Genomic DNA, 41901 nt, shown 5'->3' with positions numbered 1-41901 from the left:
CGACCGTTAAGCCCTCCAGCGCCGATGGTACTTGGACCGAAGGGTCCTGGGAGAGTAGGACGTTGCCAAGCAAAAGCTTACGAGAAGAGCCCGTACATGATTGTACGGGTTTTTTCTGTTCTATAAAATATGATTAAGTTCTTAACGTACGCAAGCGAAGGCTCCTCCGGGATCCTACCGGTGATTGGAAAGGGAAATCCTCCCTCTGTTCGAGCCTGGTTTACTGTATTAGGCTGTATGTGGGGGAAAACCTCTACCTCTTTCGATACAAACGCCCCGGTTTGGCTGATTTGGCCCAAAAGAGAGGGAGGAAATCCTCTTCCTGGAACCAGAACGCGGGAAATGGATTGAAATGAGGGAGAAATTCCCTCTGATCGAAACCTGGACGTGGATCGTACGGAACCTACAATGGCAGGAAAGAGGATCACAACAGAGCAGGTCGATGCCGTGGGAAAACGCCAGACTAGCACGAAAACGAACCGCAAACACTAATGGACCTAACCGGCGATGTTCGGTTGCTTAAATAGGTCAAGGGATCCAATAATAAGTTAAAATTACCAAAAATGATTGCAAATATAGGGTATTGCATGTATGCTGAAATAGCAAATATGACCTATTTTCGACACGAATCTACAAGACCAGAAACCAAGCGAATACGAACAAAGGCAAATCCGTACGAAAGTCGGAGACGCAAAGCCACGGGTCTACCCCGCCTATTATGGCGGCATGATCGCCGGGTTGCTCTATTGGAGCTTGGTTTCTTTTTGTCTTTTTTAGGGGACCCCTGATGAATCACAAAGTCAATGCATGGGCAGTTGGCCTGTTTGTGTGGATTGGAGCATGCTTGCAAGGGTATTTTTACGAGACCGGCTACTTGGTGATGACGGGTATCGCAGCTGCTATTGCCCTCATTGTTGTGTGGAGACGGAAGACCATCCCCTTTCATCCGATGTACCATCTTCCCATCTTCCTGCTGGTCGCTCTCTATGGGGGATCGATTCTATATGCGCTGGATGGGGAAGCTGCCTTGCTCGAAGCGATGAAGGTAACGAGTTTGATCCCCTTGTCTATCCTGACGCTAACTATACCCGATGTGCAGAGACCGGGGATCTACAAAGCGTGGGTATGGAGCGGCGTCTTCGTAGCCGTCCTGGGTATCTTGTTCCATATGGATCGCAAAGGGCGTTTGGAGTCGACATTCGAATACGCGAATGCGCTCGCGATTTATTTGCTTGTCGCATTGTTTCTGGCGATCTTCCTCTACCTCAAGTTCAAAGGCAAGACGTATTTCGTCCTGATGGCTATCTTGTCTAGTGGCTTGCTCCTTACGATGTCTCGTTCTGTCTGGGTCTTGTGGGGGATGGCTTTGTTGATCGGGCTGATGATGTTCCGAGAAGCCAGAGCTCGCCCGGTTCTTTCTGGAGTAGCGGTAGCCCATATAAGCGGTTATTTGATCGCTGCTGCCGTTCGCACGGATTTCTTGTTCTGGTGGCAGCGCGTGAAGAGTATCCAGCCCGAGACATCGGAGTTCCGGATCCGGCTCGTATATTGGAAAGACAGCCTCTCCATCGTCCGGGACTTTTGGCTTGGGGGGACTGGCGGCGGGGGGTGGAGCGTGCTACTGACCCAATATCGCTCGCAACTGTACTACGTGCGCTATGTGCATAATCACTACATCCAGCTTGCATTGGACGCAGGCATCATCGGATTGATCGTGTTTTTACTGGCGATTGCGGCTTTTTATTGGACAGGACTTCGTCAAATCCGGAGCAAAGGCGCTTCGCAAGAATCAGTGTTCTGGATGAAGGCGGCGATGCTGCTTGCGGGTGTGATGTTGCTGCATGCAGGGTTTGATTTCGATTTGGAATTTCCATTGCTGCTTGGCTTATTGTTTTTCGTAATGTCAGCACCATATGCAACCGGCAAGAAAGAGATTGCGAAACCAATCTGGTCCAAAGCCAAAATGCGAGTAGCAGTGCCGCTCGCGACGGTTGTGACCGTGCCGGTTGTAGCTTTTATGCTGTGGCTGGGGGCAGGTTACGGGTTCAAGGAGCGTGCGATTCAGTTGGCCGATATGAAGGAGTGGGAGCAGGCGCAAGCAAGCTTCGAGAGAAGTTCCGCTATGATTCCATGGTCGCACACGATTCATTATGAATCGGCCAAAGCCTGGGTGAGGCAAAGCAACGAGACGGGCGACTTGAGATCGTTGGAGCTGGCGAGTGAGGAATTAAGCCAAGCCATGCGTCGCGTCCCTAAAGAGGATTTATATCAATCCCTCCGGATTGACATAAATAAAGCGCTCGCCAAGTAGCGCCAAACGAACCAGAACAGGAGATGGAAGATGAGTACGTTGCTGAGTTTTAAAAAGATGAGTTGGATGCTAACTATGTTTTTGCTCGTCTCGATGCTGCTGCCGATCGTTTCGTACGCCGCATCCACTGCAGAGTTCTCCTACAATAGTGCGACGGGAAAACTAAGCGGCAGGGTCTATGTGCAGGACCCGAGCAAGGTGAAGGTAAACGTGAAAAATTCCGTTTACGAGTCCACATATGTGCCATTAAAAGAAATCTCCAGCAATTATGTTACATACGATGAGCGTAATGAACCGATCAAACTAGGCCGGTTTGAAATGAATATCGGACCGAACGATGCGCCGATCCAGCTAACCATGAATGTGTGCGGGCAGGAGGTACCGATCATTCAATGGGGCGGATACGATACTACCAAACTTTACTATTCCTACGATTCGTGGCGTCAAGGTCCGTATCGCACAACCGGTCATCAGTATTACACCATGCATCCGCTATCCGGCTACATCATGCCGGGAGATAAAATCGTGGACTTCGTTGCACCGGACAATAGCTCGGATGCGATCTCGATTGATATGCCCTATCGCAGCGGAGCGTCTAGCATAGTGAAGGCGGTGTACGCCTCCGATTTCACATTGTGGGACGATACCGTAAGTCAGGCAGTCGATGTAAAGAAGGCGGAACAAGGGTGGGGCGATTTTGAAATTCAAGCCGACGCGCCCTTAATCGCCGGGCACCAATATACTCTTAGATTGTCTTCTACTGCGGACGGGGACGAAATTCAGCTTCCAGGCCAACAAGGGCTCTATAGCGCCAGGACTTCCATTGGAAATTACGAACCGGGCACCAACTATGTAACGGCAAAGAGCCGAGTGTACTTTGACAATTTAGAGCTGGGAGTAATCACAACTGGTGGAACGCCAGGTAGCCAAGGGAACGGAGCGCCGTTTGCAGATATGAGCTCGTGCTCTGGAGCGGACACTGGTACAGGAACGGACACCGGCGGCGGTTCCAATCCCGGGAACGGCACGGACACCGGAAACGGCACGGAGACTAGTACTGGAGCTGGCAATGATCCTAGTGGCGGAGTAGCAAGTCCGAGTGCCGGCGGCAATCCACAGACCGGAAATACAGAACCGAAGGAAACGAACGAAGGTGTCCGATTGGGCAGCGGATCGCTAACCGTGACAGAGAGCGCAGGGGCAGACGGCAAGACAACCGCTACTGTAGCGTTCAACGCTGACAAGCTGGCACAAGCGCTTAATCTGCTCAAAGGCAAGGATGAAGACAAGCAAGTCGTGATCGTCGATCTCAGCGGAATGAAGGCGGCGACGGCGAATGTAGAGATTCCGGCGGGCGTGCTGGCCTCTACGGCGAATCAGGCTCCGCATGTGGTACTGGCGATCCAAGGCCCGAATGCCGGGTATTTGCTCCCTGTTGGTGTACTGAATCTGACAAGCGCAGCGCAGAAGCTCGGTGTTTCGCCGGATGATGTGAAGGTGGTCGTGAGTTTGGTACAGGAAAGCGGAGCAGCAGCAGAGCCTGTGGCGAATAAGGCCGCTCAAGCAGGAATGACGCTGGCTAGCGATCCGTACGAATTCTCCGTAAGTCTCGTGGTCAACGGGAAGAGCACGCCTGTGAACGATTTTGGGTCTACGTTGGTGACCAGGACGATCAAGCTGGCGGGGACTTGGGATGTGGAGCTGCTAGTTGGCGTTCGGTATGATGCGGAGACGCAAACGTTCTACCCCGTACCGACAGTATTCACACAGGTGGACGGTCAAATCGAGGCGGTCATGCAGCGGAACGGCAATAGTACATATGCCGTAGTGACGCATCAGCAAACCTTTGAGGACCTGAACCAGCACTGGTCCAAGGCAGACGTGGAATGGTTGGCTTCGAAGATGATCGCGCAAGGAATGACGGAAACGACGTTCTCGCCTGATGCTTCCATTACACGGGCGCAATTCGCATCCTTGGTGGTGCGAGCCTTGGGTCTGGCAGAAGATCAAGCGGCTGCGGCCAACTTCTCGGACGTCACCGCCAAAGACTGGTACGCAGGTGCCGTAGGAGCGGCCGTCAAAACAGGACTCGTCAGCGGGTTCGAAGATCGGACGTTCCTTCCGAACGCGATTATTACGCGGGAACAGATGGCGGTTATGGCCGCGAGAGCGCTGGCCTTTGCAGGGCAGGAAGCCGGCGCAAATGCGTCAGCAGGCAAGCTCGCAAAATACGCGGATGCTGGGGCTGTTAGTGGTTGGGCCGAGGCGGCGTTCTCGCAGATGATTCAGACCGGTATCATGCAAGGAACCGGAGATGCAGAACTGACTCCGGAGGGGACCGCCACCCGGGCTCAAGCGGCAGTCGTAGTGAAGCGTCTGCTGCAAACAGCTGGATTAATGAACAAATAAGCTATTAGGAGGCCTCTTCCTGGGACTGCTGCCCGGGAAGAGGCTTGTTTTTTAGAGTAAAGAAAGTATAAATTCCGCCTCGGAATTTGAACTTTCTGCTCGCAAGAAAAAGCTCCCTCTAAAGAAGGATTCGACGACATCTCCGAGAAGGCTCCATTAGGAGCTTTTCTTATGACTGAAGCAAGAAAAGCGAACTTTAATATAGAGATGTCACAAAAATGTTCGCCTTTTAAAGTTGACATGACCATGTTACGCTTGATAAACTAGAGATGTAAAAAGTAATTCGTAATTAACGCCTTGATCTCGTATATCTTCGGGGATACGGCCCGAAAGTCTCTACCCAGAAACCGCAAATTTTTGGACTACGAGTGAGCTGATAATCAAAGGAATGAGTTCGACGGGCGGTGCATGCCTTGTCGGCCTTCCTTTTTTTCGCCTTCATCAGGCCTCTAGGGCTCGAATGATGTCGAATTTTAGCTTACGTCCATCGTATAAGACGCTATGTCTGTCGCTGGACTTTTTTCATTTCCGAATCGGAAAGAGGGTAAACGCACATGGCGGCGCAAGTCGGAGTCATTATGGGAAGCACATCGGATTGGGAAACGATGAAGCATGCTTGCGATGTATTGGACGAGTTGAACATCGCGTACGAGAAGAAGGTCGTGTCGGCGCACCGGACGCCGGACCTCATGTTCGAATACGCGGAGAGCGCGATCGAACGCGGCCTCCGCGTCATCATCGCAGGAGCCGGCGGAGCGGCGCACCTCCCGGGTATGGTCGCGTCGAAGACCGTCTTGCCGGTCATTGGCGTGCCCGTGAAGTCGTCGAGCCTGAACGGCCTCGACTCGCTGCTCTCGATTGTGCAGATGCCGGGCGGCGTGCCGGTCGCGACGGTGGCGATCGGCAACGCCGGAGCCACGAACGCGGGACTGCTCGCGGCCCAAATCCTGGGGGTCACCGACCCCGACGTGCAGCGCCGGCTGATCGAACGCAAGAACAACACCCGGCTGAAGGTGTTGGAAAGCAGTGATCAGCTATGAGCGGACAACCGTCGGGAAGGACTAACCGCGGCGGCCGCCGGCTCCTGCCGGGCAGCACGATCGGCGTGCTGGGCGGCGGCCAGCTAGGCCGCATGCTCGCGCTGGCGGGACGAAACATGGGCTTCCGGTTCGTCACGCTCGATCCGACGCCGGACGCCCCGTGCGGACAGGTGGCCGAGCAGATCGTGGCCGCCTACGACGACGCGGAGGCGGCCCGTCGGCTCGCCGAGAAGGCGGACGTGATCACGTACGAATTCGAGAATGTCGATGCGGGCGTCGCTCAGATGCTCATGAGCGAGTCGTATGTGCCGCAGGGCAGCCGTCTGCTCCATACGACGCAGCACCGGCTTCGCGAGAAGCGCGCGATCGAAGCAGCAGGCGTGCAAGTCGCCCCGTACCGCGAGATCGCAAGCGTTGACGAGCTGCGGGAAGCGGTGGCGGCGTTCGGCACGCCATGTGTCCTGAAGACGGCGACCGGCGGATACGACGGCAAGGGCCAATGGGTCATCCGATCTGTCGATGAGGTGCCCGAAGCGTACGCCACGCTCAGCAAGGCGAAGACGGAGCTCGTGCTCGAGCAGTTCATCCGCTTCGAGAAGGAGCTCTCCGTTATCGTGGCGCGCAGTCCGCAGGGGGAGACGAAGTCGTTCCCGCCGGCGGAGAACATCCATGTGCACAACATCCTGCACTTGTCCATCGTTCCTGTACGCGCGACAGACGAACAAACCCTGAAGCGAGCGGAGCAGATGGCGATTCAGATCGCGGAGTCGCTCGAGATGGTCGGCCTGCTCGCAGTAGAGATGTTCCTGACCGCAGACGGTGAGCTGTTCGTCAACGAATTGGCGCCTCGCCCGCACAACTCCGGGCATTATACGATGGAGGCGTGCACCACGTCGCAATTCGAGCAGCACGTGAGAGCGATCTGCAATTTGCCGCTCGGCCCGACGGAATTGCTCACCCCCGTAGTGATGGTCAACCTCCTCGGCGAGCACATCGAGCCGCTTATGGAGTGGCTGCCGGAGCAGCGAGGGCTGCCGGAGGGCGTCACCGCCAAGCTTCATCTGTATGGCAAGCATGAGGCGAAGGTGAAGCGCAAGATGGGGCACATCAATTTGCTGACCCCCGACGTCGAACGAGCGATTCGCTGGGTAAGCGAGTCCCCGATATGGAAAAGCTAAGGGCATGAACCATTAGGCCCGTTAACGATACATCGAACATTTTTCACTTTAATCAAACGGAGGAACGATTCCATGCTGCAGCGTTACAGCCGACCGGAGATGGCGGCGATCTGGACGGAAGAGAACAAATTCAAGGCTTGGCTGGAAGTGGAGATTTTGTCGTGCGAGGCTTGGTCCGAGCTTGGGGTGATCCCGAAGGAAGACGTGAAGGCACTCCGTGCGAATGCGAGCTTCAACATCGAGCGCATTTATGAGATCGAGGAGGAGACGCGCCACGACGTAATCGCCTTCACCCGCGCCGTATCCGAGACGCTCGGCCCTGAGCGCAAGTGGGTGCACTACGGCCTGACTTCGACCGATGTCGTCGACACCGCGCTCGGCTACCTGATGCTGCAGGCGAATCGGATCATCGAGAAAGACATCCTGAACTTTATCGATATTTTGCGCAACAAAGCGATTCAATATAAACACACGCCGATGATGGGCCGCACCCACGGCGTCCATGCGGAGCCGACTACGTTCGGGCTGAAGATGGCGCTCTGGCATGAAGAGATGAAGCGCAACCTCGAGCGGTTCCGCCATGCCGCGAACCGCGTCCAATTCGGCAAAATCTCGGGGGCGGTAGGCACGTATGCGAATGCCGATCCGTTCCTGGAGCAATATGTATGCGAGAAGCTCGGCACGAAGCCGGCTCCGATCTCTACGCAGACGCTGCAGCGCGACCGCCACGCCGAATACATCGCGACGATCGCCCTGATCGCCACATCGCTGGACAAGTTCGCGACCGAGATCCGCGCCCTGCAGAAGAGCGAGTTCCGCGAGGTGGAAGAGCCGTTCGCCAAGGGGCAAAAAGGCTCCTCCGCGATGCCGCACAAGCGCAACCCGATCGGCTGCGAGAGCATCTCCGGGCTGTCCCGCGTCATCCGCGGCCACATGCTGTCGGCGTACGAGAACGTGCCGCTCTGGCATGAGCGCGACATCTCGCACTCCTCGGTAGAACGGATCATCATCCCGGATTCGACGATTCTGATCAACTACATGCTGAACCGTCTGGGCAACATCATCAAGAATTTGACCGTGTTCCCGGAGAACATGCTGCGCAACATGAGAAGCACGTACGACGTTCCTTTCTCCGGCCGGGTGCTGACGAAGCTCATCGACAAAGGCTTCAGCCGCGAGCAAGCGTACGACACTGTGCAGCCGAAGGCGATGCAGGCTTGGGAGGAGAAACGTTCGTTCCGCGAGATTGTGGAGAACGATCCGGTCATCCGGGAGCAGCTGACCCTCGAAGAGCTGGCCGATTGCTTCGATCCTAGCTGGCATCTCAAGCATGTCGACACGATTTTCCAAAGACTCGAGTTAATCTAAAGGGGGCAATGAGGGTGAGCGAAGTACAAGCGATTTCCAGTGCGGCGGAATTCATTAATGTCCCCATCAAGTATAAAGGCAAGGTTCGGGAAATCTACGACCTCGGCGAGCATTACCTGATCGTCGTGACGGACCGGATCTCGGCGTTCGATTACATCCTGTCCCCGGCCGTGCCGGATAAGGGCAACGTGCTGAATCAGATCAGCAAGTTCTGGTTCGAGGAGACGGCGGCGATTCAGCCGAATCATGTGGTCCATGCGGACATCGAGAAGCTGGACGGCATCGTGGCGGGGGGCTCCGAGGAGCTGCTGAAGGACCGATTCATGGTGACGAAAAAGGCGGAGCGGATCGACATTGAGTGCGTCGTGCGCGGCTATATTACCGGGGGCGGCTGGAGACAATACGAGAAAACCGGTCAGATTAACGGCATCGATTTGCCTGCAGGTCTGCGCAAAAATGAGCGGTTCGAGAAGCCGATCTTCACGCCGGCCGCCAAAAACGATGTGGGCCACGACGAGGACATCCCGTTCGAGCGGATGGAAGAGCTGGTTGGGAAGGAGCTCGCGGCCGAGCTGCGGGACAAGAGCCTTAGGCTGTACGAATACGCGCATGCCTACTGCGAGAAGCGCGGCATCATCCTGGCGGATACGAAGTTCGAGTTCGGCATTGTGGACGGCCAGGTTATTTTGATCGACGAAGTGTTTACTCCGGATTCCTCCCGTTTTTGGGCGAAGGAAAAGTACGCGTACGACATCGAGATCGATGGGATGGACAAGGAACCGGTGCGGACGTACCTCTTGAACTCGGATTGGGACAAGAACAGCACCCCCGATCCGTTGCCCGCGGAAGTGGTCGCCGAGACGACACGGCGTTATCGCGATATCTGGAGACGTTTGACGCAGGATTAACTTTTGGAATGAATGGCTCGACGGGTAAACCGCTCTTTTTTCGAAGAGTAAAGAAAGTACAAAATTCCGGCCTGGAATTTAAACTTTCTGCTCGCAAGAAAAGCTACCTCTAAAGAAGGACTCGGCGACATCTCCGAGAAGCTCCTAAAAGAGCTTTTCTTATAAATACACTGGGACAATATCCGGGGAGGACTTGGAATCCATGATCAAAGCAACCGTATATGTAACGATCAAAGAAAACGTATTAGACCCGCAGGGCAACGCCGTACAAGGCGCCTTGCACTCGATGGGCTTCTCGGAAGTGGGCAAGGTGCGCATCGGCAAGTACATGGAGCTGGCGCTGGACACGACGGATCGGGCGGAAGCGGAGACTCGCGTGAAGGCGATGTGCGAGAAGCTGCTGGCGAACACGGTCATCGAAGACTACCGTTACCAGTTGAATTAGGATACGGTTGACACACTGGAAGGGCTAACGCATCGGATGTGGACCCCGGGCTGGGGAGATCAAGGGAGGATAGGATAATGAATTTTGCAGTGCTCGTGTTTCCGGGTTCGAACTGCGACATCGATTGTTACAAGGCAGTAGAAACGACGATCGGCCAATCGGTCGATTATGTCTGGCATACGACGACGGATTTGTCCAAATACGATGCGATTCTCGTGCCGGGGGGCTTCTCCTACGGGGATTACTTGCGTTGCGGGGCCATCTCGCGTTTCGCTCCTGTTATGAATGAAGTGGTGAAGGCGGCTGAGCAAGGGAAATTCGTGCTGGGGATTTGCAACGGGTTCCAGATTCTGTTGGAATCGGGCTTGCTGCCCGGCGCCATGCTGCGCAACCAGACGCTGAAGTTCCGCTGCCATTCGTCGATGCTGCGTGTGGAGAATGCGAATACTCCGTTCACAACGCAATATACGGCTGGGGAAGAGATCGACATTCCGATCGCGCACGGCGAAGGCAACTACTACTGCGACGAAGCAACGCTGGCCGAACTGAAGGCGAACAACCAGATCGTGTTCCGGTATGCGGTAGAGAACCCGAACGGCTCGATCGACGGCATTGCGGGCATCTGCAACAAGCAAGGGAACGTGCTCGGCATGATGCCGCATCCGGAGCGCGCGGTGCACCAACTGCTCGGCTCGGAGGACGGCAAGCGGATGTTCACATCGATCTTGAACGCATGGAGGGAGAAACATGGCACAGCAGTTGTCGGTTAAAGAGCCTACCGCACAGCAAATCGCGGAGCAGAAGATCTACAAGCAAATGGGCGTGTCCGATGCCGAATACGAGCTGATCTGCGGGTTTCTCGGGCGGAATCCGAACTATGTCGAGATCGGCGTATTCAGCGTCATGTGGTCCGAGCATTGCTCTTATAAAAATTCGAAACCGCTGTTGCGCCGTTTCCCCACCTCGGGTCCTCGCGTCCTGATGGGACCGGGCGAAGGCGCCGGAATCGTCGATATCGGCGACAAGCAAGCGGTCGTGTTCAAAATTGAAAGCCATAACCACCCTTCCGCGATCGAACCTTACCAAGGTGCGGCTACGGGTGTAGGCGGCATTATCCGCGACATTTTCTCGATGGGCGCACGTCCGGTGGCATCACTTAACTCGCTCCGGTTCGGGTCGCTGAAGAACGATCGGGTGAAATATTTGTTCGAGCACGTCGTGTCCGGCATCGCGGGCTACGGCAACTGTATCGGCATCCCGACGGTCGGCGGCGAAGTGATGTTCGACGAGAGCTACGAAGGCAATCCGCTCGTGAACGCGATGTGCGTAGGCTTGATCGATCACGATAAAATTCAGAAGGGTGTCGCGCAAGGCATCGGCAACCCAGTGTTCTACGTCGGACCGGCAACGGGCCGCGACGGCATTCACGGGGCTACGTTCGCGTCCGAGGAACTGACGGCCGAGTCCGAAGCGAAGCGTCCGGCGGTTCAAGTGGGCGATCCGTTCATGGAGAAGCTCGTGCTGGAAGCGTGCCTCGAGCTGATCAATTCAGGCATCGTCGTCGGCATTCAAGATATGGGCGCGGCAGGGCTCACCTGCTCCAGCTCGGAGATGGCGAGTAAAGCGGGCAACGGCATGGAGCTGTATCTGGACGAGGTGCCGCAACGCGAGACCGGCATGACACCGTACGAGATGATGCTGTCCGAGTCGCAAGAACGGATGCTGTTCGTCGTGAAGCCGGAGCATGAGGCGCAAGCGAAAGAGATCTTCGAGCGTTGGGGCTTGCTCTGCGCGAAGGTGGGCAAAGTAACGGACGACGGACGTCTGCGGTTGTTCCACAAGGGCGAGCAAGTGGCCGATATGCCGGTCAAAGCACTCGTCGACGAGTGCCCGGTGTACAACAAGCCTTCTAAGGTGCCGGCTTACTATGAAGCGAGTGCTTCGATCGATACGACCCGGTATGTGGAAGTCATCGACTTGGACGACGCGTTGAAGCAAGTGTTGGCGTCTCCGACGGTGGCGAACAAGGAATGGGTCTACAATCAATACGACTATATGGTCCGGACGGAAACTTACGTGCGTCCGGGTTCGGATGCCGCTGTTGTCGGAGTGCCTGGAACTCGCAAAGCGCTTGCGATGACGACCGACTGCAACGGGCGGTTCGTGTACCTGGATCCTGAAGTCGGCGGCAAAATCGCGGTCAGCGAAGCGGCGCGCAACATCGTGTGCTCCGGCGCCGAGCCTCTCGCGATTACGGACAACCTGAACTTCGGAAATCCGGAGAAGCCGGAAATTTTCTGGCAGCTGGAGAAGGCGGTCGACGGCATGTCCGAAGCTTGCCGCGTGCTCGAGACGCCCGTTATCGGCGGGAACGTCAGCTTGTACAACGAGAACGCGAAGGGCGCGATCTACCCGACGCCGGTGGTCGGCATGGTCGGGCTGATCCACGATCACGACCACATCACGACCCAAGCGTTCAAGCAAGACGGCGACGTTATCTTCCTTCTGGGCGAGACGAAGGCTGAACTGGGCGGCACGGAGTTCCAGAAGGTGCTGCACGGCGTAACCGAAGGGCGTCCTCCGGTATTGGATCTGGATGTTGAGAAGCGCTTGCTGAACACCGTGCTGAAGGCGATTCAGCAAGGGCTCGTCGCTTCGGCGCACGACTTGTCCGACGGCGGCTTGGCTGTAGCTTTGGCTGAGAGCTGCATCAGCGGCAAGCGCGGGGCGGTCGTGAACGTGGCTACCGCGCTGCGTGCGGACCATGCGCTGTTCAGCGAAAGCCAGTCGCGCATTCTGCTGAGCGCTTCGCCTGAGAAGGCGGCTGAGCTGGCGCGGTTCGTGGCGGAGCAAGGCGTGCCGGTGACGGAGCTGGGTAAGGTCGGCGGGGCCGCTCTGTCGGTTAGCGTGAACGGCAAGGCGGTTGTAGGTACGGCCGTCGCTGAGCTGGAGAAGGTCTGGAAGGATGCGATCCCATGCTTGATGCAGTGAGAACGCCAAGCGGATTGTGGACCGGACGCTATTACAACGAGGGCATCACTAAAGAGAATTTGTTCGATAAATTGAAAGAAGAGTGCGGCGTGTTCGGGGTGTACGGGCATGCCGACGCTTCCCAGTTGTGTTATTACGGGCTGCATGCCCTGCAGCATCGGGGGCAGGAGAGCGCGGGGATCTGCACGACGGACGGCGAGTCATTCCAGTTCCACCGAGACATGGGCTTGGTGAAGGAAGTGTTCGACAACGACAAGCTTGCTTCGTTGAAAGGCGATGTCGCCATCGCTCACGTACGTTATTCGACCTCCGGTGAGAGCAAGCTGGTGAACGCCCAACCGCTCGTGTTCAAGTACCGGGAGGGCGATCTCGCGATCGCCACGAACGGGAACATCGTGAACGCGCCCGAGATTCGCCGCCGGCTGGAGCGTCAAGGCTCGATCTTCCAGACGACGAGCGACACGGAGGTCGTGGCCCATCTGATCGCGCGCTCGCAGCACGACGATATCGTATTGGCGGTGAAGGAAGCGCTGCAGCAGCTGAACGGCGCATTCGCGTTCCTGTTCATCACGCGGGACAAGTTCATCGCGGCGCTCGATCCGCATGGCTTGCGGCCGTTCGTGATGGGTCGCTTGGGCGACGCATACTTGTTCGCGTCCGAGACTTGCGCCTTCGATGCGGTTGGCGCGACTTACGAACGCGACGTGGCGCCGGGCGAGCTGCTCGTGCTGGACCGGGACGGGCTGAAGGAAGACCGGTACACGGAAATGAAGCATCGGGCGATCTGCGCGATGGAGTACATCTACTTCTCGCGGCCGGACAGCGACATCGACGCGATCAACATTCACAGCGCGCGCAAACGGATGGGGCGCCAGCTCGCGATCGAGTCGTTCGTCGACGCGGATGTCGTGACCGGCGTGCCGGACTCGAGCATCTCGGCGGCGATCGGCTTCGCGGAGCAGACGGGCATCCCGTACGAGCTCGGGCTGATCAAGAACCGCTACACCGGCCGGACGTTCATCCAGCCGAGCCAGGAGCTGCGCGAGCAGGGAGTCAAGATGAAGCTGAGCGCTGTGCGCAAGGTCGTCGAGGGCAAGCGCGTCGTCATGATCGACGACTCGATCGTCCGCGGGACGACGTCGCTCCGCATCGTCAACCTGCTGCGCGAGGCGGGGGCCCGAGAGGTGCATGTGCGCATCTCGTCGCCGCCGTTCAAGAATCCTTGCTTCTACGGCATCGACACGCCGGACCGCAAGGAGCTCATCGCTTCGTCGAAGACGGTCGAGGAGATTCGGCAGGCGATCAACGCCGATTCCTTGCACTTCCTGAGCAAGCGGGGCTTGCTCGACAGCATCGGGCGGCCGGGCGGCGAGCTGAATGCGGGGCATTGCACCGCCTGCTTCGACAACCAGTTCCCGACCGAAGTCGACGATCCCCAAGCCGTGAAGTTTGGCTCCGAGTGAGCCTAATCTTTTAATATAAAATCCCGAGCCGGGATGAGGATTTCTTTGGTTTAAGGCTCCAGCGGAGAAGGCGAAAATACCGGAGAAGCGACCTTTTGTAATGGACTTCCAACCTCTGAATGGGTTGATTGGATAAGGGAAGTCCATTACAACGGGAGCAGCGGAGGTATTCGCTTTCGGAGCGCTGCACAAACCAACGAAATCCCTCATACGCCGGCTCCCAACGGAGGGCTAACTAATGTCGGACGCTTACAAACAAGCGGGAGTGGACATCGCCGCAGGCAACGAGGCGGTCGTCCGGATGAAGAAGCACGTCCAGCGGACGTTCCGGCCGGAAGTGCTGACGGACCTCGGCGGCTTCGGCGCCTTGTTCGGCCTCAACAAGGACAAGTACGAGGAGCCGGTGCTCGTGTCCGGCACGGACGGCGTAGGCACGAAGCTGAAGCTTGCCTTCGCCATGGACAAGCACGACACGATCGGCATTGACGCGGTCGCCATGTGCGTGAACGACGTAGTCGTGTCCGGCGCGGAGCCGCTGTTCTTCCTCGACTACCTGGCCTGCGACAAAGTCATTCCCGAGAAGATCGAAGCGATCGTCAAGGGGATCGCGGACGGCTGCTCGCAGGCGGGCTGCGCCCTGATCGGCGGCGAGACGGCCGAGATGCCAGGCATGTACAGCCAAGGCGAGTATGACATCGCCGGCTTCACGGTCGGCATCGTCGACAAGAAGCGTATCATCGACGGCTCCACGATCGTGCCGGGCGATGTCGTCATCGGCCTAGCTTCAAGCGGCGTGCACAGCAACGGCTTTTCGCTCGTGCGCAAGCTGCTGCTCGAAGACAAGGGCTACAGCCTGCACGAGCCGGTCGAAGGCTTGGACGGCAAGCTGGGCGACGTACTGCTGGCCCCGACCCGCATCTATGTGAAGCAAGTGCTGACGATGCTCGAGCAAGTGAACATCAAGGGCATGGCGCATATTACGGGCGGCGGCTTCCTGGAGAACATCCCCCGAGTCCTGCCGGCGGGTGTAAACGTCCAGATCGAATATGGCTCCTGGCCGATTCTGCCGATCTTCCACTTGCTGCAGCAAGCCGGATCGGTCAGCAACAACGACATGTTCCGCACCTTCAATATGGGCATCGGCATGGTGCTCGTCGTGCCGGCGGATCAAGCTGACGCAGCGGTCCGCATCGCCGAAGCGCAAGGTGAGAAGGCGTACCGGATCGGAACGGTCACGCCGGGCGAACAGATCGTCACGTTTAACGGGGCGATTGTATGAGTGGGGCAGCGCACCGGCCGTTCCGCATCGCGGTGTTCGCGTCGGGCAGCGGCTCCAACTTTCAAGCGCTGGTCGACGCCGTCGCCGCAGGGAAGCTCGATGTGACCATCGAGCTTCTTGTGTGCGACAAGCCGCAGGCGCGGGTGGTGGAGCGGGCGGCGCAAGCCGGCGTGAACGCCTTCGTGTTCCGGCCGAAGGAGTACGCGTCCCGCGCGGAATATGAGGCCGAGATCTTACGGCTCCTGGAGGAGCGGCAGATCGACTTGATCGTGCTGGCCGGCTATATGCGGCTGATCACGGCGACCCTGATCGACCCGTACTACGGACGGATCATCAACATTCACCCTGCGCTGCTGCCGTCTTTCCCCGGCGTGAACGGGATCGCGCAAGCGCTTGAATACGGCGTGAAGGTGACCGGCGTCACCGTGCACTTCGTCGACGGCGGCATGGACACCGGGCCGATCATCGCCCAGCGCGCCGTCGAAGTGGCGAACGACGACTCGGAAGAGACGCTCGGCGCCAAGCTCCACCGCGTCGAGCATGAGCTGTACCCGGCCGTCATCGGTGCCATCCGCGACGGCCGCGTCCACCTCGACGGCCGCCACGTCAAGGTGACGTCGTAGAGTGTTGGGCAAGCTGTAAAGGAGAAAAGTTACTCTACAGCCGACATAGATCCTTAAAAAGTGGCGAGGACCGGAAGGTCCAGCCCAAGCCTTTACCTACTCCACCCACCCCAAGGGATCATTCACTTGCGACCAGGAGTGGAGAGGGAAAGGAGGGCTTCCGGCGAGTTTTGGCTTGAAACTCCCACCACCGGCCCTCCTACAATCAAGGGAGTTTCAAACAAGATGTCTGAGCGGAAGGAAGCCCCTTACCCTCGGAACGGCCGTATTCGCATCATCATTAACTGTAGAGGACGTGAATGATCCCCATGACCACCCAAGAAATCGCTTTGCGCTACGGGATGAACCCGCACCAGAAGCAAGCGAAGCTGTATAACGAACACGGAGAGCTCCCGCTGACCGTCTTGAACGGAGACCCCGGCTTCATCAACCTGCTGGACGCGCTTAACAGCTTCCAGCTCGTACGCGAGCTGCGCCAAGCGACCGGCCTTCCTGCCGCCGCTTCGTTCAAGCATGTCAGCCCCGCCGGGGCGGCCGTCTACGCGCCCATGTCCGAAGAGCTGAAGAAGGCCTACTTCGTAGAAGGCCTGGAGCTGTCCGAGCTGGCCACAGCCTACGCCCGGGCACGCGGAGCGGACCGCATGTCGTCCTTCGGCGACTGCGCGGCGCTGAGCGACATCGTCGACGCGTCCACCGCCACGCTGCTGAAGCGCGAAGTGTCCGACCTCGTCGTCGCCCCAGGCTACACGCCGGAAGCGCTGGAGATCCTGAAGGCGAAGAAAAACGGCGGCTTCCTGATCCTTCAGATCGACCCGGACTACACGCCGGATCCGATCGAGCGCCGCAACCTGTTCGGCCTGACGCTTCAGCAGGAGCGCAACAACGGCATACTCGACAACTCCGCCTTCGAGAAGATCGTTACCGAGAACAAGGAGCTGCCGGAGTCCGCGAAACGCGATATGCTCGTGGCGCTGATCACTCTGAAATACACGCAATCCAACTCGATCTGCTACGCGCTGGACGGCCAGACGATCGGCATCGGAGCAGGCCAGCAATCACGGATTCACTGCACCCGCCTCGCAGGCGACAAGGCCGACCGCTGGTACTTGCGCCAGCACCCGATCGCGCTGAACATGCAGTTCCGTCCCGGCCTCGCCCGTCCGGAGAAGAACAATGCCATCGACCTGTGGCTCGAAGATGAGCTGACGCCGGTAGAAGAAGCGAGCTGGAAAGAGAGCTTCAGTGAAGTACCGCGCCGCCTGACCCGCGAAGAAAAGCGCGAATGGCTGAAAGGCCTGTCCGGCGTCTCGTACGGCTCCGACGCGTTCCTGCCGTTCCGCGACAACCTCGACCGCGCTAGCCGCAGCGGCGTGAAGTATGTCATCCAAGCCGGCAGCTCGCTGCGCGACGAAGAGGTCGTCCAAGCGGCCAACGACTACAACATGGTCATGGTGTACTCCGGCGTACGCTTGTTCCATCACTAGAACGGAAAGGGGCCTACACCCAAGTGGCAACGAACTGGAGCACGATCGCGCAGCAACATATCCGCACCCTGGAAGCAAACAGCTACCCGGGACGCGGCATCATTATCGGTCTCACTCCCGACGGGACCCGGCTCTTGCAAGTGTACTGGATCATGGGCCGCAGCGAGAACAGCCGCAACCGCGTGTTCATCGGCGAGGAGAACGGCTTCCTCCGCACGGAAGCGAAGGACCCGGCCAAGCTGTCCGACCCGTCTCTGATCATCTACTACCCGCTGAGGCATACAGGAGGCGCCCATATCGTGACCAACGGCGATCAGACCGACACGATCTATGACGCGCTGCTATCGGGAGGCACATTCGAGCAGGCGCTCGCCCGCCGGACTTACGAGCCGGACGCGCCGAACTTCACGCCCCGCATCTCGGGCATCGTCGATTTGAACGACAATCAATTCGCGTACAAGCTGTCGATCCTGAAGACGAACGCTAACGACGAGTCGCAGACGCTGCGCCACTTTTACACATACGAGAAGGCGATTCCGGGCTACGGCCACTTCATCTCTACTTATGCCGGCGACGGCAACCCGCTCCCCTCGTTCCAAGGCGAGCCGGTGCTCGTGCCGCTACAGGACAGCATCGAAGAGACCGCGAACTATTACTGGAGCCGGCTGGACGTGGCGAACCGAGTCTCCTTGCTCGTGAAGTCCATTCGTATCGCGGACGGACAGACGGACCTTCACATCATGAACCAATACTAGACCCTGCAGGATAATAGGAAAATGGGAAAACGGGAGGCGGACGCTGTGAAAGTGCTCGTTGTGGGCGGTGGAGGAAGAGAGCATACGATCGTCTGGGCGCTGAAGAAGAGCCCGCGGATCCAGAAGCTATACTGCGCCCCGGGTAACGCGGGGATCGCCGAATTGGCGGAGTGCATTCCCTTGCAGGTGAATCAGTTCGAGGAATTGAGCCAGTTCGCGCTCCGGGAGGCGGTCGACCTCGTAGTGATCGGTCCGGACGATCCGCTCTCCGAAGGGATTGTCGACCACATGGAAGGCCACGGACTGGCGGTATACGGACCCCGCCAGAACGCGGCCATCATCGAAGGCAGCAAAGTGTTCACGAAGCAGCTGCTGCGCGACTACAACATCCCGACGGCGGCTTACGGCTCGTTCGATCGGTATGAGGACGCGCAAGCTTATTTGCAGCAGCAGGCGCTGCCGATCGTAATCAAAGCCGACGGCCTGGCCGCGGGCAAAGGTGTCATCATTGCCCAGACGAAGGAAGAAGCCGAGACGGCCCTGAAGCAGATCATGGTAGACAAAGTGTTCGGCGAGTCGGGCAATCAAGTCGTGATCGAGGAGTTTCTGACCGGGCAGGAAATGTCGATCCTGTCGTTCGTGGACGGGGAAGTCGTGAGACCGATGCTGCCGTCTCAGGACCACAAGCAAGTGTTCGACGGCGACCGCGGACCTAACACGGGAGGTATGGGCACGTACAGCCCGGTGCCGCACATCCCCCAGTCGCTTATCGACGAGGCGATCGAGACGATCATCCGGCCGACCGCCGCTGCAATGGTGAAGGAAGGCCGGCCGTTCCGCGGCGTGCTCTTCGCCGGGCTCATGATGACGCCGAACGGACCGAAGACGATCGAGTTCAACGCCCGTTTCGGCGATCCGGAGACGCAGGTCGTGCTGCCGCTGCTGGAAACGGATCTGCTCGAGATTTTCCTCGCGACGCTGGAAGGCAAGCTGGCCGACATCGAGATCGAGTGGAGCACCGACTCCGCGGTCTGTGTCGTGCTCGCATCCGGCGGCTATCCGGCGAGCTATGCGAAAGGATTGCCGATCGAAGGCCTCGATCAGGTCCAGCATTCCGTCGTCTTCCACGCGGGTACCGCGGTGAAGGACGGCCGAATGGTGACGAACGGGGGACGCGTGCTTGGCGTAACGGCGAGAGGCGCTTCCATCCAGGAAGCCCGCGAACGCGCCTATGCCGATGCGGACCGGATCCGGTTCGACGGCAAGCACTACCGCACGGATATCGCGCTAAAAGCTTTAGTTTAGCTGTCAGCAAGAACACGGAAGAAAACACGCAGAAGCACAGGACCCGAACACCCGAGTTCTGTGCTTTCGCTTATACGCTTATTCATTCGCTCATTCGAATTGATTTTTCTCGAACTTCTTCCAATGCTTGTATACAAATCGGATCGCCAGGACCGCCATGATAATGAGGAAGATCGACAGGGCGTAGTGATAAAGGAATTGCATAATCGTGTTCATGCGTACCCCCTCCTTACTCTTATCTTAACCTATAGACGGAAAATCATATCACGGTTGAAAACGCAGGTATGATTTGTCCCAGGTCTGATACAATAGTAACAAGAATGGAGGGATCTGGATGAACACGCAAGACCGGTCAATAGGCACGCGCATGGAGTCCACTTATAACGCCCCGTTTCACAAGCTGCTTCGTATGTTTACGCTGTCGATTCTGATTTCGTTCCTCGGCTCATGGGTAGGGATGTATACGCCTCCCGCGCTGATTTTGCCGCTCGTCGTAGTAGAGCTCGTCATGCTGATCGCCGCTTTCGTCATCCGCCGGAGAGGGCGGTCGATCGGGTACGGATTCGTATACGCGTTCTGCTTCATAAGCGGGATCACGATCTTCCCCAGCATTGCCTACTATGCTTCGGCAGGCGGTTCTTCGTTGGTGTCGACGGCTTTCTTGCTCACGGGGATTATTTTCGGCGGGCTCACGGTGTACGCCTATTACTCCAAAACGAATTTCAGCTTCCTGGGGAGCTATCTAACCGTAGGCCTGCTGGTGCTCATCGGGTTCAGTCTGATCGGGCTGTTCACAGGCGGGTTCGGGGGTACGCTGGGGCTTATGATCGCGGCGGGTGGAGTGCTGATTTTCTCCGGCTACATCCTGTACGACATCTCTCAATACCGCCATGGACTGCCGGATGAAGCGATTCCGCTCGCGGTGCTCAATCTGTATCTGGACTTCATCAACCTGTTCCTCTACTTGCTGCGGCTGCTCGGCATTCTGTCCAGGGATTAGCCTGCGCGATGTCTACGATCGTGTCGATGCCCTCGATGTTCCTCGCGGCCGGCCCCGCCGAGCTGGGGAGCGAGACGAGCCGATATGCGGAGTTCGTCCGCAGCTTGAACGTCCGGCTGCCCAAGCCGACGGCCCTCGTCATAGCAACTGCGGAATGGGAGAGCCCGGTGCAGCACATCGCCACCGGTGCAGGTTCTGGCGACCTCGTGCTCGGCCTCGACATCCAGAGCCGGTTCGCCGCCGAGTGTATCCGAGCCGAGCTCGTCGACTGGCAGGAGCCGACTTCGTGTGTGAGCGCTCTCTTGCGGCTCCTCGCTCCGTCGTCCCATGTACCGGTAGCGCTCCTCTCGGTGAATCCGAAGCTCGTGCCGGAGGAGCACTACCGGATCGGCCAAGCGATGCAAGGATTGCGCGAGCGGGGTGTGCTCCTAATCGGCAGCGGGCCTATTCCAACGGGACCGGCCGCGGTCCGATGGAGCGAGTGGATGCACGAGCATATGCTGCTCTGGAACTTGGAGGCGCTATTCGACTACCAGCGTCGGGCACCGGCGCTCGCGCCTTCAGCATCGCCGCGGCCTCCCGCTGCCCTCGCCCCGCTCCTCCTCAGCATGGGTGCGGCGGAGCAAGAGCAGCAATGCAGGCGCCTGTATAAGGAAGCCAACTACAGGGGGTCGTACTTAACTGCCTGGCGGTTCGGTTAAGCAGACAAAAGCCCCTCACGCCCGACCCGGAGTACCGGATCTGTGCGGAAGGGGCTTTCTATTGCCCTTATAACGGCGATGGCGAGCTGCTGTAGCCGGAAGCAAATCCCGGCGAAGCGTTAGGCTGTAACTGCTGCTGCTGCTGCGTGGAGGACGACGCCATCGAGCGTTGCTGCGAATCGGCCGCTCGCGCCGCGTCTTCTTCGGTCTTGACCTCCATCCGGCTCATGCCCTGGAAGATGCCGCCTTCATCTATGACGAGCGAGTGGGACGTAGTGTTTCCATAGACCTTGCCCGTCGCCATAATGCGTACGCTCCCTTTGGTCAAGATATTGCCATGAACGGTCCCGGCGATAATGACATTGCGGGCGGAGATGTTGGACTTTACGATCCCTTTCTCCCCGACCGTCACGTCCCCTGCGCTTTCCACATTGCCCGTAATTTGCCCCTCTATGCGAATGCCGGCATCCGATTTCAGCTTCCCTTCGAAAACGGTGCCTTCCCCAATCAAAGTATCGGTTGTATTCGGATTCAGCTTGGTCGGCTTGCTCTTGAACATGCTTAATCTTCCTTTCTGCTAGCTTTCAAGTAAGGTCTCGGGTCAATCGTCTCGCCGTTTTTGATGACGCCATAATGCAGATGGTAGCCGGTGCTGCGGCCGGTCGAGCCGACCATCCCGATTTGCTGCCCTTTCTTCACTTGGTCGCCCTTCGCCACGATATACTTGTTCAGATGCATGTAACGGGTGCGCAGCTCGTTCGTGTGCTGCACGATGACATTGTTGCCGCTCGTGCTGTCCCACCCGACGGAGACGACCGTGCCATCCGCCGCGGCCCACACGGGATCGTTCAGCTTCGCCGAGATGTCGATGCCGTTGTGGAAGCTCGGCGTCCTCGTGAACGGATCGATGCGCAAGCCGAAGGGGGAGGAGATCGTACGCGAGATCGTCGGCCAGATCGTCGGGGTGATCGCGAGCTGGTGCTGGGCTTCCTCGACCTGCTGCTTCGTCGCGGTCAGGCTGCCGAACAGGCCGGTCATCTCGCTGTCCAGACTGGCGAAGCTGTGCGCCGTCTCCGAGACGAATTGATCGAAGTCGGCCTTCGTGCTCGAGCGGGAATCGCCGCCGATCCCTTGCTCTTCCAACGCGGAAGCGATGGATACGGCTCCCCTAGCATCCCCCATGGATAAGGCTCCGGTCAGCGACTTCATCTCCGACTCGAGCTTCTTCAGCTCCTCGATCTTGCCCTTGACTTCTTCCGCTTGCTGGGACAATCGAAGCAGATCTTTTTGCAGATGCTCGATCGTGTCGTTCTTTTCCGTGACCGTGCTCGCGAATTCCTGGGTCTGGTCCGTCAATTGGTTCTGCAGACGCTCGTTGTTAGTCAGGCTGCGGGATTGTCCGGTATAAAAGGAGAGGGTCAAGGAGATCAGGATCGAAAGTCCAACGCCTCCGACCAGAAACATCCACACGGGCATCCGGAAACGCACGACATTGCTATTGGCATCGGCGAACACCATGAAGGTGAGCCGCATCGTTAACCATTTCAGCCTTTTTTTCTTCATCACGTTCTCCATGCTGGAAAAAATTATCGCTTGCTCAATTTATTCGTCACGAACAGGGTAAAAACCTCCACGACGTTGGACCTATTTTTGTTACTATTTGGCGAAAAAAAGAGGAATTCCATGGTAGCGAATCGAAATGAAACACAAGCGGTTTTACACGGCAACTAATAAGAAGGGAAGATTCAAAAACATGATGAAGCTGGCGGGGATCGATGTTGGAAACGATAGCATCAAAATCGCACTAGACGGGGCGAACGAGCCGATAGTTGTGCCGAATATTGTAGCGCCTGGGTACGAGCGGCACATCCTGCAAGAGGAGGACTCCCCACTGAAGGCGATGGATGTGGTGATCCACAGCCCCAAGCTCGCCAAGAACAACCAGAGGTATTTCGTGGGCCAGCTCGCGATGGAGAACGAGGACAGCTCGGAGCTGGAGGAGACGGACAACAAGGCGATGTCGGACCAATCGCTCATCGTGGCGCTGACGGCGCTCGCTTATGCAGGACTAATGTCCCAGTCGTTCGGGACCGACGGCTACAACAGCCCGGATGAAGTGGAATACATCATCGGCACGGGGCTGCCGGTTCGCACCTATGCGCGCTTCCATCGGACGTTCGAGGAACGCCTCGTCGGGGAACATGAGGTGACGTTCTTGTCCACCCCTCAGTTGCGTAACCGCAAGGTGCGAGTCATCATCCGCAAGGCGATCGTTTCGATCGAGGGCGCGGCCGCGCTGTACCATATCGCTACATACGACAACCTCCAGATCCGGGATGAGGAGCTGTACTACGGCTGCATCGGGATCTGCGAGATGGGGGCGCTCACGACCGACTTCCCGGTATTGAAGCGCATGAGCATCGACAATCAGTTCAGCACGGGCGAGCAGATGGGTCTCGCGGCATACTTGGATCCGATCATTCGCGATGTCGAGGACGTGTACGGCTACCGGTTCCCGAGCCGGGCGAAGCTCGTGCAGCGGATCAAGAAGCGCGAGTTCACGATCCAGCGCATCGGTGAAGGACAAGCGGACATCAAGCCGATCGTCGATCAATATTTCAGCCGGGCGGCGCAGCGCATCGTGGATCTGATCAAGAAACGGTGGAAGAAGTTCCCGGACATCCAATGCTTCTATGTGATCGGCGGCGGGGCGGCGGCATTGAAGCCTTACATCATCGAAGCTTCCGGTTCGATCCGGTTGCGGTTCGTCGAGGACAGCGAACTGCAGAATGTGTACGGGTATCTGAAGCTGGCGAAGAGCAAGTCGAACCAATCCGCGGTCGGCTAACGGTCGATTGTTTAGAGCGCGTACAAAATGGACATACTATCCTTTGCAGAGTAAGGTAGCGGAGGTGTGTTCAGATGCAAAATATAATTGGAGTCGCCATCGGCGGAGGCATCGCGGCGCTCTTGGATTTGCTGCAGCTTCTGGCGCAGTAAACATGGCAAACCCCCTTTACGGAACTTGGATGGTCCTGTGAAGGGGGTTTTTGTGTTGAAATGAGGTTGACAATGTCGGTATGCTTGGATAAACTGATATTAGATATTTAGATAATTTTCTAAATATAAAAATGCACGTTTGGAAAGCAAGGTGGTTCATCTTGTCATTAAACGATACATTCAAAGCGCTGTCCGATCCGACCCGGCGTCGTATTCTGGATTTGCTGAAGGCCCGAGACATGACGGCAGGCGAAATCGCGGATCACTTTCAGATGACGAAGCCGAGTATTTCCCATCACCTGAACTTGCTGAAGCAGGCCGATCTAGTGTGGGATGAACGCAAAGGCCAGCACATGGTGTATTCGCTCAATACAACTGTGTTCCAGGAACTGATGAAGTGGGTCTTGCAATTCAATGGAGAGAGGAACGATGTCCAATGAGAAATCATATCATAGCTTTACTGTTCTGGGTGGCCGCGATCGGCCTAAGCCTATGGGCTTACCCGCACCTGCCGGATCAAGTCGCTACGCATTGGGGGCCGAGCGGCGAGGCGAACGGCTACTCTTCCCGGGGATTCGCCATTCTGTTCGGGCCCGGGATGATGCTCCTCATGTACGTGATGCTGCGCGTCCTGCCGAAGCTCGATCCGAAGCGCAACAACTACCCTAGATTCCAGAGCAGCCTGGACGTCGTCATCCTCGCCACGCTGCTGCTGCTCTTGATCGTGCATGGCGTCGTTGTGTTCAACGGGCTCGGGTACGACGTGCCCGTCTCGATGGTCGTGCCGCTCGTGATCGGCGGGCTGTACGTCGTGATGGGCAACGTGATGCCGCGGTTCAAGCATAATTACTTCGTCGGCATTCGGACGCCGTGGACGCTTGCGAACGAACGGGTGTGGACGCGGACGCACATGGTTGGGGGCAAGGTGTTCGTCATCGGCGGGCTTCTGGTCATGGCCAGCGCTTTGATACCGAACAGCGTGATGGTGCCGGTAATGGTCACTTTGTTGGTCGCTATCCCGCTGTCGATTTTGCTGCTGTCGTATTATTATTACAAGCACCCTTGAGTCTCATAGAAAATACTTCCACAATTCCTGGATATGGATGTAAAATAGGGGGAAATACGCTGAATCTCGGTACGCTTCGGCTATAGGGAGGGAACGCGATACAATGGAATCTGTCCAGCTGCTGCAGCCCAGTAAGAAGCGGTTTCAATTCGAGATCAAGTATTGGCTCGATCCGAAGCCCTATGACCTGATTTCGCTCTACCAGATCGGCGATTTGAGCTGCAATTCCGGCTATGTGCTGCGGGAGCATAAGCAGGTGTGCTACGAGATCACGTATATCGTTTCCGGTAAAGGCTGGTTCGCTACGAACGGCAACCGGCATGAGGTGGAAGCGGGAGACATCTATCTCAATGCACCCGGCGAGCTTCACTCCGGTGGCACGGACGATAAGGAGCCGTTCCGGTTCCTGTACTTGGGCTTCCAGTTCAAGCAGACGCCCGACGGAGACAGTCCATTCCTCCATATTCAGAAAATGATCGACAGCAAGGAAACGCCGCGCAAGAAGGACCGCATGGATGTACAAACGCCGTTCATTAACGCGCTCAAAGAGTTTCGAACGATGGAACACTACTCGCCAATGATGAGCCAGACGTACTTGAATCAAATTATCGTGCTCACGTACCGCAATTTTTTCTCCGATTGGGAGAATTCGTACCGGGTTCCCGGGCACACAAGGGACCGCTCGCAGGAAGCGGTGTACAATGCGATCAGTTACATCGACAACAACTTGCTGCAAATGAAGGATTTGACGGAGGTTTCGGACGCACTGGGGTATAGCTACTCGCATTTGTCCCATATCGTGAGAGAAGAGACCGGGATTACGCTTCGAGATTTTTATGCGCAAAAAAGGCTGCAGAAGGCAATCGAGCTGTTTCAGTCGCGGGAGTACACGATTACGGAAATCGCCTCCATCATGCGGTACCAGTCGATTCATTCGTTCAGCAGAGCGTTCAAAAATGCCGTCGGCCTGTCGCCGACCGAATACATTCGGCTTCACTGCGAGAAATGACGCGGTGCGCTCGGAAAAGACCGGAAGCCCATCATCGGGCCCGGTCTTTTTTGTTGTTCATCAAGGTCGCAACTAGATTGCATAAAATGCACAACGAAATCGCATGTCCGAATAAATACACGCAACCGAAAAAAACGTATAGTGAGTTTGCAAGCGCTTTACAGCCAATCATGACGACAAAGGAAGGTGTGCGATGAGGAGCAAGCGAAAACGGGTTAGCGGCAGTTTGGTTTATTTGTGGATGATTTGCATGCTGGTTTCTTCGTTCCCTGCGACGACCTACGGCGCCGGCGAACCAACCGGGACAACCGGGCAGGGCGGCAGCCTATCCGTCAGCAGCTCCGTTTATGATCCGTCGGTAACGGAAGCCGTCTACATCGAAGCTGCAAACGGTGCAACAAAGCTGATCGATTTCGTCGACGCGCAAGGTGCAGGGGACTACTTGGCCGTGCTGACGAGCCGGTACGGAGACAGGACGAACGATACGAATAAATACGATGTCGCCGTACAGGTGGACGAGAACTTCAAAGTAACGAAAGTCGCCAACAAGGCGGGTTCGAATGGGACTCCTCCCACTTGGCAGGATTCGCCCGATTTGCCCATTCCGGCGAACGGCTTCGTGCTGCTGGCTTCGGACGACGATTACAAGAAGAAGGGGTACAAAAAGTTCGCCGCGGAAAACTTCAACGTGGGCGATACGGTGAAGCTGATTGTCGGCGATCAGGCGGTCTCGCTGGACGTGTTCAAGGCAAAGACCGAAGCGAGAGCCGAACCGTCCGTGCTGCTGCTGGACCAAGATGACATGTTTACGGTCCCCAAAGAAGCGAATCAATCGGTATTGTCAGGGAAGCTGACCAATTACCGAGACGACGGCAAATATCGGATCACAGTGGCTGGACAACCCGTCGTCATCAAGGCAGACGGATCGTTTTCGACAGAGGTCGCCCTCCAGCCTATGACCAACTATATCGATATCGGCATTTACCGGGACGGTGCTCTTCGCAAGACAACGACCGTGACGATTTACCGGTATATGAAAGTGCACCAGGACCGGCAAGTGTATCTATGGATCGAGCAGTCGACCAACCTGAATAAATACCCAAGCTCCGAGGCGATCCGCAAGCTGCTGGTCAAAGCGAAGGCCGCGGGCGTGACGGCCGTGTCGTTCCCGGTCAAAGGGAGCGAGGGCTTCGGCTCGTATTTGAAAAACAACCTGTCGGGCATTCCTCACATCAGCCAAATCACTGAACCGGCCAAAGCAGGGGTTCCCGCGGATTTGGACGTGCTGCAGGAATTTATTCGGCACGGCCATGATCTGGGACTTCGGATCGACGGGGTCTTCAATCTTTACGGCGCCGGATCGGGACCGGACACGGGGCTGACGAAGGAACAATTCGCCGCTTTCGAGGAATATGTGTACCGGCCGGAGGATCATGGCGCGATTGTGCCGATCACCAAAAGCAATTATAAGCCGCTCGTCTACTTCATGAATCCGGCCAATGACGCGAATCAGCAATATCAGATGAACGTCATGGAAGAGGTTATGCGTAACTATGACATCGACGCCATCGTGCTGGACCGGGCGCGGTACGACAATATTTATGCCGATTTCAGCGAGACCTCCAAAATGAAGTTCCAGGCTTACCTGGCGAAGAAAGGCAAGTCGCTGCAAAGATGGCCGCAGGATATTTTCGAGCATCAATACGATGCGTCCGGCAACTTCGTGAAAACCGTCAACGGGCCGTTATTTTACGATTGGCTGACTTACCGTTCGGCGGGCGAAAAAGAAATGTTCGTAAAATTCAGGAACATGATCGACAACGTCAATGGCGCGATCGGCAAGAACATTCCTTTTGCCATCTCGATGGGGTCCTGGTATACGTCCTATTACGAAGTGGGGCAAAACTGGGCGAATCCGAATTTCCGCTACGACCAGCGGCTTGGGTTCAACTTGAGCGAGCTGTACACGGAAGAATACGCGCAAACCGCGTTCGGTTCTAAAGAGATTTTCGACTATATGATTCTGGGCACGTATTACAATACGCCGGCTGCCGTGAAGCGCGGAATCGCCCTGATGCATGTGCTTACCCAAGAGGAATTCCCGCTTTACGCAGGGTTCCAGCTAGAACAGCTGCCTCAGCCGGAGGACCAGCGGGAATCGTTCCAAGCGGCGCTGAAATTTACGAACGGCTTGAAGCTGTTCGATTTGTCGCAGATCAACTGGGATGTTCAGAAGGCGGCGCTGGAGGATAAGGCCTATGTGAAGTCGTTCCAGCTGGGAATCAGCCTGCCAAGCAATGTCACGCTGCCAAACGACTTAAAGCCGTATGCCGCCAAAGGCTTCCTGGAAGCGGACTACTACAATCAGAACCGAGCGGTCGGCACGATGGGCGTCTATACGGACACCTTCGGACAAACGACCGGCACGACCGGCAGCTACGGCGTCGAGGTGGTCGTAGGCCCGGACGGCAAAGTCACGAACGTGGTGAACAAAACGCAGGCGCAGAAATGGAATTGGGCGGGGAACCAGCCGAATAACAGCGTCATTCCGAAAGGCGGATTCGTCATCTCCGCACTGGATAAAGACGGCGTGAAAACTTTGCGCCAGCTGCTTGCGTACGCATACAGCCCGAACGATGACATTCGCGCGGCCATGCTGCGGGGGCATCTGGACTATGATAAGCTCGTCACGAACAATCGCGAGCTTCCGATTCAGGGCTCGGTCGAAGTGCTCGGTACGGGTACGGCGGTATTGCTCCTGAACGGGGAGCAGGTTCCGCTGACGGAGGACGGCGGTTTTGTCAAAACCGTTCAACTCGCCGAGAACACAAACACGTTCAAGCTGGAAGTATACGTCGACGGCAAAAAGACGAACGAGGCCAGTTTTGCGGTTACCTACACGCCGGACAAAATTGCCCCGGTAACCGCAGCTGCCCTTCATCCCGCTGCACCCGACGGACAAAACGGCTGGTATAAATCGGACGTTACGCTGAGTCTGTCCGCCACCGACAACGTTAACGGTCCGATCCGAACGGAATACCGGGTGAATGACGGAGATTGGACCCTTTACACAGGGGCGATTCCGGCTTTCGGCGACGGGATCTACAGGGTCGATTATCGCAGCTTCGATCAAGCGGGGAATGGGGAGCAAGTCCGAACCGTCGATTTCAAGGTCGACACCACCGCCCCTGCCTTGACCTTATCCTTGGATCGGACGTCCTTATGGCCCGCCAATCACAAAATGGAGACGATTCACGCTGCACCGGTTTTCTCTGATGCGATGTCGGGCATTTCTTCCGTTGTGCTGACGTCCGTCACGAGCAGCGAGCCGGGGAGCGAACAAGACGATATTGCGGCCGACATCGGTACACCGGCGGTATCCTTTCAACTCCGTGCCGAGCGCTCCGGCGAAAGCAAGGGACGTATTTACACGATTACCTACACGGCGACCGATCTCGCGGGGAATCAAACGAAGGCCTCGGCAATCGTCACCGTGCCTCACGATCAATCAGGAGTGCATGAGCAATAACGACTGAAGAGCGGGAGCATAGATAAAAGGGGGCTATCGGATGTCCGGCATACATATTCATCCTCATGACATTTTGGACGAGGGCCCCGAACAGATTGTGAAGCGCATCGGCGTTCTCCGGGACGTACGTCATATTTTCACTGCAGCGAACATGATGTTTGAACGAAATCCATATCCTGCTGGCATCTTGCCTCATAATCCGAAGCGGACGTTCGTGCAGAGCACAGGCACGTTTCATTTGGCGGTCGATACGGCGTCCGTTTATCCGGATTTGTACCAGAAGGTAGACGAGACGATCAGGATGGGGGCCGACCCGCTGCGCGACATCCTCGAACGAACCCGTGGTACGGAGTACGAGATCGTGCCGTGGCTTAATGTGTTGAATGGCTACTTTACAGGCGCTAAGCTTCGGAATAACCGGGTGATCGATTTCCGCGGCAATGAAGTCGATCACTGGCTATGCCCGAACGGGGAAGACGTCTTGCCGATGTGGTCCCGCTTGCTTGCGGAGGTGCACCGGGAATACGGCTGCCGCACCTTTATGATCGACCGCATCCGGTTTCCCGATTGGGCCGGCAAACGGACGAATCCGGGCGGATTGTTCAGCTGCTTCTGCGAGCGCTGCAGGAAGGGCATGGAGGCGCACGGGCTTGATCCTCGGCGGATGATCGCGGTGATGGAGAATGTTGCGGATTTGCTCGCAAACAAGCAATTCAGCCAAGCGCAGAGCGTCATAACGGAATCATTGCTGTTCCGGTCGTGGATCCGGTTCCGGCAAAATAGCGTGACCGCCTTCGTCGGCGGTTTGATCGCGGAAACAAAAAAGTATGCCGACGTTTCGTTTTGGCTCGATCTATGGCCGCCGTCTTATGCGTGGCTGCTCGGCCAAGATTACACGGAATTGACGAAGCATTGCGGCGTTCTTAAACATTTCCCGTATCATAAGCTCGGGGGCGGCGCCGACGTGCAAGGATTAATCGAATATTTCGCGGCGGATGCGGCTGAGCGGGAAGAGGCATTTGGGGCATTCATGCGCTTGTTTCGTTTCGATTACGAGTTGTCGTATCGCGAATTTCAGCAGAAAGGTTACCCGATTCGCTTCATCGGCGAAGAGAACGGCAAAGTCAGAGCCTTGTCCGCGCCCGGGACGCAAATCTACAGCGGCGTCCAGATGTGGAACCTTCCCGCGCAGGAGCTTGCCGAAGCGATCATAGCGGCGAAAGCGAGCGACGCCGACGACGTCATCTACTATTGCTACGGCTGGGCGGAAGAGGAGCTGTTTGCAACCGCCGCGAACATCATGTGATGCGAGCAGGAATGCTGATTTGGTTTGAGATTCACTTAAAGGGGGCTATCCCATGGTCTGTATAGGCCTAGGGATGGCCCTTATTGTCGTTTGGCGGTCCGGCGTCTGGTCGGTGGGAGTGGAAATGTAGGTAGCGATGAAAAAACTTCTTGTGGACCTGTGTTTTTTGTAAAGAGGCTCACGCCCCTCTCTAATTCCATTTTGCCGAATTGCGGGCTGCTAGGGGACGTCCGGGCATGCGCTAATTCGATTTTGCCCAATTGGAGCGTAGATTTGAGGGCGGCATTCAGAATAACCCCGTCCAATTAGGCTAAATCGAACTGCAAGCCCGTTACTCTCCCAGAGTGCTTCTCCAAGTGGACGAAATCGAATTACAGCTCAGTTGGACAGATCAAATGGCCGAATGTCAGGACATTTGGAGAAAAACGAAGAATACAGAGGAAGGCTGCATAAATTGGATTGACAAAACGGAACAAAACGGAATAAACTGGAGGAAATTAGAATACAAAATGTGGAAGGAGGCGGCTGCATGCTGGCGGAAGAACGCAGGCAACTGCTGCTGGATCATTTGGAACGGGAGGGCAGGCTGGTGGCCAAGGAAGTGGCCGATCGGTTCGGGCTGTCGGTCGATTCGATCCGAAGGGACCTCGCGATTCTCGAGGAGCAAGGGCTGCTGAAGAAGACGTACGGAGGCGCGATTCCCGCCACCCAAGTGCGAATTCTGCCTCAGCCGGAGCCGATCCGCTATGGAGAGGGAATGCCTCATCAGAACGCGATATCGAAGCTGGCTGTGTCGTATCTGAACGAAGGGGATTCCGTGTTCATCGGCGGAGCGGGGATTCAGTTCGGCATGCTGCGGTATATTCCGCGGACGCTGAAGCTGACGATCGTCACCAACTCGCTCAAGATTGCGCAGACGATCCGGGAGTGGGACAACGTGGAGTCGTATTTGATCGGCGGCAAGCTGTCCGCCAGTTCGGGCAACATCACCGACACGCTTGCGATCGAGCAAGTGCGGAGATTCTCGTTCGACGTCGGGTTCTTCACAGGCGGCGGCTTGACGGCCCGGGGGATCAGCACCGCAACGCCGGCCGGAGCGAGCTTCGCCCGCGCCCAGTGCGATGTCTCCCGGAAACGGATCGGGCTCATCCCCCACGAGAAGCTCGGTACCGATATGTTCGCCCACTCGTTCGAAGCCTCGCGGCTGGATACACTGATCACGGATGATCGCGCACCTCGTGACCTTTTGGACGAACTGGAAGCGCTGGGTATAGAGGTTCGCATAGTGGCGCCGGAAGCGCCATAATTCAGGTGAGGAGAGGATCCGTATGGGAATGTCGAAATCAAAGCCCTTGCTGGCCTGCAACTATTCCCCGCAGCTGATGGAGCTGATGGAGCAGAACCGCGTCGAGGTCGATTGGATCAAAATGGGCCGGTGGGACGTGTTCCCCGAGGAGTTCGCCGTTGCGCGTCCGGTACGGCCGGTTCTGCTGCATTGCTTGCCCCATGCAGGGCGGGCGTCGTTCGACGATATTCCGTGGGACGCGCTGAACGCCGCCATCCGGGACTGCGGGTCCCCGCATATAGCCCTGCACCTCATGGCGCTCGCCACGGACTGGGACACGCTGCCGGACTCGGACGAGGCGGTCATCGAGCGGATGGTGGAGGGGGTCATGCAGTGGAAAGCGAAGATGGAAGTTCCTCTGCTGCTGGAAAACGTCCCGTATTACGGCCATCGGGGAACTTTGCGTTGCGCGACCGACCCGGAAGTGATCGCCTCCATCTGCGACCGGTGCGAGGTGGACCTGCTGCTGGATGTCGCGCATCTGCGAGTCTCGGCCTGGCACCGACGGGAGGAGCCGGACGCCTATCTCCGTGCGCTGCCCCTGCATCGGGTGCGGGAGATCCACACCAACGGGCCGTTCCTCGACCCGGACGAAGGGCTGAGAGACCGGCACTTCGAAATGCAAGACGTCGATTATGAGCTGCTCCGGGAAGCGCTGACCTTGACTAGCCCAGGCTTCGTCAGCCTGGAGTACGGAGGCACGGGTCCGAAGATGGAATGGCGCAGCGACATCGCCGCGCTGGAACGGCAGCTCGTGAGGCTGCGTCAGGTTGTAGTTTCCTAGGGGTGGTCGGTGCCGTAGCGTGGCGTACATCACGCGGCCTGGGTTCGAAGTAAAGCTGGAGCTGAAGGTGTCAACATTGGGCTTGATAACGGAAAAAGTCATGAGTTCGCCACTTGTTCGCGGCTCCCGCCGCTTGAGGATTTCCCTCCAACCTATGGTAAACTAAGGAAGACAAATGTCTTCATGAACGAAGCGGAAAGGCGGGAGCTTATGAGGATCGCAATAGCCGGAGGCACGGGTTTCATCGGGACACACTTGATACGGTATTTGTTGGAGCAAGGGGATGAGGTGGTTCTAGTCTCGCGGTCGGCGGGCGGACACAATCCATTCGGGCTGCCGGTGGTCACATGGGACAGCATGCTGGAACAGCGCGACCGGCTCGAAGGGCTGGACGCGTTCGTGAACTTGTCGGGCGAGTCGATCAATCAGCGGTGGACGGCGTCGGCGAAGCATCGCATTGTGCAGTCGAGGCTCGAGACAGCGAAGCGGCTGGGCGAGCTGGTCGACGCGCTCGAGGTGAAGCCGAAGGTCGTCGTGAACGGGTCCGGCATGTCGATCTACGGCACGTCGGAGACGGATGAGTACGACGAGCGCAGTCCGAAGCGGCTGACGGACTTCCTGGCGGAAGTCGTCGACCAATGGGAGGCCGCGGTCGACCGGTACGTACACGTCCCGCGGCTCGTGAAGCTCCGCATCGGGCTCGTACTTGGCGCGGACGGCGGCGCGCTGCCTCCGATGGCGATGCCTTACAAGCTAGGCGTCGGCGGCCGCGTCGGCAGCGGCAAGCATTGGATGTCCTGGATCCATATCGACGATATGGTCCGTCTCATCCGCCATTGCATCGAACGCCCCGATATCGAAGGGCCGATCAACGCGACCGCTCCGAATCCGGTCCGGAACGATCAATTCGGCCGGGCGCTGGGAGGCGCCCTGCATCGGCCGCATTGGATGCCGGTGCCGGCGTTCATGCTGAAGCTGTTGTTCGGCGAGCTGTCCGTGCTGCTGTTGCAAGGGCAGAAGGTGCTGCCCCGCAAGGCGCTCGAGCATGGATTCACCTTCCGCTACACGTCGGTGGACGAGGCGCTGCAGAGCTTGTACCGGTCATGAACACGTGAAGTGCTTCCCTCGCGAGTCCCATAATATGCAGTTTTTCCGGACACACTAGTTGCAGGTGGAAATGGTCTCCAACCGAGTTGACTTCACATGTCATGTGAGGTATGGTTAGCAGAGGACATGCCGTAACGGCACGTCCTGCTTGGCTGCACAGGCAATCGGGCTTGCAATTATCATTTGGAAAAAAGGTGAAAACATGAGCAGTGGTGCAAACAAACGGATTGTGATCGGCGCTAGTCAACCCCCGTTGGCGGAAGACGTGTTGTCCTCCACCCAGAAGGTCATCCATGCCGCGTTGGATCGACTCGGATTCGATGAAAGCTACTACGAGCTATTGAAGGAACCGATCCGCATGCTGACCGTGCGCGTCCCCGTGCGGATGGACAACGGCAAGACGAAGGTGTTCACCGGATTCCGGGCGCAGCATACCGATGTGGTCGGCCCGACCAAGGGCGGCATACGGTTCCATCCGAATGTCACGGCCGAAGAAGTGGCGGCGCTCTCGATCTGGATGACATTGAAGTGCGGCATCTTTGACCTGCCTTATGGCGGGGGCAAAGGCGGCATCATCTGCGATCCGCGCCAAATGTCGCTGGCGGAAGTGGAGCGGCTCGCCCGCGGCTATGTCCGGGCGATCAGCCAAATCGTGGGACCGAACAAGGATATTCCGGCACCGGATGTATATACGAACGCGCAAATTATGGCCTGGATGCTCGACGAGTACGGACGCATCCGCGAGTATGATTCTCCTGGCTTCATCACCGGCAAGCCGTTGGTGCTCGGCGGATCCCAGGGCCGCGAGAAAGCGACTTCGCTAGGCGTAGCCCTGGCCCTCCGCGAAGCGGCTCGCTCGCAAGGCATGCAGCTGAAGGAGCTGAAGGTGTGCATCCAAGGCTTCGGCAACGTCGGCAGCTTCCTGGCCGAGATTCTGGACCAGTGGGGCGTAACTGTAGTCGGCATAAGTGACGTGAACGGCGGCATCTATAATGAGGACGGTCTCGACATTCCGAACCTGCTCGATCGCCGGGATTCGTTCGGCAGCGTAACGAATCTGTTCACGAACCGATTGAGCAACGAGGAGTTCCTCACCCTGCCGTGCGATGTGCTCGTCCCGGCGGCGCTCGAGAATCAGATAACGATGGACAATGTCGAGCGGATTCAGGCGAAGATGATCGTCGAAGCCGCGAACGGTCCGACCTCGCTGGAGGCGACCGCGCGTCTGCATGAGCGAGGCGTCCTGGTCGTGCCGGACGTGCTGGCGAATGCCGGCGGTGTCACCGTATCGTATTTCGAGTGGGTGCAGAACAATCAAGGGTACTACTGGACCGAAGAAGAAGTGAACCGCAAGCTCGAGACGAAGATGGTCGAAGCGGTGAACAAGGTGCTCAGCATGGCGAAGTCCCGCCAGATTACGCCCCGCCTCGCGGCCTATATGGTCGGGGTGCAAAAGTACGCGGAAGCCAGCAAGCTGCGCGGATGGGTGTAACGAGGGAAGCCGAAGAAGAAAAAGCCAAGGAACACACTCGTTCCTTGGCTTTCTCTATGTTCACTTCTTCATGCCTGCCCCGGCTTTGCTCGCCCCGGCGGTCAGGGTGGCCTCGAACATATCGATGATGTGTAGGAATCGCTCCGCTTCCCGGAAGACGTGGTCGGCGAGCAGCGGATGAATGATGCTCTTGATCCGGCAGGCGTCGATCAATTCCTTGGCCGTCTTCTTGAAGTCCCGCAGCGCCACGACCGATACGCGATTCTGGTCCAGGAATTGGTCGAGCAGCGGCACCGTTTGGGATTGCGGACGCATCCCGCTCAGATCGATCGCCTGAAACACCAATTTGTCGAAATCATGCCCGAACTCTGTCGCTTGCTGAACCAAGAGCCGCTCGGAAGGATCGAGCAGATGGCCGATGAACTTGGCGTGGTCCGCCATAATCCGGAGGAAGAACACATTCTCGTCGATAATCGCGTCGGGCAGCGGCTCCAATTGGCCCGTGTTCAGCTCGTGCAATCGGTTCCGAAAATAGTTCGCCTCCCGGCTCACGTGGTCCACCAGCAGGGGGAAATTATTGCCCCCGGGGAGCTGACAAGTCAGGATCAGGCCGAGCACCTTGCGTTTGAACGCCCAGATGTGCGTGACGGCTACCTGATTGTCGGTATTGAAGCGGCGGATCGTTTCGGGGTCGGTTTGCTCCGTAAAGGCATGGGATTGCGCTTCGATTTGCTCGAAGGTCTTAAAGAACTGGTTGGCCTCCTGAATCAATTGCGTATCCTCGCAGCGGAAGCCCAGCTTCAGGAACAACGAATGCTCTTTCATAATCCGCGACCAGAATCGGGTTTCCTCCAAGGAACGGGCCACAAATGCATCAGCCAATCATAACACCTCTTTCGAAAAATGTTTTCCATTTAGATATGTATGAGCATGGCATTGTCCGATATGTGTCTGAGGAGACGAAGATTGCAGGAGGTTGGAGGATTCAAAAAACGCCCATCGTCTTCCGGCAGGAAAACGAGAGGCGTGTTTTTGAACCGCGACACGGAGAACTAACGGAGAGGGCGCTTTTTCTTAGGACCGATCTTGGTGAGCGGTCTCGAGGTACGCCGGCGGGAACGAATTTTGCGCTTGCGGCGTCGCCGTTTGACCGGTTCGTCGTCATCGTCGTCGGATTTCTTCAGGGAGCTGAGAAGTAGCTTGATCATCGGCTGCATTTGCTTCACAGAGGTCATGAATTTCTGCACTTTGCTGACGGTCGCCATGACGCCTTCTATGCCGCCCATACGGTCCACCACGGCCTTTACGTCTTGTAAGCTGAAGTTGTTCAGGCCGAGTTTGCTCAGCATTCCGCCGAGCCCTCCGCCGCCACCTCCACCGCCCCCGCCTCCGCCGAACAGCCCGCCCCCAGGCGGCCTGATCACAGGGGACTGAGGCTCGATTACAGCCGGGTAGTGACTCTGGGGGTACATGGACCCTCCGAAGGGAGAGCCGCCGGGTCCGGGACTCGGGAACATGCGGTAACCGCTGGCCGAATCCGTATCCGGAATATAGGACGGTCGATTCGTATTCACTTGACTCACAACCTTTATGTTATTTTGGGATCGGGTTAAGTGGCTTCACTTTGTGGGGATAAAAACACCCGGGGTCCCCGCAAAGTAATAGGAAATTACGTCGAAGGCGTTACTTCACTTTGTGGGGATTTTTATTTATACTGTATGTGGTAGGCGAATGATTGGATTGGACGAATGCCCGGTTTTTCGGGAGAGGGGCCCGGAAAATGCGGGTTTGCGCGCGGTAGAGGTACTGCAGGGAATTAACGCAGAGAGCTTTTAACGTTTTACTCGCGTAAAGGAAGGATATTGGTTTTCGGTGTCGAAACAGGTATTATTAAGAAACCTCACCAAGTGATGGGGCCTTCGAAGCTTAATCCAGGCGAGCCCGTTGCGGGGACCCGGGATTCTAAACGACAAGTAGGGGCTGAGGACATGCAGTTGAAAAAATTGAACGATAAATTGATCGACCAACTTTTTGAAGCCGTTCTCACGTTGAAGACGGTGGAAGAATGCTATATTTTTTTCGATGACTTGTGTACCGTGAATGAGATCGAATCTTTGTCGCAGCGGCTGGAGGTCGCCAGAATGCTTGGCAAGGGCAGCACATACAACCAGATCGAGGCGGAGACCGGAGCCAGCACGGCGACGATTTCCCGGGTGAAGCGCTGCTTGAACTATGGGAATGACGGGTACAAAATGGCGCTGGACCGCTTGGGCCGTTAACCCAAGATTCGTGGCAGGACAGTGTATGTATGAATAATCGAGGGTGTGCGGGTTGAGGTTGAACCGCCGCCCTTTTTCCATTGCCCGCAACAAGGGAAGAAATTGACTTTGGCTAATCGTTTCGATAGCATGGAGATATTGATTCGAGGAGGCCGTCCGTATGGGAAAAGCAGGAGTGCTGGTCATTAGCCACGGGTCGAGAAGCCCGCACTGGGTCCGCCTCGTCGATGAAGCGGTCCAGGCTGTGCGGCGGCCCTCGGACGTCCCGATCTGCTCGGCGTTTCTGGAGATTGTAGAAGGGCGGCTTATACAGGACGGGATCGACTCGCTCGAGCGTCAAGGCGTTACGGAGCTGCTCGTCCTCCCGCTCTTCGTATCCTCTGGCAGCACCCACTTGGATGAAATCCAGTACGCTTTCGGGCTGCGCGATCAGCCGACCCTGGAGACCGAATTGGAGCCTTTTCGCCTGGATGCGCGTGTATGGTTCGGAGGGACGTTGGACGAAGATGCGGACACGGTGGCCCGGATGCTGATGGATCAGCTGCAGCCGCTGTCGCACCGGCCGGAGCGGGAGAAGGTGCTCGTCATCGGGCACGGGAGCGCGGAGGAAGGGTTTCATGAGCGCTGGCGGCAGGGGCTCGACCGAATTGCGGGGCGGTTGCAGGCGCTTGGAGGCTTCGCTCGTGCAGAAGGGGCGATGCTGCTGCCGGACGAGGCGGCGGAACAGTTGGCCCGGCTGTCGGGAGACGGCTCCGGGGAGGGAGTCCTGGTGGCTCCGTTGTTTTTGAGCGAGGGGTATTTTACCGAACAAGTCATTCCGCAGCGGCTCACTGGGCAGGAATATCGCTACAACGGGCGGGCGATGCTGCCGCATCCGCTCATCACGGGTTGGATGGAACGGCAGCTGGCGGATGGCTTGCGCACGGTAACTAGATAGAGAATGGTGGTAGACGGTATGGGCAAACGGGCAAGGTTGATCTATAATCCCACATCGGGCCGGGAAGAGGTGAAGAAGCGGCTGCACGATATTCTGCAGCGGTTGGAGCGGGGCGGACTCGAGACGTCCACGCACGCCACGATCGGCGAAGGAGATGCTACGCTGGCGGCGGCCGATGCGGTCGAGCGAGGCTTCGACCTGATCATCGCGGCCGGAGGAGACGGCACGCTCTACGAGGTCATCAATGGCATGGCGGAGAAACAGAACCGGCCGGCGCTCGGGATTTTGCCGATGGGGACGACGAACGATTTTGCCAGGGCACTCGGGATTCCGAAGAACTGGGAGTTCGCCTGCGACTTGATTCTGCAGCAGCACACCCGTTACATCGATGTGGGGAAGATGAACCACCGCTACTTCATCAATATCGCCGGCGGCGGCTCGATGACGGAGCTCACTTATGAGGTGCCCAGCAAGCTGAAGACGATGATCGGCCAGATGGCTTACTATATCAAAGGGCTCGAGAAGCTGCCGCGGTTCCGTCCGGTCGAGCTGAGCTTCCGTTCCGAGGAGGTTGCGCTGAAGGAAGAGATCATGATGTTCCTGATCTGCAACAGCAATTCGGTCGGCGGGTTCGAGAAGCTGGCGCCGGATGCGAGCCTGAACGACGGGCTGCTCGACGTGTTCATCCTGAAGAAGTGCAACCTGCCGGAGTTCATCCGGATCGTCTCCGCCGCGATGCGCGGGGAGCATCTGAATGACCCGCATGTGGTCCATTTCAAGACCCGGCGGATCGAGGTGACCTCGGCGGACTATGTCCAGATCAATCTGGACGGGGAGCTGGGCGGCACGCTGCCATCCGTCTTCTCCGTGCTGCCGAATCATTTGCAAATTTATGTGGACGAGTATGGCTTGTCTTCCTATAGGTAAGTTGGAGGTAAACGGTAAGTTCGGGGAAAAGTCAGGAGTGTGGGGTTGTGGCCAATCGAAAGGAAACCGGCCGGCGCGGATCGGGTCGTTCGTTGGGGCGTCGGCCCGAGGCCGGGACCGCCGCGTGGCGCGAGACGCTGCCGGTCGAGCTGAACGGGATCTATGAAGCCGACGTGATCGGCCTAAGTCATGAAGGAGAAGGGGTAGGCCGGGTCGAAGGCTATACCCTTTTTATTCATGGCGCTCTGCCCGGGGAGCGGGTGCGGGTTCGCGTGTCGGAGCTGAAGAAGCAGTATGGGCGCGCCGATCTGCTGCGCGTGCTGGAGGCGAGTCCGGACCGGATCGCGCCGGCCTGCCCGATCTATGAGCGATGCGGCGGCTGCCAGCTGCAGCATATGAGCTACGACGCGCAGCTTCACTGGAAGCGGCAGATGGTCGTCGATCAGCTGGAGCGGATCGGGAAGCTTCGGGTTGCGGCGGCGGATGGCGAGGAGCAAGGCGTAGTTGTGCATCCGACGCTTGGAATGCAGGACGCTTGGCGCTACCGCAACAAGGTCCAAGTGCCGATCGGCGAGCAGGAGGGCGGGCTCGTCGGCGGGTTCTACATGCGCGAGAGCCACACGATCGTCGAGATGGAGCAGTGCCTGCTCCAGCACGAGGCGAGCGATGCGACTGTCGGCCGCGTGAAGGCGATCGCCCGCGAGCTCGGGGTGACCGGGTATGACCCGGTACGACACGAGGGGCTGCTGCGCCACGTCGTGGTGAAGCACGCCGCCGCGACCGGCGAGACGATGGTCGTGCTCGTGCTGAACGGGGACACGCTGCCCCGGGAAGCCGAGTGGGTGGCCCGGCTGCGCGAGGCGGTGCCGGGGCTCGTCAGCCTGTGCCTGAATGTGAACCCCGAACGGACGTCGCAGGTGTTCGGCGAGACGACTCGCGTCCTCTGGGGGCGCGAGGTGCTCTATGATGCGATCGGGACGACGCGCTTCGCGATCTCGGCCCGCTCGTTCTATCAGGTCAACCCGGTGCAGACCGAGGCGCTGTATGCGACCGCGCTGCGTTATGCCGGGCTGACCGGCCGCGAGAGCGTCGTCGATGCCTACTGCGGCATCGGGACGATCTCGCTCTTCCTCGCGCCGCATGCGCGCGAGGTGTATGGCGTCGAGCTCGTGCCGGAGGCGGTCGACGACGCCCGTGCGAATGCCGAGCTGAACGGCATTCGCAATGTGCGCTTTGCCTGCGGCAAAGCGGAGGAGGTGCTCCCGGCGTGGCGGGAGCAAGGCGGTGCGTGCGACGTCGTCGTCGTGGACCCGCCCCGCAAGGGCTGCGACAGCCGGTTGCTCGAGACGATCCATGCGCTGCGCCCGCCGCGCGTGGTGTACGTCTCGTGCAATCCGGCGACGCTCGCCCGCGACCTGCGGGTCCTCGAGGACGGCGGGTACCGCACGGTCGAGGTGCAGCCGGTGGACATGTTCCCGTGGACGGCGCATGTGGAGTGCGTAATAGGACTACAACGAATCGAAACGTAGAAGTCTTTTGCTTTCAGCATTCTACACGATTCCGAAATAAAATACTCAAGGTCTGCGATTATTCGAGAGGACGCTATTTTCCGGCGTCCTCTTTTAATATAATTTACCGGCAGCTTCAAAAATGGCATGAAAAAAGTACATGAATTTTATTACATCTCTTTATAGTACTTGAAACGGTAATAAGTGCCATATCCAATGGTAAACAGATAGGCAAAAACCAATAGCAATACCACTGTTAAATCTACACCCATCAAGGCAAGTGCTAATATTAAGGCTCCAAACACAAAAACCATCATGTCATATGCTTTCGCTTTTCCCCGATTAGCGATTG

Annotated in this window: 36 protein-coding genes, 1 pseudogene and 2 riboswitches; of the genes and pseudogenes, 31 read left to right on the top strand and 6 right to left on the bottom strand. The window is 57.4% G+C overall.

From position 1 onward, the window contains the following. Positions 1–654 precede the first annotated feature (654 nt). Positions 655–746, top strand: a riboswitch (cyclic di-GMP riboswitch). Between the two features lie 41 nt (positions 747–787). From ACI5FR_RS32950 to purD, 15 genes are all read left to right on the top strand, one after another. Then, positions 788–2311 (top strand): O-antigen ligase family protein, encoded by a 1524-nt coding sequence (locus tag ACI5FR_RS32950; protein WP_405462532.1) that lies wholly within the window; start codon positions 788–790, stop codon positions 2309–2311. A gap of 30 nt (positions 2312–2341) precedes the next feature. Continuing rightward, entirely contained in the window at positions 2342–4720 is a 2379-nt protein-coding gene (locus ACI5FR_RS32945) for an S-layer homology domain-containing protein (RefSeq protein ID WP_405462530.1), read from the top strand. A gap of 283 nt (positions 4721–5003) precedes the next feature. After that, positions 5004–5105, top strand: a riboswitch (purine riboswitch). Between the two features lie 169 nt (positions 5106–5274). After that, entirely contained in the window at positions 5275–5760 is a 486-nt protein-coding gene (gene purE, locus ACI5FR_RS32940; RefSeq protein ID WP_405462528.1) for a 5-(carboxyamino)imidazole ribonucleotide mutase, read from the top strand. After that, positions 5757–6938 carry a 5-(carboxyamino)imidazole ribonucleotide synthase gene (gene purK / locus ACI5FR_RS32935; protein ID WP_405462526.1) on the top strand — a complete coding sequence of 394 codons (1182 nt, stop codon included), beginning with the start codon at positions 5757–5759 and terminating at the stop codon, positions 6936–6938. The genes purE and purK overlap by 4 nt, the downstream gene beginning before the upstream one ends. Before the next feature lie 72 nt (positions 6939–7010). Then, complete coding sequence (gene purB, locus ACI5FR_RS32930) at positions 7011–8306, top strand: adenylosuccinate lyase (protein WP_405462525.1); 1296 nt, start codon at positions 7011–7013, stop codon at positions 8304–8306. Between the two features lie 14 nt (positions 8307–8320). Continuing rightward, complete coding sequence (locus ACI5FR_RS32925) at positions 8321–9214, top strand: phosphoribosylaminoimidazolesuccinocarboxamide synthase (RefSeq protein WP_405462524.1); 894 nt, start codon at positions 8321–8323, stop codon at positions 9212–9214. Positions 9215–9416: 202 nt separating this feature from the next. Next, the gene (gene purS / locus ACI5FR_RS32920; RefSeq protein WP_405462522.1) at positions 9417–9659 is read left to right on the top strand and encodes a phosphoribosylformylglycinamidine synthase subunit PurS; all 243 of its coding nucleotides are present in this window, start codon (positions 9417–9419) and stop codon (positions 9657–9659) included. A 77-nt stretch (positions 9660–9736) separates the two neighbouring features. Continuing rightward, positions 9737–10429 carry a phosphoribosylformylglycinamidine synthase subunit PurQ gene (gene purQ / locus ACI5FR_RS32915; RefSeq protein ID WP_405462521.1) on the top strand — a complete coding sequence of 231 codons (693 nt, stop codon included), beginning with the start codon at positions 9737–9739 and terminating at the stop codon, positions 10427–10429. Then, a complete protein-coding gene (purL, locus tag ACI5FR_RS32910; RefSeq protein ID WP_405462519.1) occupies positions 10407–12650 on the top strand; it encodes a phosphoribosylformylglycinamidine synthase subunit PurL in 2244 nt (747 codons plus the stop codon). Before purQ ends, purL begins: the two co-directional genes overlap by 23 nt. Beyond that, a complete protein-coding gene (gene purF / locus ACI5FR_RS32905) occupies positions 12635–14113 on the top strand; it encodes an amidophosphoribosyltransferase (RefSeq protein WP_405462517.1) in 1479 nt (492 codons plus the stop codon). Before purL ends, purF begins: the two co-directional genes overlap by 16 nt. 238 nt (positions 14114–14351) lie before the next feature. Next, complete coding sequence (gene purM / locus ACI5FR_RS32900; RefSeq protein WP_405462516.1) at positions 14352–15392, top strand: phosphoribosylformylglycinamidine cyclo-ligase; 1041 nt, start codon at positions 14352–14354, stop codon at positions 15390–15392. Next, entirely contained in the window at positions 15389–16015 is a 627-nt protein-coding gene (purN, locus tag ACI5FR_RS32895; protein WP_405462514.1) for a phosphoribosylglycinamide formyltransferase, read from the top strand. Before purM ends, purN begins: the two co-directional genes overlap by 4 nt. Before the next feature lie 308 nt (positions 16016–16323). Beyond that, entirely contained in the window at positions 16324–17499 is a 1176-nt protein-coding gene (locus ACI5FR_RS32890) for a phosphoribosylaminoimidazolecarboxamide formyltransferase (RefSeq protein ID WP_405462512.1), read from the top strand. A gap of 23 nt (positions 17500–17522) precedes the next feature. Then, on the top strand, positions 17523–18254 hold the full coding sequence (locus ACI5FR_RS32885; protein ID WP_405462511.1) for an IMP cyclohydrolase: 732 nt from the start codon (positions 17523–17525) through the stop codon (positions 18252–18254). Between the two features lie 45 nt (positions 18255–18299). Then, positions 18300–19559 (top strand): phosphoribosylamine--glycine ligase, encoded by a 1260-nt coding sequence (purD, locus tag ACI5FR_RS32880; protein WP_405462510.1) that lies wholly within the window; start codon positions 18300–18302, stop codon positions 19557–19559. Positions 19560–19649: 90 nt separating this feature from the next. On the opposite strand, the gene ACI5FR_RS32875 is transcribed toward purD, so the two are convergent. Then, positions 19650–19775: a hypothetical protein gene (locus tag ACI5FR_RS32875; protein ID WP_405462507.1), complete on the bottom strand. Its 126-nt coding sequence runs from the start codon at positions 19773–19775 to the stop codon at positions 19650–19652. Positions 19776–19893: 118 nt separating this feature from the next. On the opposite strand from ACI5FR_RS32875, the gene ACI5FR_RS32870 reads away from it, so the two are divergent. Both ACI5FR_RS32870 and ACI5FR_RS32865 read left to right on the top strand, forming a co-directional pair. Further along, positions 19894–20559, top strand: coding sequence for a Bax inhibitor-1/YccA family protein (locus ACI5FR_RS32870; RefSeq protein WP_405462504.1), 666 nt, complete (start codon positions 19894–19896; stop codon positions 20557–20559). An 8-nt stretch (positions 20560–20567) separates the two neighbouring features. Next, the gene (locus tag ACI5FR_RS32865) at positions 20568–21260 is read left to right on the top strand and encodes a dioxygenase family protein (RefSeq protein WP_405462502.1); all 693 of its coding nucleotides are present in this window, start codon (positions 20568–20570) and stop codon (positions 21258–21260) included. A gap of 67 nt (positions 21261–21327) precedes the next feature. On the opposite strand, the gene ACI5FR_RS32860 is transcribed toward ACI5FR_RS32865, so the two are convergent. Next, a complete protein-coding gene (locus ACI5FR_RS32860; RefSeq protein ID WP_405462499.1) occupies positions 21328–21819 on the bottom strand; it encodes a bactofilin family protein in 492 nt (163 codons plus the stop codon). 2 nt (positions 21820–21821) lie between these two features. Next, positions 21822–22823 carry a M23 family metallopeptidase gene (locus ACI5FR_RS32855; RefSeq protein WP_405462497.1) on the bottom strand — a complete coding sequence of 334 codons (1002 nt, stop codon included), beginning with the start codon at positions 22821–22823 and terminating at the stop codon, positions 21822–21824. A gap of 190 nt (positions 22824–23013) precedes the next feature. Here ACI5FR_RS32855 and ACI5FR_RS32850 point away from each other — a divergent pair, with 190 nt between their 5' ends. The 10 genes from ACI5FR_RS32850 (at position 23014) to ACI5FR_RS32805 (ending at position 35898) form a co-directional block, all read left to right on the top strand. Further along, entirely contained in the window at positions 23014–24108 is a 1095-nt protein-coding gene (locus ACI5FR_RS32850) for a ParM/StbA family protein (protein WP_405462494.1), read from the top strand. 313 nt (positions 24109–24421) lie between these two features. Continuing rightward, positions 24422–24700, top strand: coding sequence for an autorepressor SdpR family transcription factor (locus tag ACI5FR_RS32845; protein WP_405462492.1), 279 nt, complete (start codon positions 24422–24424; stop codon positions 24698–24700). Continuing rightward, positions 24697–25326: an SdpI family protein gene (locus ACI5FR_RS32840; RefSeq protein ID WP_405462491.1), complete on the top strand. Its 630-nt coding sequence runs from the start codon at positions 24697–24699 to the stop codon at positions 25324–25326. The genes ACI5FR_RS32845 and ACI5FR_RS32840 overlap by 4 nt, the downstream gene beginning before the upstream one ends. Positions 25327–25429: 103 nt before the next feature. Continuing rightward, positions 25430–26335: an AraC family transcriptional regulator gene (locus tag ACI5FR_RS32835; RefSeq protein WP_405462488.1), complete on the top strand. Its 906-nt coding sequence runs from the start codon at positions 25430–25432 to the stop codon at positions 26333–26335. A gap of 193 nt (positions 26336–26528) precedes the next feature. Beyond that, entirely contained in the window at positions 26529–29864 is a 3336-nt protein-coding gene (locus ACI5FR_RS32830) for an OmpL47-type beta-barrel domain-containing protein (protein WP_405462486.1), read from the top strand. A gap of 40 nt (positions 29865–29904) precedes the next feature. Continuing rightward, on the top strand, positions 29905–31170 hold the full coding sequence (locus ACI5FR_RS32825) for a hypothetical protein (protein WP_405462483.1): 1266 nt from the start codon (positions 29905–29907) through the stop codon (positions 31168–31170). A gap of 529 nt (positions 31171–31699) precedes the next feature. Beyond that, positions 31700–32476, top strand: coding sequence for a DeoR/GlpR family DNA-binding transcription regulator (locus tag ACI5FR_RS32820; protein ID WP_405462482.1), 777 nt, complete (start codon positions 31700–31702; stop codon positions 32474–32476). A gap of 22 nt (positions 32477–32498) precedes the next feature. Next, the gene (locus tag ACI5FR_RS32815) at positions 32499–33299 is read left to right on the top strand and encodes a multinuclear nonheme iron-dependent oxidase (RefSeq protein ID WP_405462480.1); all 801 of its coding nucleotides are present in this window, start codon (positions 32499–32501) and stop codon (positions 33297–33299) included. Between the two features lie 210 nt (positions 33300–33509). Then, entirely contained in the window at positions 33510–34406 is an 897-nt protein-coding gene (locus ACI5FR_RS32810) for a TIGR01777 family oxidoreductase (RefSeq protein ID WP_405462478.1), read from the top strand. A gap of 202 nt (positions 34407–34608) precedes the next feature. Then, the gene (locus ACI5FR_RS32805) at positions 34609–35898 is read left to right on the top strand and encodes a Glu/Leu/Phe/Val family dehydrogenase (RefSeq protein ID WP_405462475.1); all 1290 of its coding nucleotides are present in this window, start codon (positions 34609–34611) and stop codon (positions 35896–35898) included. 60 nt (positions 35899–35958) lie between these two features. Here ACI5FR_RS32805 and ACI5FR_RS32800 read toward each other — a convergent pair whose 3' ends face one another. After that, on the bottom strand, positions 35959–36780 hold the full coding sequence (locus tag ACI5FR_RS32800; RefSeq protein ID WP_405462473.1) for a DUF2935 domain-containing protein: 822 nt from the start codon (positions 36778–36780) through the stop codon (positions 35959–35961). Between the two features lie 170 nt (positions 36781–36950). Further along, entirely contained in the window at positions 36951–37472 is a 522-nt protein-coding gene (locus ACI5FR_RS32795; protein ID WP_405462472.1) for a hypothetical protein, read from the bottom strand. Between the two features lie 414 nt (positions 37473–37886). On the opposite strand from ACI5FR_RS32795, the gene ACI5FR_RS32790 reads away from it, so the two are divergent. The 4 genes from ACI5FR_RS32790 (at position 37887) to rlmD (ending at position 41570) form a co-directional block, all read left to right on the top strand. Beyond that, positions 37887–38177 carry a YerC/YecD family TrpR-related protein gene (locus ACI5FR_RS32790; protein WP_405462470.1) on the top strand — a complete coding sequence of 97 codons (291 nt, stop codon included), beginning with the start codon at positions 37887–37889 and terminating at the stop codon, positions 38175–38177. 160 nt (positions 38178–38337) lie between these two features. Continuing rightward, positions 38338–39114 carry a sirohydrochlorin chelatase gene (locus ACI5FR_RS32785; RefSeq protein WP_405462468.1) on the top strand — a complete coding sequence of 259 codons (777 nt, stop codon included), beginning with the start codon at positions 38338–38340 and terminating at the stop codon, positions 39112–39114. Positions 39115–39132: 18 nt separating this feature from the next. Then, complete coding sequence (locus ACI5FR_RS32780) at positions 39133–40041, top strand: diacylglycerol kinase (protein ID WP_405462465.1); 909 nt, start codon at positions 39133–39135, stop codon at positions 40039–40041. Positions 40042–40088: 47 nt separating this feature from the next. Beyond that, on the top strand, positions 40089–41570 hold the full coding sequence (rlmD, locus tag ACI5FR_RS32775; RefSeq protein WP_405462463.1) for a 23S rRNA (uracil(1939)-C(5))-methyltransferase RlmD: 1482 nt from the start codon (positions 40089–40091) through the stop codon (positions 41568–41570). A gap of 149 nt (positions 41571–41719) precedes the next feature. On the opposite strand, the pseudogene ACI5FR_RS32770 reads toward rlmD, so the two are convergent. Next, a pseudogene (locus ACI5FR_RS32770) lies at positions 41720–41901 on the bottom strand (hypothetical protein); the annotation flags it as partial.

Origin of the sequence: Paenibacillus sp. HJGM_3, from assembly GCF_045062745.1 — a bacterium.
In the GTDB taxonomy this organism is placed as follows: domain Bacteria; phylum Bacillota; class Bacilli; order Paenibacillales; family NBRC-103111; genus Paenibacillus_AA.
This window is presented reverse-complemented; position numbering and strand designations above follow the sequence as displayed.

What these genes read in the sequence shown, in the direction of transcription:
- purS (WP_405462522.1), top strand. Translation starts at nt 9,417, where the DNA reads ATGATCAAAGCAACCGTATATGTAACGATCAAAGAAAACGTATTAGAC.
- ACI5FR_RS32785 (WP_405462468.1), top strand. Translation starts at nt 38,338, where the DNA reads ATGGGAAAAGCAGGAGTGCTGGTCATTAGCCACGGGTCGAGAAGCCCG.
- purM (WP_405462516.1), top strand. Translation starts at nt 14,352, where the DNA reads ATGTCGGACGCTTACAAACAAGCGGGAGTGGACATCGCCGCAGGCAAC.
- ACI5FR_RS32855 (WP_405462497.1), bottom strand. Translation starts at nt 22,823, where the DNA reads ATGAAGAAAAAAAGGCTGAAATGGTTAACGATGCGGCTCACCTTCATG.
- purQ (WP_405462521.1), top strand. Translation starts at nt 9,737, where the DNA reads ATGAATTTTGCAGTGCTCGTGTTTCCGGGTTCGAACTGCGACATCGAT.
- ACI5FR_RS32825 (WP_405462483.1), top strand. Translation starts at nt 29,905, where the DNA reads ATGTCCGGCATACATATTCATCCTCATGACATTTTGGACGAGGGCCCC.
- purF (WP_405462517.1), top strand. Translation starts at nt 12,635, where the DNA reads ATGCTTGATGCAGTGAGAACGCCAAGCGGATTGTGGACCGGACGCTAT.
- ACI5FR_RS32780 (WP_405462465.1), top strand. Translation starts at nt 39,133, where the DNA reads ATGGGCAAACGGGCAAGGTTGATCTATAATCCCACATCGGGCCGGGAA.
- ACI5FR_RS32850 (WP_405462494.1), top strand. Translation starts at nt 23,014, where the DNA reads ATGATGAAGCTGGCGGGGATCGATGTTGGAAACGATAGCATCAAAATC.
- ACI5FR_RS32835 (WP_405462488.1), top strand. Translation starts at nt 25,430, where the DNA reads ATGGAATCTGTCCAGCTGCTGCAGCCCAGTAAGAAGCGGTTTCAATTC.
- ACI5FR_RS32820 (WP_405462482.1), top strand. Translation starts at nt 31,700, where the DNA reads ATGCTGGCGGAAGAACGCAGGCAACTGCTGCTGGATCATTTGGAACGG.
- ACI5FR_RS32865 (WP_405462502.1), top strand. Translation starts at nt 20,568, where the DNA reads ATGTCTACGATCGTGTCGATGCCCTCGATGTTCCTCGCGGCCGGCCCC.
- purL (WP_405462519.1), top strand. Translation starts at nt 10,407, where the DNA reads ATGGCACAGCAGTTGTCGGTTAAAGAGCCTACCGCACAGCAAATCGCG.
- ACI5FR_RS32890 (WP_405462512.1), top strand. Translation starts at nt 16,324, where the DNA reads ATGACCACCCAAGAAATCGCTTTGCGCTACGGGATGAACCCGCACCAG.
- ACI5FR_RS32860 (WP_405462499.1), bottom strand. Translation starts at nt 21,819, where the DNA reads ATGTTCAAGAGCAAGCCGACCAAGCTGAATCCGAATACAACCGATACT.
- ACI5FR_RS32830 (WP_405462486.1), top strand. Translation starts at nt 26,529, where the DNA reads ATGAGGAGCAAGCGAAAACGGGTTAGCGGCAGTTTGGTTTATTTGTGG.
- ACI5FR_RS32840 (WP_405462491.1), top strand. Translation starts at nt 24,697, where the DNA reads ATGAGAAATCATATCATAGCTTTACTGTTCTGGGTGGCCGCGATCGGC.
- ACI5FR_RS32815 (WP_405462480.1), top strand. Translation starts at nt 32,499, where the DNA reads ATGGGAATGTCGAAATCAAAGCCCTTGCTGGCCTGCAACTATTCCCCG.
- purK (WP_405462526.1), top strand. Translation starts at nt 5,757, where the DNA reads ATGAGCGGACAACCGTCGGGAAGGACTAACCGCGGCGGCCGCCGGCTC.
- purN (WP_405462514.1), top strand. Translation starts at nt 15,389, where the DNA reads ATGAGTGGGGCAGCGCACCGGCCGTTCCGCATCGCGGTGTTCGCGTCG.
- ACI5FR_RS32870 (WP_405462504.1), top strand. Translation starts at nt 19,894, where the DNA reads ATGAACACGCAAGACCGGTCAATAGGCACGCGCATGGAGTCCACTTAT.
- ACI5FR_RS32810 (WP_405462478.1), top strand. Translation starts at nt 33,510, where the DNA reads ATGAGGATCGCAATAGCCGGAGGCACGGGTTTCATCGGGACACACTTG.
- ACI5FR_RS32945 (WP_405462530.1), top strand. Translation starts at nt 2,342, where the DNA reads ATGAGTACGTTGCTGAGTTTTAAAAAGATGAGTTGGATGCTAACTATG.
- ACI5FR_RS32950 (WP_405462532.1), top strand. Translation starts at nt 788, where the DNA reads ATGAATCACAAAGTCAATGCATGGGCAGTTGGCCTGTTTGTGTGGATT.
- purB (WP_405462525.1), top strand. Translation starts at nt 7,011, where the DNA reads ATGCTGCAGCGTTACAGCCGACCGGAGATGGCGGCGATCTGGACGGAA.
- ACI5FR_RS32805 (WP_405462475.1), top strand. Translation starts at nt 34,609, where the DNA reads ATGAGCAGTGGTGCAAACAAACGGATTGTGATCGGCGCTAGTCAACCC.
- ACI5FR_RS32875 (WP_405462507.1), bottom strand. Translation starts at nt 19,775, where the DNA reads ATGAACACGATTATGCAATTCCTTTATCACTACGCCCTGTCGATCTTC.
- ACI5FR_RS32790 (WP_405462470.1), top strand. Translation starts at nt 37,887, where the DNA reads ATGCAGTTGAAAAAATTGAACGATAAATTGATCGACCAACTTTTTGAA.
- purE (WP_405462528.1), top strand. Translation starts at nt 5,275, where the DNA reads ATGGCGGCGCAAGTCGGAGTCATTATGGGAAGCACATCGGATTGGGAA.